This window comes from Mesoplasma entomophilum, assembly GCF_002804125.1.
Lineage (GTDB): Bacteria > Bacillota_I > Bacilli_A > Mycoplasmatales > Mycoplasmataceae > Mesoplasma > Mesoplasma entomophilum.
Genome location: NZ_CP024966.1, coordinates 519045 through 576715, shown reverse-complemented (window position 1 = coordinate 576715; position 57671 = coordinate 519045). Strand labels below are relative to the sequence as shown.

Annotated in this window: 56 protein-coding genes and 1 other annotated feature (2 of these 57 cut by a window edge); of the genes, 55 read left to right on the top strand and 1 reads right to left on the bottom strand. The window is 25.9% G+C overall.

Features of this window, described 5'->3' with window-relative positions:
• The 13 genes from MENTO_RS02570 to MENTO_RS02510 all read left to right on the top strand — a co-directional run.
• Positions 1-331, top strand: partial view of a hypothetical protein gene (locus tag MENTO_RS02570; RefSeq protein WP_099651305.1) — the 3' portion only. Its footprint begins 1538 nt before the window's first position; 331 of the gene's 1869 nt are visible here — the last part of the coding sequence; its start codon lies off the left edge, out of view; the stop codon is at positions 329-331.
• Positions 332-366: 35 nt separating this feature from the next.
• Positions 367-2181 carry an ABC transporter permease gene (locus tag MENTO_RS03895; protein ID WP_099651304.1) on the top strand — a complete coding sequence of 605 codons (1815 nt, stop codon included), beginning with the start codon at positions 367-369 and terminating at the stop codon, positions 2179-2181.
• 18 nt (positions 2182-2199) lie between these two features.
• A complete protein-coding gene (locus tag MENTO_RS02560; RefSeq protein ID WP_100679868.1) occupies positions 2200-4245 on the top strand; it encodes a hypothetical protein in 2046 nt (681 codons plus the stop codon).
• Between the two features lie 28 nt (positions 4246-4273).
• A complete protein-coding gene (locus MENTO_RS02555; RefSeq protein ID WP_100679867.1) occupies positions 4274-6316 on the top strand; it encodes a hypothetical protein in 2043 nt (680 codons plus the stop codon).
• 30 nt (positions 6317-6346) lie between these two features.
• The gene (locus tag MENTO_RS02550) at positions 6347-7936 is read left to right on the top strand and encodes a Vmc-like lipoprotein signal peptide domain-containing protein (RefSeq protein ID WP_100679866.1); all 1590 of its coding nucleotides are present in this window, start codon (positions 6347-6349) and stop codon (positions 7934-7936) included.
• Between the two features lie 18 nt (positions 7937-7954).
• A complete protein-coding gene (locus MENTO_RS02545) occupies positions 7955-8191 on the top strand; it encodes a hypothetical protein (RefSeq protein WP_099651300.1) in 237 nt (78 codons plus the stop codon).
• Positions 8192-8268: 77 nt separating this feature from the next.
• Positions 8269-9408 (top strand): HU family DNA-binding protein, encoded by a 1140-nt coding sequence (locus tag MENTO_RS02540; RefSeq protein ID WP_099651299.1) that lies wholly within the window; start codon positions 8269-8271, stop codon positions 9406-9408.
• Positions 9395-9622 (top strand): helix-turn-helix domain-containing protein, encoded by a 228-nt coding sequence (locus tag MENTO_RS02535; protein ID WP_099651298.1) that lies wholly within the window; start codon positions 9395-9397, stop codon positions 9620-9622. The genes MENTO_RS02540 and MENTO_RS02535 overlap by 14 nt, the downstream gene beginning before the upstream one ends.
• Before the next feature lie 419 nt (positions 9623-10041).
• Positions 10042-10821 (top strand): hypothetical protein, encoded by a 780-nt coding sequence (locus tag MENTO_RS02530; protein WP_099651297.1) that lies wholly within the window; start codon positions 10042-10044, stop codon positions 10819-10821.
• Positions 10822-10899: 78 nt separating this feature from the next.
• Positions 10900-12261, top strand: coding sequence for a hypothetical protein (locus MENTO_RS03845; RefSeq protein WP_169916096.1), 1362 nt, complete (start codon positions 10900-10902; stop codon positions 12259-12261).
• Positions 12262-12497: 236 nt separating this feature from the next.
• Positions 12498-13067 (top strand): hypothetical protein, encoded by a 570-nt coding sequence (locus tag MENTO_RS02520; protein ID WP_167372686.1) that lies wholly within the window; start codon positions 12498-12500, stop codon positions 13065-13067.
• A 246-nt stretch (positions 13068-13313) separates the two neighbouring features.
• Positions 13314-15731 (top strand): lipoprotein, encoded by a 2418-nt coding sequence (locus tag MENTO_RS02515; RefSeq protein ID WP_099651295.1) that lies wholly within the window; start codon positions 13314-13316, stop codon positions 15729-15731.
• Between the two features lie 281 nt (positions 15732-16012).
• Complete coding sequence (locus MENTO_RS02510) at positions 16013-16696, top strand: lipoprotein (RefSeq protein ID WP_099651294.1); 684 nt, start codon at positions 16013-16015, stop codon at positions 16694-16696.
• 180 nt (positions 16697-16876) lie between these two features.
• Here MENTO_RS02510 and MENTO_RS03790 read toward each other — a convergent pair whose 3' ends face one another.
• Positions 16877-17032, bottom strand: a complete 156-nt coding sequence (locus MENTO_RS03790; RefSeq protein WP_157769391.1) for a hypothetical protein — start codon at positions 17030-17032, stop codon at positions 16877-16879.
• 296 nt (positions 17033-17328) lie between these two features.
• On the opposite strand from MENTO_RS03790, the gene MENTO_RS02505 reads away from it, so the two are divergent.
• The 42 genes from MENTO_RS02505 to MENTO_RS02310 form a co-directional block, all read left to right on the top strand.
• On the top strand, positions 17329-18114 hold the full coding sequence (locus MENTO_RS02505; RefSeq protein ID WP_099651293.1) for a GNAT family N-acetyltransferase: 786 nt from the start codon (positions 17329-17331) through the stop codon (positions 18112-18114).
• 128 nt (positions 18115-18242) lie between these two features.
• Positions 18243-19205 (top strand): Fic family protein, encoded by a 963-nt coding sequence (locus MENTO_RS02500; RefSeq protein WP_099651292.1) that lies wholly within the window; start codon positions 18243-18245, stop codon positions 19203-19205.
• A 37-nt stretch (positions 19206-19242) separates the two neighbouring features.
• A complete protein-coding gene (locus MENTO_RS03995; RefSeq protein ID WP_167372710.1) occupies positions 19243-19329 on the top strand; it encodes a lipoprotein in 87 nt (28 codons plus the stop codon).
• A gap of 337 nt (positions 19330-19666) precedes the next feature.
• Positions 19667-20014 carry a hypothetical protein gene (locus tag MENTO_RS02495; RefSeq protein ID WP_099651291.1) on the top strand — a complete coding sequence of 116 codons (348 nt, stop codon included), beginning with the start codon at positions 19667-19669 and terminating at the stop codon, positions 20012-20014.
• A 33-nt stretch (positions 20015-20047) separates the two neighbouring features.
• Positions 20048-20308 (top strand): hypothetical protein, encoded by a 261-nt coding sequence (locus MENTO_RS02490; RefSeq protein ID WP_099651290.1) that lies wholly within the window; start codon positions 20048-20050, stop codon positions 20306-20308.
• 51 nt (positions 20309-20359) lie between these two features.
• On the top strand, positions 20360-20635 hold the full coding sequence (locus MENTO_RS02485) for a hypothetical protein (RefSeq protein ID WP_099651289.1): 276 nt from the start codon (positions 20360-20362) through the stop codon (positions 20633-20635).
• Between the two features lie 287 nt (positions 20636-20922).
• Complete coding sequence (locus MENTO_RS02480) at positions 20923-21417, top strand: hypothetical protein (protein WP_099651288.1); 495 nt, start codon at positions 20923-20925, stop codon at positions 21415-21417.
• The gene (locus MENTO_RS02475; protein WP_041356913.1) at positions 21398-21709 is read left to right on the top strand and encodes a hypothetical protein; all 312 of its coding nucleotides are present in this window, start codon (positions 21398-21400) and stop codon (positions 21707-21709) included. Before MENTO_RS02480 ends, MENTO_RS02475 begins: the two co-directional genes overlap by 20 nt.
• Positions 21710-21783: 74 nt before the next feature.
• Entirely contained in the window at positions 21784-22200 is a 417-nt protein-coding gene (locus MENTO_RS02470; RefSeq protein ID WP_099651287.1) for a hypothetical protein, read from the top strand.
• 16 nt (positions 22201-22216) lie between these two features.
• Complete coding sequence (locus MENTO_RS02465) at positions 22217-23272, top strand: hypothetical protein (RefSeq protein WP_099651286.1); 1056 nt, start codon at positions 22217-22219, stop codon at positions 23270-23272.
• Between the two features lie 17 nt (positions 23273-23289).
• Positions 23290-24933 carry a hypothetical protein gene (locus tag MENTO_RS02460; protein ID WP_099651285.1) on the top strand — a complete coding sequence of 548 codons (1644 nt, stop codon included), beginning with the start codon at positions 23290-23292 and terminating at the stop codon, positions 24931-24933.
• A complete protein-coding gene (locus MENTO_RS02455; protein WP_099651284.1) occupies positions 24923-26371 on the top strand; it encodes a hypothetical protein in 1449 nt (482 codons plus the stop codon). The genes MENTO_RS02460 and MENTO_RS02455 overlap by 11 nt, the downstream gene beginning before the upstream one ends.
• A gap of 15 nt (positions 26372-26386) precedes the next feature.
• Complete coding sequence (locus MENTO_RS02450) at positions 26387-26635, top strand: hypothetical protein (protein ID WP_099651283.1); 249 nt, start codon at positions 26387-26389, stop codon at positions 26633-26635.
• Between the two features lie 3 nt (positions 26636-26638).
• The gene (locus MENTO_RS02445) at positions 26639-28081 is read left to right on the top strand and encodes a hypothetical protein (protein ID WP_099651282.1); all 1443 of its coding nucleotides are present in this window, start codon (positions 26639-26641) and stop codon (positions 28079-28081) included.
• A complete protein-coding gene (locus MENTO_RS02440; protein WP_157769390.1) occupies positions 28026-30221 on the top strand; it encodes a hypothetical protein in 2196 nt (731 codons plus the stop codon). The genes MENTO_RS02445 and MENTO_RS02440 overlap by 56 nt, the downstream gene beginning before the upstream one ends.
• An 18-nt stretch (positions 30222-30239) precedes the next feature.
• Complete coding sequence (locus MENTO_RS02435; protein ID WP_099651280.1) at positions 30240-30620, top strand: hypothetical protein; 381 nt, start codon at positions 30240-30242, stop codon at positions 30618-30620.
• A 289-nt stretch (positions 30621-30909) separates the two neighbouring features.
• Positions 30910-31416 carry a hypothetical protein gene (locus tag MENTO_RS02430; protein WP_099651279.1) on the top strand — a complete coding sequence of 169 codons (507 nt, stop codon included), beginning with the start codon at positions 30910-30912 and terminating at the stop codon, positions 31414-31416.
• An 87-nt stretch (positions 31417-31503) separates the two neighbouring features.
• Positions 31504-33225, top strand: coding sequence for a hypothetical protein (locus MENTO_RS02425; protein WP_099651278.1), 1722 nt, complete (start codon positions 31504-31506; stop codon positions 33223-33225).
• Positions 33226-33278: 53 nt separating this feature from the next.
• Complete coding sequence (locus MENTO_RS02420) at positions 33279-34682, top strand: Mbov_0401 family ICE element transposase-like protein (RefSeq protein WP_099651277.1); 1404 nt, start codon at positions 33279-33281, stop codon at positions 34680-34682.
• 268 nt (positions 34683-34950) lie between these two features.
• A complete protein-coding gene (locus MENTO_RS02415; protein WP_099651276.1) occupies positions 34951-35658 on the top strand; it encodes an ATP-binding cassette domain-containing protein in 708 nt (235 codons plus the stop codon).
• A gap of 2 nt (positions 35659-35660) precedes the next feature.
• A complete protein-coding gene (locus MENTO_RS02410; protein WP_099651275.1) occupies positions 35661-36512 on the top strand; it encodes a hypothetical protein in 852 nt (283 codons plus the stop codon).
• A gap of 119 nt (positions 36513-36631) precedes the next feature.
• Complete coding sequence (locus MENTO_RS02405; protein ID WP_099651274.1) at positions 36632-37543, top strand: hypothetical protein; 912 nt, start codon at positions 36632-36634, stop codon at positions 37541-37543.
• A 101-nt stretch (positions 37544-37644) separates the two neighbouring features.
• Complete coding sequence (locus MENTO_RS02400) at positions 37645-38373, top strand: hypothetical protein (protein WP_099651273.1); 729 nt, start codon at positions 37645-37647, stop codon at positions 38371-38373.
• 292 nt (positions 38374-38665) lie between these two features.
• Positions 38666-40894, top strand: a complete 2229-nt coding sequence (locus tag MENTO_RS02395; protein ID WP_099651272.1) for a lipoprotein — start codon at positions 38666-38668, stop codon at positions 40892-40894.
• A gap of 122 nt (positions 40895-41016) precedes the next feature.
• A complete protein-coding gene (locus MENTO_RS02390; RefSeq protein WP_167372685.1) occupies positions 41017-41250 on the top strand; it encodes a hypothetical protein in 234 nt (77 codons plus the stop codon).
• A gap of 34 nt (positions 41251-41284) precedes the next feature.
• A complete protein-coding gene (locus MENTO_RS03835) occupies positions 41285-41431 on the top strand; it encodes a hypothetical protein (RefSeq protein ID WP_167372684.1) in 147 nt (48 codons plus the stop codon).
• Between the two features lie 65 nt (positions 41432-41496).
• Positions 41497-41889, top strand: coding sequence for a hypothetical protein (locus MENTO_RS02385; RefSeq protein WP_099651271.1), 393 nt, complete (start codon positions 41497-41499; stop codon positions 41887-41889).
• A 77-nt stretch (positions 41890-41966) separates the two neighbouring features.
• Positions 41967-42046: a sequence feature (ribosomal protein L21 leader region), on the top strand.
• Between the two features lie 6 nt (positions 42047-42052).
• The gene (rplU, locus tag MENTO_RS02380) at positions 42053-42352 is read left to right on the top strand and encodes a 50S ribosomal protein L21 (RefSeq protein ID WP_011183340.1); all 300 of its coding nucleotides are present in this window, start codon (positions 42053-42055) and stop codon (positions 42350-42352) included.
• A 2-nt stretch (positions 42353-42354) separates the two neighbouring features.
• Positions 42355-42669 carry a ribosomal-processing cysteine protease Prp gene (locus MENTO_RS02375; protein WP_011183339.1) on the top strand — a complete coding sequence of 105 codons (315 nt, stop codon included), beginning with the start codon at positions 42355-42357 and terminating at the stop codon, positions 42667-42669.
• Between the two features lies 1 nt (position 42670).
• Positions 42671-42958: a 50S ribosomal protein L27 gene (gene rpmA, locus MENTO_RS02370; protein WP_011183338.1), complete on the top strand. Its 288-nt coding sequence runs from the start codon at positions 42671-42673 to the stop codon at positions 42956-42958.
• Between the two features lie 86 nt (positions 42959-43044).
• Positions 43045-43953: a J domain-containing protein gene (locus MENTO_RS03890; protein ID WP_099651270.1), complete on the top strand. Its 909-nt coding sequence runs from the start codon at positions 43045-43047 to the stop codon at positions 43951-43953.
• Positions 43954-43963: 10 nt separating this feature from the next.
• On the top strand, positions 43964-45316 hold the full coding sequence (locus MENTO_RS02360; protein ID WP_099651269.1) for a M20 family metallopeptidase: 1353 nt from the start codon (positions 43964-43966) through the stop codon (positions 45314-45316).
• Between the two features lie 180 nt (positions 45317-45496).
• Positions 45497-46141, top strand: a complete 645-nt coding sequence (locus MENTO_RS02355) for a hypothetical protein (RefSeq protein ID WP_099651268.1) — start codon at positions 45497-45499, stop codon at positions 46139-46141.
• An 18-nt stretch (positions 46142-46159) separates the two neighbouring features.
• Positions 46160-47074: an ABC transporter ATP-binding protein gene (locus MENTO_RS02350; RefSeq protein ID WP_099651267.1), complete on the top strand. Its 915-nt coding sequence runs from the start codon at positions 46160-46162 to the stop codon at positions 47072-47074.
• Positions 47067-47834 carry an ABC transporter permease subunit gene (locus MENTO_RS02345; protein WP_099651266.1) on the top strand — a complete coding sequence of 256 codons (768 nt, stop codon included), beginning with the start codon at positions 47067-47069 and terminating at the stop codon, positions 47832-47834. The genes MENTO_RS02350 and MENTO_RS02345 overlap by 8 nt, the downstream gene beginning before the upstream one ends.
• A gap of 113 nt (positions 47835-47947) precedes the next feature.
• Entirely contained in the window at positions 47948-49078 is a 1131-nt protein-coding gene (locus MENTO_RS02340; protein WP_099651265.1) for an acyltransferase family protein, read from the top strand.
• Between the two features lie 83 nt (positions 49079-49161).
• A complete protein-coding gene (locus MENTO_RS02335; RefSeq protein ID WP_167372683.1) occupies positions 49162-49665 on the top strand; it encodes a hypothetical protein in 504 nt (167 codons plus the stop codon).
• Between the two features lie 94 nt (positions 49666-49759).
• Positions 49760-53356 carry a hypothetical protein gene (locus MENTO_RS02330; protein WP_099651264.1) on the top strand — a complete coding sequence of 1199 codons (3597 nt, stop codon included), beginning with the start codon at positions 49760-49762 and terminating at the stop codon, positions 53354-53356.
• A 3-nt stretch (positions 53357-53359) separates the two neighbouring features.
• Positions 53360-54193 carry an HU family DNA-binding protein gene (locus tag MENTO_RS02325; RefSeq protein WP_099651263.1) on the top strand — a complete coding sequence of 278 codons (834 nt, stop codon included), beginning with the start codon at positions 53360-53362 and terminating at the stop codon, positions 54191-54193.
• A gap of 210 nt (positions 54194-54403) precedes the next feature.
• Complete coding sequence (locus MENTO_RS02320; RefSeq protein ID WP_099651262.1) at positions 54404-55843, top strand: DUF2130 domain-containing protein; 1440 nt, start codon at positions 54404-54406, stop codon at positions 55841-55843.
• 4 nt (positions 55844-55847) lie between these two features.
• Positions 55848-56699, top strand: coding sequence for a hypothetical protein (locus MENTO_RS02315; RefSeq protein WP_099651261.1), 852 nt, complete (start codon positions 55848-55850; stop codon positions 56697-56699).
• A 131-nt stretch (positions 56700-56830) separates the two neighbouring features.
• Positions 56831-57671: the start of an ABC transporter ATP-binding protein gene (locus tag MENTO_RS02310; protein ID WP_099651260.1), read on the top strand. It continues 998 nt past the right edge of the window; the window shows 841 of its 1839 coding nt (coding positions 1-841); it begins with the start codon at positions 56831-56833; its stop codon lies off the right edge, out of view.

The window sequence follows — 57671 nt, the reverse complement described above, 5'->3', positions numbered from 1 at the left end:
AGTTGCGAATACTAATGATAAAAGTATTTCTGATGTAAATGCTCAGCTTAGTTTGCTTAATAATAGATTAACTTATTCAGCAGAAACAGAACGTCAAAGTTTTTTAAATAAAACCAATACTTCATCATTTCATTTTCAATTTAACAACAGTGAAGAATTACAAAATATTCCAATAATTGAAATGACTAATAATCAACTTATTTTTAAAAAATTTAAAGAAGGTTCAAGTAATCTTTCAGTCGATTTTAATCTAGCTTTTTTAAACTTAAGTTTTGAAATCCAATCTGAAAAATTTTATTGATTTGAAAGAACGCTAATAGAGTCTATTTAATTTAGTGAATTACATCGAAAGGAGGTGAAGGTACTATGGTAGAAGAAAATTATGAAAAAAAGAAGACAAATCCCTTCCAAAATTTTATAAAAGAAAAACTTATTAAATATAGGAGAATCCCTTTCATTAAGTTGATGAAATTTAGTTTCAAAAGTTTACTAAAGGAAAAATTATTTTATATTTTAAACTTAGCAACTATTGTTATTTCAATTTTAGTTGGAATTATATTAGCTTTTGTAAAATCAGGAAGTTCGCAAGTTGTAATATTTAACTTTTATATATTATTCTTTGTTTGTTGTTTAATGTTTGTATTTATTTTAAGAATGATTCAATTTTTCTTTAACAAAAATTTTGAAGATAAAACAACATATATTGTTTTAACTAATCAGGTAAGCAGAACAAAGTTCTTTATAGCTCAATATTTATTAATCATTTTAATTTGTGCTGTAAATATTTTAATGAGCTTTATTGTTATAAATATATTTTACGCAACGTTTACATTGTTTCATTATGATGTATTCATACTTAGAATGACATCGATGTATGTTATATATTGCTTACTTGCAACATTCTTTTTAATTAACTTTATTACATTTTTAATTTTTATATTTACATTGCAAACTACTACTATTATTTGTACATTATTACTAGCATTATCATTCATAGCTAATATCCCCATGTCTTTTATAAAAGCAAATGAAAAAAGTTATTACGTGCAATTTACAAACGGTGATATTTTTCAGTTAAACGATATATATGACGCTTACAGCTTATATGATCATGTAAATGATGGAAATATTAAATACCCACATTTATCTAAATATGTTTACAACTATTTTCTTTCAAAAGAAATGGTAGCGGATGAATTTCATAACTCAACAAACATAAATTATAGAATTCAGATGTGAAAAGATTTAGGTCTTATAAATTCTAATCCAATTGCTATTACAGAAACCAATTTGAATTTATTTACAAAACCTCTTAGAGATACATCTGTTCCAGATACTTGAAAAATTAATGATCAATTTAATATTCAAATAACTTTAAAAGATACTTTTATAACAAATGAGCAATTAGATGAATTAATTAATAAAACAGTAGACCAAAATACAAAAAATATTCTAGTAGAATTTAGAAGTTTTACAAATGAAATTAATAAATATTTTAGCAATGAACTTCAATTTGAAAAGTATGATTTATTTTATGATTTCTTGTTTTTAGATTCAGGAATTGAAAAAAGTTATTTAGAAAAACTTAATCCAACTGAAGAAGAAATAGAAGATAACAAAGTAACTTATGCTTTGAAAAAACAAGATGTTGTTTCATTATATGAATATTCAATTGCGGGAATCCGAAATGATGGTTTCAGATTTACAAATGCAAATGATTTAGTTAAAAAACAATTAAACTTTAATTTAATGTACTCAGCTAGAGTCATTGAAGAATATTTTATTAAATATTCAAGTAATTACATAATTATGTCTTCAAATGCGGTATCTAAAACATCAGGAGACTGAAATACTTATATCAAAGGCAGAAGCATGATGCGTGGCCTATCTTATTTCAATTTGTATAGTGGGTTGTGAATGGTTTATACCAAAAACCTAGGATTTTATAATAACGATATCTGATTTTCACCAAATTCTTTTTCAAAGATTTATCTAGAAGATCAAAAGAATTTATTTTTAGGTTATCCAGAATATGATATAAAACTTACTTCTACTAATATGATAGAAAAAAATACTACATCAAATTATATTAAACCTTGATATTATTTGGTTATTTTATTTGCAATAAGCATATTGAGTTTTTCAATAGCTTTATATAAATTTAGAAAATTTGATTTCTAAAAAAGAAAGGAAATTATTATGAAAAAATTATTATTAGCTTTATCATCAATGGCTGTTGTTGGTACTTCAGCAATGACAGTAGTTTCGTGTGGTGACAAAGGAAATCCAGACCCAGGAGAGGGAGATAAAGAAAAAGAAGCAGTTAGAGAATTAATCAGACAATTTGAATCTGAAGTTCAAGCTAAATTTTCAACAATTGTTTCATCTCCGATGGCAACAAGATCAACATTATTAGACACAGAAGCTTCAAAAAATGGTTTAATATTCTTTCAAGAAGATAATTTAAAGTCAATTTATGAAAAAGCTTCAAGTGGCGAAAGTGGTGGTGAAGCAACCAAAAAAACTTCAACATATGCAGATGAACAAGCAGTTAAGTTTTATAATGTTTTAACAGATGATCAACTAAAAGATTTAACATCAAATGTTGAATCACTATTAAGCCCAGCTAAAGCAATGGCAGATTTAAGAAATGCTATTAGTACTTCAACATATAGTATTTTAATTGGAAGTTTTGGATCAAAATGAATTGATGATCTTAAATTTGATTATGAAAATGCTGAAATGACTTTTGGTAATACAGGAGCTGCAGGTGAAGGTTTTATTTCAAGTATTAATTTAAACTTCTCTTCAACATATAGATATAAAGATGCAGAACAAGCAACAGTTACAAAAGCTGTAAGAGGAACAATTGTTATTACTGTTTCAGATAATGGTGAAATTATTGCTTCAATTAATAAAATTAGTAATGAATTAGCTGGAGATATGCTAAAAGAAGCAAACTCAAATGTTTATGTTGATTTTGCAACATTAAAAGCACTTGAACCAACTTTGACAACTCAGGATTTATTAACAGCTAATACTGATGTATATAAATCAGCAATAAATAAATACAATGAAAAATTTGCTAAATCTTTAACTACAATAGTTAAAGATAAATATTTTAAAGGTACTAGTTCAGCTGTTGTGAATGCAATTAATGTTGGTTACTATAATGAAAATGATGTCATTAGACAAGAACAAACAAATCATTTTAACAATACTGGAAAAATTAGTGTTGAATTTGATGATGGAACAGAACTTGAAGGACTTTCATGACCTGAATGAAATACATTTTTTGGAAAAGTTAAAACAACTGATACATTGCAATTAGAAGGCGCTAGAGTAAGCGGAGATGAAGTTTTATATAACTCAATTGAAAGTCAATGAAAAGAAGTTTTAGAAAATTACAATAAAAAATTAATAAGTGAATATGAAAGAAGAATTGAAAAATCAAGCATCAATGAAAATGAAAGAACTGCTGATTTATTGGCTATGTCAATTTCAAGTGAAACAGTTACAAATAAGGGTTTAACTATCTCATTACAAAATGGATATACTCAAAGAATAAGCGATATTGGTTTTACATACTCTATTGCTATTGACAATAATGCAACATCACTTTCTGAAACAACTTCAGCAGAAACATCAAAAATATTTAGTTCTTATTATAAAGGAATTGAACAAATGTTAAATACATTCCATAACTTTTATGGAATTTCTGAAAGCGATATTTGAACATCACCAAATGCTTCAATACAACAGAAAAAAAATAAATTTAAAATGTCAGGTGAGACAGGTGTTAAAAAACAAGATGGAACAGATTTTAATATTTGAGATTATTGAAAAGAAACTGGAGCAGTAAATGGAAAAATTAATCCAACTAATTTTGCAGATGCTCTAAGTTTAAATACAAGTGTTGACGGAACACCTGAGGTTCAGCAAATTAAAGAACAAAACTTAATAGCAAAAGCAGAAGGTATTACTTACTTCAACTTTACTTACTCAGATATGAGTAAGGTTAATCAGCAACATAACTACAGAAATGTAAGAAGTGCATCAATCGCAGATTCATCTTATACAGGAAATGATGGAACATTGTTAATGAAAGGTTTAACAATGTCTACAAGTAACAATTCATGTTTAAGCTTTGGAATTTCAACTGATTTAATTGACGTTTCTTTCGGTAAAGGTAAAAGATTCGATATTAAATCATGAGGTACATATACATTTATTGAAAGAATTTAATAAGTAAAAAATAAGAAAGGAAATAATTATGAAAAAATTATTATTGGCTTTATCATCAATGGCTGTTGTTGGTACTTCAGCAATGACAGTAGTTTCCTGTGGTGACAAAGGAAATCCAGACCCAGGAGAGGGAGATAAAGAAAAAGAAGCAATAAGACAATTGATTAGACAATTTGAAGCTGAAGTTCAAGCTAAATTTTCAACAATTGTTTCATCTCCGATGGCAACAAGATCAACATTATTAGACACAGAAGCTTCAAAAAATGGTTTAATTTTCTTTCAAGAAGATAATTTAAAGTCAATTTATGAAAAAGCTTCAAGTGGCGAAAGTGGTGGTGAAGCAACCAAAAAAACTTCAACATATGCAGATGAACAGGTAGTTAAGTTTTATAATGTTTTAACAGATGATCAACTAAAAGATTTAACATCAAATGTTGAATCACTATTAAGCCCAGCTAAAGCAATGGCAGATTTAAGAAATGCTATTAGTACTTCAACATATAGTATTTTAATTGGAAGTTTTGGATCAAAATGAATTGATGATCTTAAATTTGATTATGAAAATGCTGAAATGACTTTTGGTAATACAGGAGCTGCAGGTGAAGGTTTTATTTCAAGTATTAATTTAAACTTTTCTTCAACATATAGATATAAAGATGCAGAACAAGCAACAGTTACAAAAGCTGTAAAAGGAACAATTGTTATTACTGTTTCAGATAATGGTGAAATTATTGCTTCAATTAATAAAATTAGTAATGAATTAGCTGGAGATATGCTAAAAGAAGCAAACTCAAATGTTTATGTTGATTTTGCAACATTAAAAGCACTTGAACCAACTTTGACAACACAAGATTTATTAACAGCTAATACTGATGTATATAAATCAGCAATAAATAAATACAATGAAAAATTTGCTAAATCTTTAACTACAATAGTTAAAGATAAATATTTTAAAGGTACTAGTTCAGCTGTTGTGAATGCAATTAATGTTGGTTATTATAATGAAAATGATGTAATTAGACATGAACAAACAGGGCATTTAAACAATTCAGGATCTATAAATTGAAGTTTTGATGCAGGTGGTGCTACTACAACAACTGACAATCCAGGAATTAATGGTTGACAAGAATGAAATACAGTATTTGGAAAAGTAAAAACCGATTCTCAAATAAAATTGCAAGGCCAAACAGTTGCAGGAGATTCTGTTTTATATAGTGCCTTAGAAAAAGAATGAACAAACTCACTTTCAAAATATAATGAATTAATTAAACAAGAATACAAAGATAGAACACAAAATACAAATCAAGATATTCCAGAGTCTGAAAAAACTCAAGACTTACTTGATATGTCAATTTCAAGTGAACAATTAACAGCTAAAGGTTTACAAATATCATTAGCAAATGGTTATAGTCAAAGATTAAGCGATGTTTCTTTTACATATTCTTTAGCAATTAACAACAATGCAACTGCATTATCAGAAAAAAGTGACGCATCAGTTTCTTCAATTTTTAATGCTTACTATAAAGGAATCGAACAAATGTTAAATGTCTTCCATAGTTTCTATGGTATAGAAGAAAGTGACATTTGATCAAATGCAACAGCTTCACGAAATCAATTGAGAAATAAATTTAAAATGAGTGGAGAAACAGGCGTTAAAAAAGAAGATGGAACAGATTTTAATATTTGAGATTATTTAAAAGAAACTGGAGCAGTTAATGGAAAAATTAATGATGAACAATTGACTGATGCACTAAGTTTAAATATTGGAGTTGAAGCTCAACAAATTAAGGAACTTAATTTAATTTCAAAAATGAGCGGTATCTCAACTTTTAATGTCAGATATAATGACTACGGAAAAGGACAATCAAGATATCAAAGAGTTGCAGGTTTCGCTGATGAAACATATACTGGTGCATATGGAGATACTTTATTAAAAGGTTTAACATTTCAAACATCAGATAACTGTTCTTTATCATTTGGAATTCAATCTGATTTACTAAATTTTGAAATAAAATCTGACACATTTGACTGAAGAAGCCAAGGTAGATACACATTTATTGAAAGAATTTAGTAAATAAAAAAATAGGAGGAAGGCTGAAAAATGAAAAAATTATTATTAGCGCTATCAACTTTAGTAGTTACAAGTTCAGCATCAACAATTGTTGTCTCTTGTTCTACTGAAACCAAAAAACAAAATATTAATTCAATTGAAAGATTTTTGACAACAATATTACATAGTAAAGAAAATGATCAAGAGCCTTGAACTAATGACGCGCTGGAAGCAGAACTTGTTAACCAAAAGGTTGATGTAGCTGGTGGAGTTAGTGTAAAAGTCAACAATGAAATAGAGGAGGGAACAATTACCAATAAACAACAGAGTATTGTATTTATTGGTAATGGAACTTCAAAAAATAATTATAAATACACAGGTGAAATAACTTTAATTTATAATTTTGGTGGAAATAAGCCAGCACCTAAGAAAAAAATAACTCAAGAAGAATTAGCTACAACAATAAAAGGATTACAAAACTTTTTAGATACAATTTATTTTAAAAGTGAAAGTGTTGTTAAAAATACATTTGTACCAAATGCTAATATCCCAGGGACTCCTGCTGAAGGTGTAGTGTTTAAAACTGTTACGGTTACAATTCTTGAAACAACTCAACCAACTGACCCATCAATTCCAAAATTTACAAAATTTAAAGTTACTGGAACCATTGGAATTAAAAATAATGATTCCGAATACTATGAATTTGATGATGATGTTACTGAAAAAGATAAAGAATTTACATGCGAAGGAACAATTGTAGATTCAGTTATTATAGAAGATAAGGTTATAACCGAAACAACTGAGTTAATAAATAATTGAATTAAAGGTCAAAAATTTAGCGATTATAATGATTTTAAAAATAAGCTTTTGTCTCAACAAAAAGAAATTTTAGCAAATGAACAAATTGCAATTGAAAGCATTACTAATTCAGCTATAACTGAAAGCGATGCAAATATTAATTCAATGTATTGAACAAATCAAGTAAGTGTCAACTTAAAAGCATCTGTTGGTTATGAATTTTCAAAAGAAGTAATTGAAAATGAACAGCATAAAATAAAAACAGATATTGAAATATTGAAAATAGAATCAAATCCTTTAAAATGGCATGTTTTGACAAGTAAAGATGAAAAATATATTGAACCACAATTCATTCAATTTAATTCAGCTGTTAATACAAGTAAGATTCAAAAAGAATACTTAACAAGTCAACAAATTACCCAAGAATGAAACCAAGAAAATGATAAACATCAACAAAAACAATTTGTAGAAAGTTTAAATATTTTTACTGGCAAAGATAAGGATGAAAAAATAGCTAAATTTGTTAATACTCAATATTTTACAAATACAACTGCATTTAACTATGGTTCTGATGCAAGTGAAAGTCTATTTAAAGTTGATGAAATTTTATTCTTTGATAAAACTCAAGAAAATTTAAATAAAAATATTGAAAGCGTTTTAGGGCAAACTAAATCACTAAATGAGTTTGTTTCCTCAACTAACGCATTGACTAGAGAAACAATTGAAAATACTCAAAATGTTAGCTATTATGTCGTATTTTTAACTAAAAATAATGATGGCAACTATAAAGCTGCAAATAGAGTATTAAACGTTTTACTTCAACAAATTCCTATAGTTGATTAAATAGAAAGATAAAAGATTATGACAGAACAAATTAAAAAATTTTTTAGTGGCCATGATGTAGAAGCTAATTTAGAAGATCTAATTAAATTTAAAAAACAATTGAATAAAAATTTAATCAGTGAAATTAGTTCTAATAAAAATTTACTTAAGTTAGGTGAATTTAGAGTATCTATATCTGATGCTGAAATGATTAACTCTCAATTAAATAAATTGATTAATGATTTAGAAGATATTATAAATCGAATAAATTTATAATAAGAAATGGTTTATCAAAAATAACTTTGAACCCTTCTTTAATTAAAAGAAGGGTTTTATATTAAGAAAGGATACTAATGGAAAAACAAGCAAAAAAGAGAAAGCAAAAAAATAGTTTTTTTAAAAAATCAAAAAGCTATGTAATTAAATTAAGTTTCACTTTTGCTGTCTTAATGACAATAGTTATTTTCTTTTCAATGAAAATAGTAAATGCACTAGTTAATAATAGAGATATTTTGGAAGCATTTAAAACTATTGGATTAATTCCCCCAACAGACTTAAGTTTGCCAAATATAATTGATTACATATCTAATATTATTTTGCTAATCGTTTTACCTATTTTAGTATTTACTTGAATTGTTCTAATTATTAAATTCAAAACAAAAAATAAGAATGTTAAAATGGCTGAGACTGAAAAACATTTTAAAGCCTCATTAAAAAATCAAAAAGTTGATGCAGAAACAATTTTAGAAGTTGAGAGCTCTGATATTGATGTGTACCCTCACTATGAAGAAGATAAAACGTTTTTTGAAGAATTTAATAATGAAAGTGATAACGACTTGACTTTTTTACAACAAAGAGCAAAAACAGATGGATCAGTTTTAATCAAGGAAAATTTAAGTGAATTAGTTAAAAATGCTTATAAAATTAAAAAATACGCTATTTTAAAAAATATAGATGTTGATGATGTAGTTTTAGAGGAAATGACTAAAAAAGAATTAATTCTTTTTATGAAAAAAATAGGTGACGAATTGAGAAAAAATGAATATCAAAATCCTAATTCAAAAGATTATTCAGAAAAAAGCAAAATTAGGGAAAAAGATAATGTAACTCAAATCAATGAAAAAAAACAATCAGAAAATATTGATATGGTTGAGGCAGGTAAAATAAATCAAAAAAAGTCCGTAATAAGAAAAAATAAAATCACTAAAAAAGATTTAATTGATTCAATTTTCATAAATACTGATAGTAAATTAACAAAAGTCAAAATTAAAATAATTGTTGATAGCTTATTTGAACTAATGGGAAGTAATTTAATTGAAGAAGGTTCAGAAATTAAAATTACTAATTTTGCAAAGTTTTCAACAGTTTTAGTTAATGAAGCAACAATGAAAGATATAAAAACTGGTGAATTAAAAATGGTACCTTCACGCAAGGCAATTAAATTTAAATCGTTAAAAGGCTTAAAGGAGAGTTTAAATAGTGAAAAAGTATAATGAAGAAAATGCTTTAATTTTAATTATTGCAACTAATTTAAAAAAGATTAGATCTCTTAAGGGTTTTACTCAAGAAGAGTTAGGCTTTAGATCTGGTATTTCAAAAAATTATATTTCTGATTTTGAAAGAGGAAGAAGAAACATAACAATTAAAGTTTTTCAAAGACTTATTGAGGGTCTTGAAATAGAACCTCAAGATTTATTAATTCCTTAAGTTAATACTTAGATATGGTGTATAAATCAAATAAATATAAAGTTGATATCAAACCTAATTGACATGTATACAATTTCAAAATATTTTGTAATTAGTATAATTATATTTTTATGAAAGCTTAGCTTTCATTTTTTTTTTTTTTTTAAACTTAAATAATAATTCAAGCTGATTTTACTAAGGATTTAGAGTTATATAATATCTTGATATTTTAAGCTTAAAATAAAATTTAAAAGTTTAAAGAATTTCTTATAAATTCAGTAAATGAGTTTAGTTTAAAAAATCAACAACTCAAAACTTATATTAGATACATAGAAGATAAATACAAAAATAATAATATTTTTAAAACAGTAACTATAAGTGCTGTTTTTTTTAAAATAAAATCCTTTAATAATATTTTGAAATTTAGAAAGGATAACAAAATGAAAAAGTTATTATTATTTTTATCAAGTTTAAGCGTTTCAACAATTACTGCTATAAATATTATTGGTTGCACAACAAATCATAAAAATGAAAATCAAATTGAAAATCAAAATGAAAAGCCAGAAGAAGTTGAAATTGCTTTAAATTTAGATTCGTTAAACATACAGACAAAAATTATATTTTCTAGTGCAATTGAAATTCATGAAAAAATAATATTCAATGAATTAAAATCACTTAACCAAGATATAGAAATTAAATGAAACTATTTGTCAGTTATAAAAAAAGAGAAATATTGTTTATCAAGTATAGATGAAAATATTTATACGGGAACCATTGAATTAGAAATAATTCAAAAAAATAATATTAATAAATTCCAACAGGAAATGTATTTAAAGACAACAGAAGTAAATGAGCAATCAATAATCGAAAATTTTAAAACACTAAATCCTGAAGTAAAAGAGCTAAAATTATTATGTAAAAAAGAAAATGAAAGTTGAATAATTAGTGTTATTGAAGAAAATGAAAACTATGATGGCTTCATTATATTAAAAATCTATATTAAAAAAGATATTAGTGATGTAATACAAGATAAGACTTTTAAATCACAAACAATAAACAGCCATGAAAAAATAGTAGTTAAATTAATTAGGGCTAAGTATCCTGAGTTAGCTGATATAAAATTAAAAGCAATTTTATTTAATAAAAATACTTGATCAATAAGTGTTGATGAAACAGAATTAATTTATTATGGGAATTGCTTAGTGCAATTATATGTTTAAAATAATAGTCTAAAGCTATTATTTTTTCTTTTGTCTAGTCATAAAATTAAAGTGAGGGAGACCTCGCAAAGGAAAAAAATGAAAAAATTATTGCATTTATTAACTTGTTTATCTTTAACAGGATTTAGTTTAAGCTTAACTATAAGTTGTAGTAATAAGCCGATAGTAAATATTGTAAAAACTAATATAGAATCAATATTTACAGATAACTACATTGAATTGCCATATTGAATGGATATAAATGGTGAAAATATCTTAAGCATGATACGCAAAACATACCCAGAGTTAAAAAAATGTAAATTGAGATTAGTATACAGCACAACTGTATGAGAATTGCACGTTGATAAAAGTGATTTATATTTTGAAGGTATTAAATACTTTAATATAATAATAAATGAACAAATTCCAATACTGCCAACAATTAAAAAAGAGTTGAAACAAGTTTTTGTAAACACAGAAATTGTTTTATTTGATGAAAATGAAATTAATGAAAATAATATTATTAGAAGAATAAAAGAAATGTACCCAGAATTAAATTTTATGAATTTATACCTTGAAAAAATAAATGAAACATATTGAGAGTTGTCTATTGAGGAAAATGAAATATTTTATCAAGGAAGCGTTATTTTAAATGTAACTATTTATAAAGAAGAACAGATGCCTGGTTTTCTAGTTAATATAGCTTGAATAATTAAAAACAATTCTTTTATTGAAGTAAAAACAAATAATGAACAAGGAATATTAAACAGTATTTATAAACAAGCACCAGAACTTAAAAATAGATTACTAGTAACTGATATAGAAGATATGGGTGTAGTTGATCAAGACAAACTTGAAACACATCTATTTGAAGCAATACTAGTTGTATCAGATGATGATCAACAATACTTTGGTGGAGTTTTAGTGAAGTATTATTTTGATGTTAATGTAAAACAGGATTTAAACAGTCTTATTGTTAATCCTCATATATTATTACGAGAAAATGAAGAAATAATTCAAGCAAATATATTAAATAAAATAATTCTTGATTATCCTGAATTAAAAACAGAGGATTTAATTTTAAAATATCTTTCAAATACTCAATGAGAATTATCAATTAGTGAAAACAGTTTTGATTATCAAGGAAGCGTTGTTTTAAATGTAACTATTTATAAAGAAGAACAGATGCCTGGTTTTCTGGTTAATATAGCTTCAATAATTAAAGACAATTCTTTTATTGAAGTAAAAACAAATAATGAACAAGGAATATTAAACAGTATTTATAAACAAGCACCAGAACTTAAAAATAGATTAGTAGTAACTGATATAGAAGATATGGGTGTAGTTGATCAAGACAAACTTGAAACACATCTATTTGAAGCAATACTAGTTGTATCAAATGATGATCAACAATACTTTGGTGGAGTTTTAGTGAAGTATTATTTTGATGTAAATAACTAAAACAATTCAAAAGACTATTATGGTCTTTTGCTTTTTTATGTTTAAATTAATATATGAGAAATAAACCATATTATAAAAACTGGATTTGATATTATCATTTAATAGCCTGTTTACTATTTATAGGTTTTTTATGCTGAGGATTTTATCTTTCAAGTTTTGTTGAATACTGATATAGTAATAACTCTTTTACCAATTATGATATCTTAATTAGTTTCTTTTCAGTACAAGTTAATATCATGACAATAGTCTGATTAATCATTTATATTATTAACTTTGACAAGAAAGAAAAACATGGAATATTAACTGATCGATTTAGAATGGTTATGATGAATTTAAATATGTTAGTATTTTTAATCTTTTGAATGGGTGTAGTATATTATGCTAAATCAGGTGAAGATAGTATAGCTAACTATGGTACTAATCAAATACTTTGTACCATAGTTACTCACTTAATATGTCCAATTCTATTATTCATTATTTATCAATTTAGTATGGGAAACGAAAGATATACTTATAACTTTTATAAAAAATGAGATATATACATTGTATTTATCTATGCAGCTAGTTATTTAGCATATGTATATATTAGAGGAGAGTTATATTTACAAAATAATAATACAGGTTGATATCCTTATCCATTTGTAGACTTTCAGAATCTATTTATTGGTAATTCAGTTATTTTATATGTACTATACTTAATAATAGCTTTCTTTATTTGATTTTCCTTACATCATTTATGATTGGTTTATAACAATAACTTGATATTTAATTATAAGCAATATAAAAAAATTATTAAAATCATTTAAAAAAACTTAAAAAAAATGCACTTTTTTTGGAAATTTTCTTAAAAAAGTGTTTTTTTTTTTTTTTGTGTATAGTAATACTTAGCAACTTAATATAAGCTTATGAGTGTTAATTTCAGGGGAAAAGTTAACTACGTTTTTCCTTTCCTTTGGAGTTATTTGTCGGTTTAGTTTATTATTTAACAAACTTCTTTTAGTTTTAGTAAGGTTTTTTAAGTTGATTAAATAAAATAAAAAAAGGAGAAAATAATGAAAAAATTATTATCAATTATAGGAGCGGTTGGAATAACTGCAACAGGAGCTTCAGTTGTTGTTTCATGTGGTAACAAAACAACTGGTCCTGAGGTTGTTGAAACAAATTTAGCTAATTTAGTTTCAAACAAAAATGTTAAAGTTATATTAGGTAATGAGAGAAACAAAAGTGTTATTTTAGACACAATTATTGCACAAAACTCAAAAGCTAACTTAACAAAAGCTGACTTAAAATTAACAATAACAGGAACTGAAAAAAATCCAGTTTATACTTTAACTTCAGCAACTGAAAAATATACAGGTGAAGTTTTAATTACAGTTGAAGCTGAAAAAGATTTAACAAAAATATTTGCTGTAAAAGATTTTACTCTTTCAAGTAGCAATAATGATAAAGATGTTGTTAAAGAAGCAATTTTTGAAGCAAATAAATCAACAGGTGCAAACCAATTAGAAGAAATTAAAGATGTTATTTTTAGTTTTGCAAATTCAGTAAAAGGAGATTATACTGAAGTAACTGTAAAAGCATCACCTATTGGTTCTCTTAAAGGACTAACAGGTCAAGTAAAAATGACTGTTAAATGAGAAAGTGATCTAGCTAAATTAGTAACTAACACAACAGTTGTTTTAGGAGACGATTCACCAGAAGTTGATGTTGTATTAAATAAAGTTATTGAACTTAACCCAAGCGCAGCTTTAGATAAAACTGTTGGAATTAAGTTTGATGAAAAAACAAAAGAATATACATTAATGCCAAAAGCTGATTCAAAATTTACAGGTAATGTTTTAATTAATGTTAAAAAAGGACAAGAATTAAAACTTGCTGAAACAGCATCAAAAATTGAAACAGTAACAGGTGCAACAAACGATGAAATTTTAGATTTAATTATTAAAGCTCAAACAGAAGCAAATAAAGCAAGTCAAGAAAATTTATTGATTGCTAAAGAAGATGTACAACTTGTTGTTACAAAAGATGATCAAGGTAACAATGTTTATACATTAAAATCAGTAAACAACGGAGTTAAATACTTTGGTGAAGTTACAATTGAAGTAACATTCAAAGATGATTTAAATAAATTAAACTTAAACAATGTTGTTACTTTACCAATTGGTTCAACAAATAATGATGTTTTAGAATATGTTATAAAAAATAATACTAAAACAGTTACAGCAACAGATGACGATGGTTTTGCAACAACAAAAGAAGAACCAATTTTAAATGAAGCAGATGTTAAATTAGTTGTTACAACAACAGGTGAAGGAAAAACTGCTAAAACTGTTTATACTTTAGAATCTTCAGATAATGGTACAAAATATACAGGTAAACTTGTTTTAAATGTAACATTTAAAAAATCAAATATTACAGGTTTAGATGCTAAAGCATTAGGTTTAACTGTAACTCCTGCAACTACAGCTGATCAAATTCTTGAAGCATTAAACAAAAAATTAGGATTAACAACAGATGCAACTAAATTAGTTTTAGATAAAGATGTAACTATCAAAAGCGATGCGGCTGAAGCAAATGGTTCAATACCAGAAAAACCTGCAACAAAATGAACTGTTAGTGTAGTTAAAGCAAGTGGATCAGGTACAAATGCTATTAAAGCAAGTGAAAAAGTTGAAGGTAGTGATATAACTCTTGCAATTGATTCAAGAAAAGACTTAAAAGATGCAGAAGGAATGGAAATTCCAACAGAATTAACAAGTACAAAAGTTCTTGCAGAATTAAACACTGAATTAGGATTAACAGAAGAAAAAGATAAATTACTTTCAGGTACTGATGTAACTATTTCAATTGATCAACCTACTTATGAAAAAGATGGAAAAATTACAATTTCAGCTGTTTCTACAAGTAAAAAAATTAAAGGTGAAGCTCTAGAACTTATAGTTGGCAAAGTAACTGATTCAAGAAAAGACTTATCAGAAGCAAAAGACATGGCTATTCCAGCAGATTTAAAACCTACAAGTGTTCTTGCAGCATTAAACACTGAATTAAAATTAGAAGATGTTGCTAAATTAGAATTAAATAAAGATGTAACTATTTCAGTTGTTAATCCTCAACAATCTAAAGAAGGAAAAGTTACAATTTCAGCTGTTTCTGGAAGTAAAAAAATTAAAGGTGAAACTTTAGAATTTGAACTTCCAGCAACAACTCCAAGAAAAGACTTAAAAGAAGCAGAAGGAATGGAAATTCCAACAACTGACTTATCAAATGATAGTGTTCTTGCAGCATTAAACACTGAATTAAAATTAGAAGATGATGCTAAATTAGCTTTAGATAAAGATGTAACTATTTCAATTGAACAAGTAACAACAACTTCAAATGGAAAAGACGAAACAAAAGTTACAGTTAAAATTTCAGCTGTTGCAACTTCAAAAAAAGTTAAAGGCGAAACAATAACTTTAACAACAAAATAATTTGAATAATATTTAATTAAAATATATATAACAATTATTAGTATTGATCATAAGTTTAATTTATATGATTCCCCTATATTTCGTATAAACTTATTTAATAAATTATGGCTTTATATTAATAAAAATATCTTAAATCTTTAAAATAAAGATGAATAAAAAATTTAAGACAAAATCACAAATTTTTGGAACTTTTACCAAAAGTATGTGTTTTTTGTCTTTTTTTTGTAAAATCATATCATGCAAACAGATTTTGTTTGCTTTTATATAAAAAGGGGAATTATATGAAAAAATTACTATCAATTTTAGGAGCTGTTGGTTTAACAGCTACAGGAGCTTCAGTTGCTGTTTCATGTGGAACAAACAACAAAGGTGAAGACAAAGAAGTTGTAACTACTGGAGTTCAAGCTCTATTAGATGCAGCTGTTAAAGATAAAGTATTTGAAAGCGATGCAAAAGCAATCGAAGCTTTAAAAGCCGTTAAATTAACAACAGGTTTAGTATTAGATGGTGAACCAACTGCTAAAGGAAGCGAAACTAAAGAAGAAGCTGAAACTACAGAAAAAACTTTTACAGTTAAAGTTAAAGCTGATAAAGGATACAAATTAGCTAAAGATAGTTTAACTTCTTTTGAAGTTAAAGCTTCTGTTACAACAGGAACAGTTACACCAGAAGATACAGAAGTTGTAACTACTGGAGTTCAAGCTCTATTAGATGAAGCTGTTAAAGATAAAGTATTTGAAAGCGATGCAAAAGCAATCGAAGCTTTAAAAGCTGTCAAATTAACAACAGGTTTAGTATTAGATGGTGAACCAACTGCTAAAGGAAGCGAAACTAAAGAAGAAGCTGAAACTACAGAAAAAACTTTTACAGTTAAAGTTAAAGCTGATAAAGGATACAAATTAGCTACAGATAGTTTAACTTCATTTGATGTTATTGCTAATGTAAAAAAAGCGATTCAACAATAATTAATAAAATTTAATTTATTAATTAACAATTTAATAAGTTTAAAAAACTTTATGTATTTCGCATAGAGTTTTTTTATATAATTTAATGATTATTTAAATAAATTAAAAGGAGAATAAAATGAACGAAAAGATACACTTATATAATGCAACGATTGGTTTTAATTGACTAGCATTAGCATTTTAATTTTTAGATGGATTAGCTGGTGGCAATGCCTTAAATGGAACAACAGGAATTGTCGAATTAGACTTAACTGATACAATAAAAGTTAGAGATGAATTAATGAATGGTATTGAAAGATTCCACTTAGTTTTAGGTTTATGTTCAATTATATTCATTTGAGTAGTTTAAAAAGTATTAATATTAATAGCATATACAATGTGTGCTAAATGTAATAGATATGATCAAGGAGTATTCCCTAATAAAGAAATCAAAAATGAAGAAAAATAAGAGATTTAAGTCTCTTATTTTTTATTTGGTTATAAAGTAAAACAAAAATAATTAATTAAGTTTATATAAGTATAAAACATAATTAATTACAATCTCTAGTAATATTTAACTATAAAACCATATCACTGTCCAAATTTTGGTTAAAACAAACTATAGGGTATAATATTCACATAAGGAAAATACTATGAAAAAGAAATTTATAATGCATAGTGCATACGCAAATGATTTGATAAATAACTTTACTAAATATTATGCTAATCCAGATGAAAAATATATAAAACAAAATTTTAACTGACAAACTGACCATGTATGTGTGATAACTAAAGATCAAAAAAATAACTTAACAGTTGTTTCAAATGATTTATTAAAATTAGACAATAAACAAGTTAAGGAAATTACGAAAGAGCAAAATGCAATGACCTGAATTAATTTTTCTAACAATGAACATAATCAAAATCATGAAGTATTAATTAAGAAAAAATTTGAATTATTACATGTATACCAAGGAATGGTTTTACAGACAAAAAAATGAAAAATTAATGGTAGTTTGAATAACCCTCATATTAAAGTGGTTGAAAATCAAATAGAAGTTAAAGCATTTACTGATATTATTGAGAATACATTTGATTTGGAAACTATTGTATTAGATAAATACTTACCAATACATGAATATAACTTAGAAAATAAAGTTAATCGCATGATTTTAGTTAAAGATGAAAATAATAAATTTGTTGGAACAGGTAATATTTACTTTGATGATCAACATGCTATTATTGATGATATCTCAGTTTTAGTTGAAGCTAGAGGAAAAGGTTATGCAAAGATGATAATGTTTTATTTAATATCTCATGCAAAACAAATAGGAAAATCTGAAGTATTATTATTTGGTACAGAGGATGGAACTCCTGTTTATGAAAAACTAGGTTTTAAACTAATAGATACTTACATGGAAGTGTTCTTTAAACAATAATTGTTTAAATTAAATTTAATGTAAAAAATAAATAAATTTAACTAAATTTAATGTTATTTGGTTAACCTTGCTTTAAAAAAATAGGGCACATTTTTGGTATAATATGTTTATGTTTAGGTGGTGTTTAAATGGAAAAATATTTAAAATATTGAAAAGAAGATATTGGATTTAACTCTAACTTAATTGAAAATCAAGAATTGACAAAAGAACAGTATATTTCATATTTCTATCAAAAACAAGAAACACAAGAATATTACTCCGTCTCTAATAAAAACTTGAATGATCGCTTTTTAGAAACCTTAAATTTGGCAAGAATTAAGGAAATATTTATTGAATTAGAAATCTATAATTTTAAAAATGCTATTGAGTTTGTTGAGAAAATAGGTTTTTATCAAAAAAAAGAAATAAATAATGAATATATTAAACAAATAAGCAAAATATTGTTAGAGAATTTTAATGTCAGTATTTTAAGTAGATTATTTGTTAATGGATTAATGCCTACATGAGATAAAAAAACTCAGAAACAAGTTTATCCAAATATTATTGGTGAATATAGAACTACAGGATTAGAAAAAAATAAATCAGATGGAAGTAAAATGGTTTTTATGAGTCCATTTTATATCGAATCGAATATGATTAAAAATTTGGAAAAATATAATAGCATTGTAAATGATCCGATGTCTACTGAAATAGAAAAGGTCAATGCAGCATTATTATTTCATATAAATTTCGAATTTATTCACCCTTTTGCTGAAGGAAATGGGAGAACTGGCAGATTAATTTTAGATTGAATGTTTTTTAGACAAAATCTTTTTCCAATTAATATCAAAAACAAGAAAAACCATGAAGAATATTTAAGACTTTTAAATGAGACTTTAAGTTTTAAAGAAAAAAACAGGGAATGAACTTTAATTGAAGAAATTCCATCAGATTTCAAAGATTTTTTTTACAAACTGATACTTAATGAGTCAAAAACAATAATAAGTAATGAATTAATTTCTGATGAAGTTAAGAAAAATTTTATCTCAACAAATAAATTATTAGAACAAATTAAAAATTATAATAATGAAAAAAATAAATTTGAAGTATAGCCTCGGCTATACTTTTTATTAACTTTATTTTTGTTTTATGAAAAAGAGATTATCTATTTTAGAAACAATTGTTTTAACAGCAACAGGTGCTTTTTTTGCTGTTTCATGTAGTAATGAAAAGTAACATTTGTTTGAAGTTTAGGAAAGCTAAAATATAAAGAGGCACCAACTATTACTGCAGCATTTAACACTAAAAATCCAAATAATAAAATGTCTGATAAAACAACGGTAAAATACATTATTGATGCTGGGCTACTATTGCTTATGAAACAACAGAACGGGCAAGTTGAATAGTTAGTGCAAAATAAGAAAAGAACTCTTTTGGAAGGGTTCTTTTTTAATTAAGTCCTAATACCAGCCAACAAATCAAAAAGAGTTGTCCTCTTTATAAAATTATGTGAACGTTAATTTTGTTGGTTGCTGTTAGAATTTAATTTTTAAAGAATCATAGGAGGACAACTATGAAATTTAAAGAATATTACAAAAAAATAACAGGTGAAACTGAGTATTCAATAATAGGTCTAAGAATTTTTATTTATCTTAGCAATAAAACTATAGAAAAAGGAAAATTAGAAATTAGATTTTTAAAAAGGAAACTAAAAGTAGAATTTGTAGAAAATGAAGAAAGATTGGACATTGAAGAATGAACTATACCTCAGCTTAGTTTTAAATTAACTAAGTTATCTGAAGCAATTGATTTAGCAGTAAAAGAATTACTTAAGCTAGACAACGGAGTTTTAGAACTAGAAGACTTATTAGGTAAAGAGCTTTTTAATGAACTTTACACTGAGGAAAAATTCAAATGTTAAAAAATATTTAGAAAATAGAAAGTAGGAAACAGTATGGCACAGACAAAAGTTAAAAAAGCAGCTATTAAAGGTTGAAATGTACCAATAGCTAGAAGACTAGTTGATAAAGAACGTTCAACTAAAGATACTCTTAGAATAATTGTCCCTTCAGAAGATGGCAATGTTGTAAGAAGTTTTAACGTGCCTAAAAAGTTTGTTACTGACAACAATAATGAAAAAGAGTACTTCTATATTTGAATACCAAAAAAAGATTTTATGCAATGATCATATTCATATATATGAGAAAAAGGGTAATATAAGCAATTAGCATGTAAAGCATTAGGTTTTAATCATTTAGTGGAATTAATGAATATCTGCGCTCACTTTACAAGACAGTTAATAGCTTCAATCAAAAATGGTCTTAAAACAATTAAAGATAAAGCAGCTACTCAAGTAAGAAACATTATTAAAATGCAAAAAGAATTTAATGTAACAGAAATTAAAGTATCTGAAGTAAATTTAGAGTTAGATCAACTTGTTACTAAATCATATCTAGACAAAGAAGGTAAGGATAAGGAGTCTCCTCCTAAAGAAGTTAAAAATGAATTTGTAATGGATAAAAATATAGATATTGAATGATAATTTGAAAACGTACTAGCGAATAAATAATTAATCATTTAACACATAAAAATAAGCGTTAGTTTTAACTAATGGTTTTTTTGTTGCTTGTTTTAATAACAAATTTAATATTTAGCAGCAAATTTAACTTTTAAAATTTCAATTAGTATTTAATAAGTACTTCACTAAGGTTTTAGTTAGTATTCAATGAGACAACTATAAATTTCTTTTTCTTCGAAAAGAAACTTTATTTTTGAAAAACCCTATTCTATAATTTAATTAACGTTCATGAGTAGAAAGAAATATAACTTATGAAAGAAAAGAAAATAGTAGTAGGAATAGATCCTAGTGGTATAGGAACTACAGGTATAGTTATTAAAGAATGAAATCCTACATATTGACCAAGAACATGAAATACTAATATAGAAGCTAATAGTCCAGTAGAAGCAGCTATTAAGATAATAGATTATATTAATAAAGTTAAAGACAAGTATGATGATTTGTCTATTAAAGAAGTAATAGTAGAAGTTCCCCATAAAGGAATAGAAAAATGAGAAGAAGTTAAAGCAACTAGAGAATTAGTTGGAATACTTAAATATGTTTATAGAGAAAAATTTAAAGGTCATCAACCTAATCATAAAGACAGAACATTAAAAGCAAATTTGAAAAAAACAAAAAGAAATTATAGTGATCATGAATTAGATGCAGAAGTAATAATGATGGCTCATTTTAAAGAGGAAGTTTATGGTTGAAGTTGTGAGAACTTTTTAGGAAGGGAAAAGAAACATGATAAAAAAAATGACTAAGCAAGACACATGAGCTAAAATTCAGATTATGGGAGACGTTAGAACAATACCTAAGCTTAAAGAGGACAAAAACAAAGAACTTAGTTTAGAAATTAAAATAGGCTTTAAAGGTGGAACAATTTTTGCTTATGCTAAACAAGAATCAATAATGTATGAAATGATGGATCTAAAAATTGGAGACGTTATTAGTGTTAAAGGAAAATTTGTAAATATATGGTATCCAACAGCTACAGGAAACTTTGCAGCTATAGATAACATAACAAAATGAACAAAAGAAGGAATTTTAGAATAATTCTTTCTTTTTTCTATTGCTTTTTCAAAAAATGTTGTTATGTATTAACTCATCTTGGAGGTGTATAGAAAATTATGTTAAGAAGAGTTATTAAACTAGACGAAAATGGAAACGAAATGGTTGACGAAAATGGTCAATACCTTTTTGAAGAAATTGAAGTCCCAGACGCTAAAAGTTCTGATGAAGATTCTACAGATTCTACAGAAGACAATCAAGTTCTTGATGAAAGCACAGATAGTGTTGACGAAGTTGATGAAATTATTGAAGAAGCTGCAGACAGCAACCCAGACCCTGTTGAACAAAAATCATGAAGACAAAGATTAAATGAGTTTGGTTTAACAGAAGAACAACTTTGAGGTATAATTCAAAGATTTCGGGCAAATATAAATGCAGAACAAGCTTTAGAGCGAATTAATGCATTGCCTGAAGAAAAAAAACAAAAAATTATTATGAATTTAGGAATAAATTTAAAAAACAAAAAAATAAATTAGATAGGAAATATAATATATGGCATCAAAAATAAATATAGATCATATTAATGAGATTTACTCTGATACTTGAAAGTTTGAATCTTTATTAAAAAGTGGTAAATACTACCCAATATTTGCAAATGAATTACGACAAGAAGGTGGAGCGTTTAAATCAAAAGTTTTAATGCCCTTAATGCTTTTAGCTAAAACTGGAAAAACCTGATCACAAGAAGATGGTATTCCAGTAACAGATTCACACGAAAAAGTTGTGGAAGTTGAGTTAAATCAAATTTTTAACTCACATACAAAAATTGATAAGGCTAATGTCCCAGCTGATCCTTCAACATGAGCTGGTAATAAAGCTAAAACAATAACTTTACAAGAAGGGCAAGAATTAGACACTTATACTTTAAAAGCAATTGCTGAAGGAGTTTCTAAAAAAATTACTGCTCCAGCAGAATTAAACAAAGATACAATTGTAGATTTCTTTACTGAACTTGAAAGTGAAGCAGAAGAAAGAAAATATTCTTTAGAAGACGCAATCATTTTTATTTCTCCAAAAGTTAGAAACATGATCATTAAAGCAAAATTAGAATGTGTTGATAGAAATGTTGAAAATACTTCAGTTAAAATTACAGAAGTTTTAGGTTACAACGTTGTTGTTGCACCTATTCATAAATTAGGTTATGACTTCATTGCATTGCCACCACAAGCATACGCCTGAGCATTAGCAATTCATACAGAATTGCAATCTTATGAATACACACAAGGTAACTTTATTGGTCAAATTGCAACTGTTGTTAATGAATTTTACGGTTCAAACGTAGCAATGCCTGAAATGGTTATTGGTATTCCAGTAGCTGATACAGGTAATGAATCATTCAAAGATAACTTAATTGAAACAAAAGAAAGAATAAAAGAACTTGAAAACTTATTAGCAATTGCTAAAGAAGATATTCAATTATCTGAAGAAGAAAAAAATAAAGTTGAAGAAGAAAAAGCTGAACTTTTAGCAAAAGTTGAATCACTAGAAAAAGAAGTAGTTAAAAACAAAAAAAATAATGCTTCATCTAGTGAAGAAAAACCAGCTTAATTTAGGATTTAAACACCATGCCAAGAAAGTTACAGCCTAATCAGGTTGTTACGTATAAAAAGAAAATAACTTATGTTAATCCCCAGAATGAACAAAAAGCATTTTTTGATTCTTTTTGGGGAATTTTCTTAATACAAGTTTTAGCAATTACAGCGGGAATAGCAACAGCGGGAGTTGGATCAGCTGCAGTTGCTGGTGCAGGTTTAACTCAGTTAGGTTCTGCAATAGCCTCTTCAGCAATTCAAACAACAGTTAATTTTGCTGTTTCTACTTTCTTTGATGCAGTTAGAAATGATGTTACTACTCAAAATTTAATCTTTAATGCAGTATTTGCAGTAACAGATATAGGAAAGATTGGTAGAGCTTTAAAAGAAGACAAATTATTAAAATTAGTTAATCAGTCTGGAATACTTAAAGAAATAGGCATTGAAGGTCAAATTAAAAACTTTTACCAATTGTCAAATCAATTAGCTTTAAAAGACGTTATTCTAAAAGACCAAACAAAAATAGCTTTTGGTAAAACAGTAACAGATGCTCAAATACTAGCAAGTATATTTCAAGTATCAAATGCTTCTATGAAAAAAGAGATTAAGTCCTTAACTTATGATCAACTAAAAAGTTATTTAGAAATACAAAGAGTTATTCAGCAAATTAATCCTAGTTTAATTTATGCTAAAACAACAGTTAAAACCTCTAAATTAGATTTAATTTTAAAAAATGAATTAAACGTTAGTTACGATCAATTTTTGAGATTTGATGATTTAGAAGCTTTCAATGCACTTACGAAATTATCAACTACAAAAGTAGGTAATAATACTTTAGCAGAATTAAATAATTTAAGAATGCAGTCTAAGTTTCAAGATACTTTATTAGTTGCATATAAGAAGAACCTTAAATCTTTCAAAAACAAGGCAAAAAAACTAAATCCCTTCTATTGAGCGAATAAACTTGTTAACGATGCTACAAAGCCATTAGAAGACGCTATAAAGGAATTACACCAGACAGCGGTTGCCAAGTATTTTCCTAAACTAAACAAAATAGGTAAAGATATAGTTAAAAAGTATAATTTAATACCATGTCAAGAAAAATCATTCTTATTAGCATATAAATTTGAAATGACAGGAATTGATGGCACAGGTATGTTACATATTTGAAAGAAACCTTATAAGTGAAAAAAAGATACTAGAATTAGTAACTACAATTCTGTAAGAGTTTGAAGTAACTTAAAAGAAGTTCAAGAATTTGCTTTAGCTGATAATCAAGATATTTACTATAATGAAAACTTTGCTTTAGGTCATGGATTTAGACAATCTAAATTAAGTATGCTTTCTTTATTAACACCTGGGACTAGAAAAGTGTACAAAGAAATAAGAAGATTTCAAACAAAAGTTAGAGTGTTAAAAACAATACTTAGAATAGGTTTTTTAGAGTCTGTAAAATCCAAAACAAGAAAAGAAACAAATAAACAAAAAAATAAAATAATAAATAAAAGCATAAATAATGCTATTTCATTTGTTCCAGGTGGAATGATATTTAGTTCATCAGTTATTAAATCAATCAAAAAAGGACGTTGAGATAATACATGAGCTAGAAATGATATAGCAAATCATACAAGAAAAAAAACAATAAAAAAGGTGGTGCAGATAAAACATGCAATATAACAAATTATGAGATATCACTAGTTATGAAGACTATGTGAATAAATGACCCTTAGGTTCTAGATTAAAGAGCCTTACAACTTATATGCAAAAAATAGGTTATAAAACTGGAGAAGAGTTTTTTAATAAGAATGCATATTTAGCACAAGAAATGGCTAATCAAAAAGTAGGAGGTATTATTGATCGTATTTTTAACACTAAACAGTTACCCGAGAATACACAAAAATACTTAATTCATTTTACTTACTTAGCAATCGATTTCTTAATCATGAATGACATGGAAATTAATGAAACTGTAAGAACAAACCAAACAAGCTTAAATAATGGAAGAACCGATTCTTCTACAACAACACTTTCATCAGTTGAGCAATTAGTTGGAACAATGGCATGAAGAGCATTCAACATGTCAAGCATTCAAACATTATATAGATCATATTGTGAAAATGAAGGAATACCTTTCTTACTTGATCCAGCATTATTCTATGACAAAAATGAAATAGATACATTGATAGCTGAACAGGATAATTACATTATTAAAATGAAAGACATAATAAAAGAAGATATTAAAAAAGATGAAGAATTCAGAAATATTATTGCTACTATGGTTGGTGATAATAAAGAATTAAAAGATTACTTATTTAATAGATTAGGTACTGATAAAGACTTTCAAGACAAAGTAGCAATAATTCTTGCAAACAATGATGCTTTTAAAAATACTTTAATGACATTAATTTCAAATAATAAGGACTTCCAAAAAGCTATTGAAGAATTAATGGCAAAAAATACTAAAGTTTTAGATGCTATTAAAGAATTAGCTATATCAAATAAAGACTTTCAAACTGAAGTAGCTAAAGAAATTTCATTGATTGATTCATTCAATGAAAATGTAGGAAATATAACTTACAAAAAATTAAGAGCAGATGAAGATTTTGTTAATAGAGCTGGACTTACAGAAGAACAAAAGAAAGATTTAGAAACTTTAAATAATAATGTTGCGGATATAGCAACAATTAAAGATAAAGCAAATAAAACGGAGTTGATTCCTTTAAAAGAAAAAATTGGTGATCACCAAATTCAAGTTGATAATTTGTGGACATCTGTTAAGGATATACAATCAAAAAAAACTTATGAATTTGTTAAAAGCGTAACTTTAAAAACTGGTGAAAATAAAAGTTTAGATTTGGATTTTAATACCATTTATTACGTAGGGGTTCACTTTCCAAGTTTTTTTGGAAGAGAGATGGCAGGATCATTTAATATTGTCGGAAAGAATGGTTCTTTTGCTGAAATAAGCACTGTTACTGATACTTTAAATAATAAGGCTGGTTATGCCAGAGGAGTTAGAATACATCAAGGTTGAGCTGAATACACAAAAAGTGATGTGAACAAGCCTCAACTAGATTCTGACACTTGTGAACTTCATATATTCAAATTAAATTAGAAAGGAATAAATAATATGGAATCAATAGCAGCATTAGTAGTAGCAGTTATATCAGCAATGTTTGCTGGTTTTGCTTCTTTAATAAGTACTTTTCATAAAAAGGACACAAAGAAACAAATTGAACAACTGTCACAAGAAAATAAAGACAAAATTATTGCGCTTGAAATTAAACAAGATAATACAAAAGAACATATTGACTTAATTAGAAAAGATATTAAAGAAGTTAATAAAAAACTGGATAGATTACTAGAGAAAGGAAAATAGAATATGCCAGCAAACCCAAAGAAAAAAACAGCAGCACAATTGAATGAAGAATTTAAAAGACAAACTCAAGCAGATTCTCAAGCATCAATGGAAGTTGCAAATACTTCTGGCGAAGTGTTTAAAGGTAAAGAAGCAGAAGGTTTATTAAAAATGATTTATAAAAATTCTTTAGTTATAAACACAGCTAAAGAAAAATCAAATTTGATTAATCAATACTTTGCTGATTTATTTGACCCTAGTACATTTAAGTTTGTATTAACAAATAGAAATGGTGAAGTACAAGATGCTTTACTTCAAATTTTTTTAAAGTATTTACAAAACAAAGGTTGAGCTACAAAATTTAATACAGCTAAATTTAAGTCTGGAACTTATGGTTCTTATGGTTTCTTAATCACTAAAGAAATAACAGGTAGATCAATTATGACTTTTAGTGAAACAGAGCCAAATATTATGCCAGTTAAAATAATCTATAAAAATTCTATAAATGACGTTATTACTAAAATTGAAGTTGAATATGAAGACTTTTCTTTCCAATCAAGTAAACAACATACAACATTAAGAAGAACTTATATTTTAAATAAAGATAAAACTGTTACAATGACTTACTCAATTTATCAAAAAGGTAAATTACTAGAACAGGAAAACTGAGAAAGTGATTGAAGAGATCATTTTAAAGAAATTAAATTAAATTATGATTTTATTCCAGTTTGTGTATTAAAAAACAATGCATTAGAATCACCTAGAATGAGTGCGGTAGAAACTAGATTGAAAGTTTTAGATAAATATGATGAGCATTTAGCAATAGCCCCTGTTTGAGAACGTGGCGGTATTATGTTTAATGGTTCACCAGTAACAACTCCAACTCAAGGTAAAGATAATTATGACTTTATTAGTAAATTATTAAATGATGCGTTTGTGCAGTTTGCACCAATTGATATGGATGGCCAACTAATTAACCTATCAGACAATGTAGTTGTGTTTCAACCTAGTTCTACAATGAAGACAGTTCAAGATACACGAAACACATTGTTAAAAGAGCTTAGAGAAGACGTTGGGATGCCAAGTTTTGATGAAATTAAATCAGCTCAACAGTCAAGTTCTGAAATTGTAGCTAGACAATTCTTAACTTCACCTCAATTAGAGCGTGAGAAAATGTTTGTTAAAGATTTCTTAAAAGACTTTGCATACAAATTCTTAAAAGTATTAAAAGAATGTAACATACAAGAATTAGATACATTAAACAAATTTGATTTAGAAGATATAGTAGTAGATATTGATTTTGACTTAACAACAGATAAGAATGTTAACCAAACTATTCAACAAGCAAAATTAGGAACAAGTGATGCATCAATAGGATTAGCATCAACACCAAATAACATGGAGGAAACAAATGATGATCAACAAGGATTACTTAGAAGAATTTGAAACTGAATTAAAAGAAAATAGTGATGCTGAATTTATAGCATCATTTTCTGCATTAAAACGTTATCAAAAAAAAGACTACTTAAAAGAACTAACTTATTTAGGTAGTGAAGTTAAAAACTTTTATTTTTACCCTTTAACAACATTAACAGGTAGAGAATTAACTGAAGGTATTCGAATAGCTAAAGAGAAAACAACTATCATGTGTACAACACCTGATAAAGTGATTAAGATTCAATTATTTATGGAGAAGGAAGATTCAACTTATGAATTAAACGAATTTACTGATCCTGCTAACTTTAGTGAGCAATTAATTAAGAATAGTAAAAGAATTAGTGGGGTATTCGACTTTAATGCTGACTTACTTAAATTAAGTGATAAAGAAATTGAAGATTGAGAAGATGAGCAAATAGAAGAATATGCATCAGCATTGGAAAAAGAAATGAAGTTATTTGATATTAATAAACTTTATTTAATTACTGAAGAAAAATTAACTGATGAAAACTTTGACTCAGTACCCAAATATTTAAACCAAAGACTAACATATAATTCTACTGAAGATGAATATGACATTGACTTTGTACCTATTGATGAGTTTACTAGCTTATATGATGCTCAACCTCTAATAATTGTTAATTCAGAACCTATAAAAGGTAAGATTAAAGGTCTAGGTGTTAAAACTCCCTTAGGAACGTTAGTTGGAAACATTAAGCCAGTTAATGAAGAAGGACATTTTCCTGATTTAGTTGCTGATAAAGACACACATGTTTTTAAAAAACTTACTTTTCCTTTTCAAACCACACCTACGTTAAATCTTATAGATTACTGAAGTAGTGATCAAATAATACCATTGAAAGATATTTTTTCTTATTTAGATGATTTGGGAGTTAATTATGATGAAGAATTTTCATTAGCTAAGTTTATATCTTTTTCAAAAGAAGATCCTTCATTAAAAACAATAAGCATTGAAGGCATACAAAAACTTGAAGCTGAAAAAAAAGTTTCAGGTAATAATTTTACAGTATATAGTGCTATAAACCCTGAAGACCCTGAATGAGAAACTTGCACAATGCAAGAAAGCCGTTATACAAGAAGTTCAAAAATTGAAATAAGTGAATTGTCTAAGACAAGCAATAATTTAAGATTAACTTGCAAATGATATCCCCAATCTAATTCTTTTGTTGACCATAGGAAACATGTTTGAAATGTCACTGAATACAGAAATGAAAATTCATATAAAGTAAATTATAATTCACCAGGTGCACAAGATATTGATACAGCTGTAAAAGTTGTTTTACAAATGTTAACAGAATCTTTTTGAAAGGACTATGAATTTAAAGGTGCAACAAAAATTGAAATAAACGGCGGACAAAGTGTAGAAACAATAGCAGACAAAGATATATATTTACTGAATCAAAAATATTCAGGACAAGATAGATATTCGGTAACAACTAATAACTGATTGGCTTGAAAAAGCATAAATAGAAAAATTGTAAATGCAAATCCAAATTTAATTAAAAGAATTGAAGGTATATTTGCCATGCTATCGGGAACTTTAAAATCCAATTTTTCTATAAATAAAGGTGATAATGATGATTATAAAATATTGTTACCTTATTATTTTGAAATGACTTATCAGATTGATAATCCTAGTAAATATGTTTCTTACGAAGATATTAAAGTGAGATTAAAATCAAATTATTTTAATTTCACAAAAGATGGAATTGAACCTAAAAATAAAAATATTTCAAATAATGAAATTTATAAACTAGATTATAATCACTATGCTTTTCCTGAATTAACTAAAACTACGGAATCAGCTTCTATACCAAGTTCGATTCCTTCAGACCAGGAATTAGCAAATGGAGAATTTTCAAAATATCAGATGAAATGTTTTACAAATAATAAAGATAATTTTAAAATTATGATTGATCAATATGGTTCAGGTAACATTTATTTTAATCCACTAACAAATAAGTATATTGAAAATGAAGGTAAATTTTATTTCAATGATCCACAAAATATTCAAGAAATAATAATTTCTTCTTTCTTTGGTATGGGTACCTGATCAATTGAATTTATTGCTGATAACATTATTAATTTAAAACTTAATTTATTTGATAAATATAGCAGTTATAATAATTTTAGAGATATAATTATTTAAAGAACAAGTGGGGGTTGTATGAAAAAAATTTTATTAGCTTTATCTGGTTTAAGTGTTTTTTCATCAACTGTTCCAACAACAGTTAGTTGTTTTTCAGAAAAAAAAATTGTTGTTTTAGAATACATAGCATATGTTGCACAACAAAAAGAAGGAAAAAATTTTGTAATGAAAGATGAGTATATAATAGCTTCATTTAAAAAATCGAATTTAGACCATTACAGTCTTAAAGAAACTTATTTAAATACTAGTACTTCCATATATTTTTATTTTAAAGATGGGACAAAATTAAATTGAGATGGTGAAGGAACAACTAAACCATGATATGGATCAATTGAAGAATATACTTTATATTTCACAAGTCTTTTTGGATTTCCTCCAACACCTATAATAAAAGAGTAGCTAATTGCAGTTACTCTTTTTTTAAAAAACAAGGGAGTAGGCGGGTGGCGTAAAAGCGTAAAGTATTTTTATTTTTACCGTCAACAAAAAGATTTTACTTGACTCCTGTTTAATTTTGTAAGAGAATAGATTTATAATACATAAATTATATGTAATGTGATTTATGTATAAATTTATCTATTGTAGAGTTCTCTTTATAATTAGAACACCCCGCAAGCAAAATTTTTTATTTCCGTCATGAATAAAAACTTATGAACGCTTGAGCCACCCAAATTTTTAAGGAGTAAAAATGAATACATCTGAAATAATAACTTCTGTTTTAACTGCAACTTCTATTTTAGTTGCTGTTATTTTTCCTATTGTTCTCTATTATATTAATAATTCAAACGAAGCAGAAAAACTTTATATTAAGCATAGTGAAGATTTTAAAAAGAATTTACGTCATCTTGGACTTCAAATAAATATGCAATTATCAAATGGAGAATATGTAAAATATTTTATAGATTATTTGCTTCAGTTTGAAGAAAATGTTAATACTGTTGAAAGACATGTTAATAAAAATTTTTATTGAATTTGTTGTATTTGTAAAAAGCAAGATAGTTTTTCTTCAATAAAAGATACAAGAGTGAGAGAAAAAGTTACTGACTATGAAGAGATGCGCAAAATATATTGAATGTTTTATTGTTGCAGTTTTAATAAAAGAAAAGTTAAACATAGGTTTAAAATTAAAAGTAAATCAAAAATAATAGAACTTTATTTTAATTTTAAATGCTGTAATTTAGATTCAATTAATTAAAGAAATATATTTAAGGAGGGTTAATCCTTCTTTTTTATTGCAATTTTAAAAAATGTTGTTATGTATTACTCTATCAAGGAGAAACACATGGAACATAAAATAACTAAATGGAAAGACCTAAAGCCAACTGAAAATAATTTTAATTTTACCTTTGACGTTTTGGACAGAGTTTGAAATGATCTACTTAAAGAACCATTCAGCACTAAAAGTTTATTCCATGCAATGTCAGGTGCTAAAGGATTTGGTAAGACTTTCTTAATATGTTTACTAGCTTTATTTCTTGTATGTAATTTTGAGGACTATAACGCTCAGTTAGCTAAATATACTTATGCATCAGCTAAAGAAAGCTATTTTAAAACAATGAAAAAAGTAATGAACTTTCTTCATGAGAATTATGGTGTTACTGTTATTGAGCAAATAGGACAAAATAAAAATGCACTTATCAAAGAATTCAACTCTGAATCTAAATGTGGATGAGTCTTTGAAAATGGCAGAGAAATAAACGTTATAGGTTTTGATAACACAAGTAAATGAGAAGGTGTACCTGCTGCAATTGGTGAAATAGGAATGTTTGCTATTGATGAGGTTATTCCTTTAGGTGAAGAAATAATTGATGAAGCTGAGTATGTTTATAAGTTGGTAAACCTTATGACTCAAGTTGTGCGTGGTAAAAACTTAACTACATGCTTTGAACCATTGCCACAACTTAAAGGAACAATACCTTTGCCTTTTAATAAAAATGAAACATGACAAATGTATAAGAAACATTATATTATTTTCGGTTTTAATAATCATGACACTAATCACCCTATTTATCAAATGTTTATGGATGAAATAGCGCCATTAACTGATGAAGTTAAAGAGGAGTTAGACATAAATGCAGTTAGTTACAGAGAAGACCCTACATTCTTAAATATGGGGGCAACAGTAATTCGTGGAACTACAGCAATTAATAAAGATAACTTAAACCCTAAAGTAATGGAATTAGCCAAAGGTATTAAACAGCGTTGACCTGAAACATACAATACTTTATTTAAAGGAGATGAAAATCAAATGCAAATAGATAAATATGCATATAGAAAAGATTTATTAGAAAATGCTCAATTCTTTAGTAAAGATAAATTTTACTATGATGAAACTAAAAGATGATGATTTGACCAAATTAGAATCGGTTCAGATTATGCTGATGGTGGAGACAGTGGAGATGATGCAGTAACTATATTAATGGGTTTTGAACTAGATGCTATCTCTGGTATTGTTAAAGGTGTTTACATTTTAGATGAACTCTCTATATCAACAAAGAAGTTTAAAAACATGGAAGATAAAGTAAGTTGTATAGCTAAATTTATTAATGACAAAACAGTTAATTACGAATTTGGTACAGGTAGAGGCAAATTTGAGGAACATATAAGATTTAAAATTGGTGCTGATTCTAGAACAGTAAAAGATTTTTTAATAGGTATTTTAGAAAGAAAGTATGATCATAAACGTGAAACATTAGAAAAAAACTTTACATGCTTTGTTTCAACTGGTTCTAAAGGATGAAAAATTGAATCAAGACATTACATGTGAAAAAGGTTACTAAATGAGAAGAAGTTATTTTTTGCTAATGAACTTAAAGTAACTAAAGAAATACAAGGTGTAGAAGTAGTAATTAAGAAACATGGCTATTTATACGATGAATTACATAATTGTAAACTTCACCCTAAAAAGAACATTAGAGATGAAACACCTAAGAAAAATAAATTGGATGCAATTAATGCAGCTGAACATGCTTTAAGCTACTTTAGATACAATCTTTTTGAATAAAGAACCTACAAGGTTCTTTTTTTTGTAAAATGGTAGCATGTAGGAGGACAACTATGAAAGTAATAAATCAAATTGAAGTTTTTGATGAATTAAAAGACTTTCACTTAAACCTATTAATAGATGATATGCTAGAAAAAATACAAGAACTAGACTTAGAAATTAAGAATAGTGATTGGCGTAAAGCAGAAGGATATTATATTAATGGATATGTTAAAAGAACTATTTTAACTAGTGAAGGTGTTTTAACTTTTAAAAGAACTAAATATAAAATATGAAATTCTATTGATCGTAAATGAAATACTAGATGCTTAGTTGATGATTACTTGCAGCTAGAGAAATATCAAAAAATAAGCTATGAATATATTGATAAGATTCTTAAGCAGGTTTCAGCAGGAATGAAATACAAAGATATAATAAATTCTCACCCTAGAGCAATAATAGATAAATCCACAGTTTCAAGAATTATAAAAAAAATGGATATTGAGAATTTAAGTGAAATATCAGCTGATCTTGATTATCAAATCCCAAGTGACGTAAACAATTATGATTATGTTTATGTTTCAACAGATGATGCATTCTTGAAGCTTAAAGAATTTGACGAAGAGGAAGAAAAACTTAAGTCAGTAAAGCATAGAGTTAGATTAGCGGTTCTTTATTTAGGAGTTTCAGATACTAAAGACAATCGCAATTCTAAATTAGTTCACAAAAGAATCATTTACCAAATAAATAAACAAAAAACTAGATCTCCTTCAACTACAAAGTTTGCTGAACTTGTTAAAGAAAAGATTAAAGAATTCTATGGTGATAAAGAAAGACAAGTAATTGTATGTGGTGATGGAGATGACTACATTAAAAAAGTTGCAGAAGAATTAGACGCTAAATTAGTTTTAGACTTCTTTCACTTGAAAGCAAAGATAAGAAAAGGTCTTCCTTTTACTAAATGAAATAATCCAGCTGGATTAAATCAATTATGTAACTTAATAATGGAAGATATAAAAACAGATCCTTTTAAAGCTATTGAGAAATTAAAGATATTAACTCATAGTGCTACTGATAATAAGAAAGTTTTATTAAAAGAAGCTATTCGATATATAAAGAATAATTTAGAAGGTATATTTGCTTATCAAGAAGACTGATACAATGGTTGCTATACTGAATCTAATGTTTACCATTTTATTAAGTCAATAAGTAACTCTAAGTCTTATGCTGTTAAAACTTTTAAGAATTTAATAGCTTTAAGAGCCGGAAAAATTAATTGTTTAAATGCTTTTGATATTTGAAAACATGAAAAAAATGTTCAAATTGAAATAAACGCATTTGAAAATAAACACCATACTTGAAGAATGTTAAGAAACAAAGATTTCAGAAATGGAGTTAAAAATGGGGTCATTGCTTTTGCTGATTCTAAGTTTGCTAAACATATTGACATGATAAAACAACATAAAATGTACAAATAAAAGCACCTTGTGTACAAAAAAAGATACTAAGTGTACAAAAAATGGAAATTTAACGATTTCTATATTTTTGTGTTGCTTTTTTATTAAAAATGATAAAATAATTGTAACAAAAGACGTTCACATACAATTTTTTCAGTAAATTTCTACTGGAAATTGTAAATCTTGCACTTTGCACCAAATAAACAATTTACCCCAACAGAACATAAAGTTACTTATACTTTTCTTATTTTGTTATAATCTACTTTAAATAAGGTTAAAGGTATTATTTATGATTGAATTTAAAAACGTAGATAAAATGTTTGCATCTAATAAAGGCTTAAAAGATGTAAACATTATTATTAATAAAGAACAAATAGGTTTAGTTGGTCCAAATGGAGCTGGTAAAACAACTTTTATTGAACTATTATTAGGTTTTCACTTACCAAAAAAAGGTGAAGTGATCATTAATGGAGTTAAATCAACAGATAAAAATTTTGATATTAGTAAAGTTGGTTATATATCAGCTAATTTAGATATCCCTAAAAAACTAAGTGTTGTTGAATATGTAGGATATATTAAAGAATTAGAAAATAGTGAAAAATTTAACACTAACATTGAAATGTTTGCTAAGGTCTTAGCATTTGATTTAAATGATAGTTCACTAATTGGTAGTTTGTCATCTGGGATGGTGCAAAAACTAAAAATAATATTAGCAATATCAGGAGATAAAGATATCTTAATATTTGATGAACCAACAAGAGGATTAGACCCAATTGCAGTAGAGTTATTTGAAAAAATTATGGAAAAATTAAAAGAAAAAGATTTAACAATTATTTATTGTTCTCATATATTAGAAGAAGTTGAAAAATTTTGTGATCGTGGACTTATTATTAAAAATAACACTATTGTTAAAGATGTAAATATTAAAGAACATAAATCAAATTTAAGAGAAAGCTTTAAATCATTTTATGAATTTACTGAAATAGGGGATTTTTAATTATGAAATCAAATAATAAAAGAATGCACTTAAGTGCTAAATTTCCAACTAAAAATAAATTTGTAATTTATTTTAAATATAACTTTTTTAACGGTTTTAAATCTGGACTAACAATTTTAGTTTTATTTGCAATTGCTTTAATCGGAATATTAAGTTTATTAAGTTATGTAGCAACTAAAATCAATTATGATCAAGATACCAATGAGACATATTTAACAACAGATACTGTAATGATGATAATTGGTGCTTTAATGTTAATTTGTGCAATAGCTAGTATGAAAACTACACTTAATGATAATATAAGCAAAAAAGTTAACCGTATATTCTTATTTGGTGAAATAAAAAGAAATCAAATTAAAAACTTTACATTAGTTTATAATGGGATACTATTAGTAGCACAAGCAATTATGACCATCATATTAGTAAGTATTATATTTGGTTTATCAACAGTTATTTCATCGGTTAAAGTAATTGAGTTAGTTAATTTAGAGTTCTTTGCAACTTTAGTATTAAAAGTACTATCAGCTTATTTCTTAGGTTTATTATTATCAGTATTAATTCAAGCTTTACCAAAAAAAGGAGCTATAAAATTAATTGTGATTATTGCATTCTTTTTCATTCAATATTTATTAGCTAGTGCTAACTTTGCGTTAATTCCGTTGTTAATAATAGACAATTTTTATCGAAGTATAATTGGTTGAATTTTATTTATGATTCCATCAGTTTCATCAGGTTCAAGTTTTTGATGAAATGCTAATAACTGATTAATATTTGCAGGGTATGCTTATAATATTGCATTTATTAGCTTATTTATTTGATTATGAACTATACAAAATCGTAAAGCAACTTACTAGAAATAGTAAGTTTTTTTGATTTTATCTGATTTTTTTTGCCTAAAAAAATACACTTTTAAATGTATTTTAAGATAAAATAAAAAAGTATTATTTACAAATAGAAAATAAGGATTATTTTAATGGCAAACACTAAAAAAATAAATGAATCAGCAGCAAGTAAAAAACCTGTTAACAAAAAACCTGCTGCTAAAAAGTCAACAACAAAAAAAGCAGAACCAAAAATAGAAGAAACTGTTGTAGTTGAAACTGAAGTAGTTGAAGTTGAAGCAGGTAACACTACTGTTGAAGTAGAAATTGAACAAACTAAAAAAACTTCTATTAAAGAAGTAAAAGTTAAACAAGCAGTATCAAATGAAGAAAAGAAATTTAATAAAAAAGTTAAACGAAGAAAAGTTGGTTTAATTATGAACATATTTGGTTCATCATCAACATTCTTTGGATGATTAATTTTATTAATTTTAGCTGTTGCAATTATTTTATTTGCTAAAGATAAATATTTAGAACTATTAAATGGTTTAGTTAAAAATAGAATATCAGACACATTAGAAAAATTGATTGGAGATGCTCAACAAGGAAATACAGCTATGTCAGCAGATCAAATCTTTAATAAAATAATTGAAACTATCAAAGCCAATGGTTTAGACTTTGGTAAAAAACATTTAAGCTATGAACAAGTAACAGATGCATTTGGAACTGTATTTAATAAAGCATCATTAACTCAAGTAATTCAAAATTGAATGAGTAATGGAGATGTAGAATTACCACAAACAGTAACTAAAGAATTTATTGATCAATTAATTGTTAAATTGGATTTAGACATATTCAAAAATATGGGAGTTGCATTAATTATTGTTTCAGCGTTCTTAACAGTTATTAATTTATTAAACATTATCTTTGCTTCAAGATTAATTGTAGCTAAAGCTAAAATATCAAAACCATTATTTATTATTACTTCAATAATATCAATTAACATTATTAACTTAATTGGAATGTTAGTATTTGTAGTTAACGATAAAAAAACAGTATTTTAAATTACTGTTTTTTTTATTACACTTCACAATAAAAGTCATTTTAGTATTTTTATTTTTTTAAAGAAGTAAAATTATATTAATTAAATTAAGGAAATACACAAATGAAAGAAAAAGTGGTAAAGGCAAAGCCTTCAAAAAAAGAGAAGGAATTTAATAAACAAGTTAAAAGAAGAAAGAATGGAATCTTATTAAATCTATTTGGATCATCAACTACCATTATTGGTTTAATCATATTTTCAATAATTTCTATATTACTTTTTATTTATATTCGACAAGAAAAATTTATTTCTATAGTTGAGTCATTTGATAAAGATTTTAAATCAAATATTGAGAAATTAATTAATGATGCTTTACAAACAGTTAAAGATAAAACTAATCCTGAAGATATTTATAATGAAATAATGAAAAACATAAATAAAAATGGAATTACAATTAAAGTTGGAAATGATATTGTTCTATTAAGTTCAGATGATGTAATTAATTTATTCAATCAGGTTTTGCCTAAAGAAGGATTCATTAAAACAATTAATGATTTTTTAGATTTTGGTGAAGTTAAAATACCAGATAATAGCATCTTAGATTTCTTAAAAGATTTAATTAAAAAGTTAAAGTTAGATAACTTTAATGAAATCATGTTAATTATAGTAATTGTTTCAACTAGTTTAACTATAATTAATTTATTAAACATCATTTTTGCTTGAAGATTAATGTTAGTTAAAAATAAAATAATTAAAATCCTATTTATAATTACATCAGTATTATCAATTAATATCTTTAGTTGAATAGGAACACTAGTATATTTATTTAATGATCAAAAAGAAGTATTTTAGAATATAAATTAAGAGATAAAGTTTATAAAATATTTAATTTATTTTTAACTTTTGCTAAGTAAAAAAATAATCATATTTTAAAAAAAACAAACTATAGTGTGCATTATTTTTACTTTTTATGTAAAATTAAAATAACAACTTAATATAAAAAACAAGGTAACAAATAGGTTACTGATTGGCCTCAACATCAAATTTGAGACTTTAAGAATGTATAAGATTTTTTGAATAATAAAATCCCATTTCATGTTCTTATTTGCTTTTTAAATAGAGTTGAATATAAAAAAGGAGAATTATGAAGAAATTATTAGCAATTTTAGGGGCTGTTGGTGTAACAGCTACTGGTGCTTCTGTTGTTGTTGCTTGTGGAAATCACAATAAAGAAGAAAAAATTAACTTAAGTTCAATTATAATTAAAAAGGACTTAGGTAAATTGGCGGATGCTAAAGAAGATACTGTTAAAGCAGCTCTATTAAAAGAAAACCCGACATTAAAAACCGATGAAATTAAATTGACAATTCCAGCAACTAAAGCTGTTGCAACAGCTAATTATACTGTTACTGTTGAACCAAAACCTGATTCAAAAGTTTATCAAGGAAAAGTTGAAGGAATTACTTTTAATACCCAAATAGAAGTTGAAAATACCAAAATTAAAATTGATTCAGTTAAAGCAGCTGTTGGTGATATTGCAGGTAAAGAAAATTTAGACGCAGTTAATATTGAATTAGCTGGAAAATTATCTAATGCAACTGAAGGAAATGTATTAAAAAATATTTCTTCTTTAACAGCAGCAATAAAAACAGGAACTCAAACTGATGTAATAGTTAAAGTAACTGCAAAAAAAGGTTATAAACTAGATTCAGATACTTTTGAAATTGCTGGAGCTATTGTCAAACCGACTATAAGTGAGGGTTTATCAGAAGTTATTAAAACAACTGATTTAGGAACATTGGATAATGCAGAAGAAGCGACTGTTATTGATGCATTAGTTGCTAAAAACCCTTCATTAAAAAAAGATCATATTAAAGTTACAATTAGTAATGGTGTTGTTGCAAAAACACATGAACAAACAACAAATTATACTGTTACTGTTGGACCAAAAGAAAATGATGATTTCTATAATGGTAAAGTTGATGGGATTACGTTTAATACTAAAGCTAATATTGATGATGAAGTAGTAAGCAAAACAACAATTGATAATGAAATCGCAAAATTAAATGAAAATGGAAAAACATATAATACAACTCAAGAAGCAACTGATGCAATTAAAAAAGTTGAAACTGAAGAATTTAAAGTAAGTGATGCAACATTAAAAACGGATTCAATTAGAGGTTTAAGTAATCAAGTATTCAATATTACTGTTCAAGCAAAAACGGGTTATGTTTTAGCAAATGACATTCAAGATGGTAAAACAACAGTTGAATTAAAAATTGGTACAATTGATGTTATTACTCAACAAAGTGTTTTAGATTTAGTTAACGCTAAGATTAAAGGTAATAATGTTTACTTTGAAAATGAAAATAATTTAAATGACGCATTAGCTGCAATTGTTAAACCAACTGGTGTTGAATCAATTACAGGTGAACTTGCTGATGGATCAAATGATTCTTTAGAAACAAAATCAGTAAAAATTACAGTATCTAAAAAAGCAGATGCACAATTTGAAGCGAATTGAGATGGAAAATTTACAGTTGAAGATGTTCAAATTGGTAAAATTGATGAAGTTGATGTTACTGATGCTATTGTTAAAATTAGAGAACTAGGTGGTAAGGATTATGTTGATCAACCAGCTTTACAAAAAGCTGTTGAAGAAATAACTAATAAAGTTAATAAAAATATAGTTGTTACATTAACAGACATTACTTCAACTTTTGGGTTTAAAGATCATAAAATTAAAGTTGAATTATCATCAAAAAGAAGTGATATTAAATTAATTAATAATGAAAATGTTGAATTATCTGTAAGATTTGGATCAGTTGCTCTAATTTCAACTGTGTTAAAAGATAACACAGAAATTACTGGGGTTCAAGAAGCTGATGTAGTTGGAGTTAAGGCCGCTGTTGAAGCGCAATTTACAGTGTTAGCAGGTCATATTGTTATTGCTGATATTAAGGAAGTAAATCCTCAAAATTATGCTGATCTAACAAGAAAATATACAGCTACTGTGAAAGCAATTGATAATGATAAAGATTATACTGGATCAGTTTCAATTAATTTCTCAATTGTTTTTGAACAGGTTGATGTTAAAAACATTGTTGATTTTTTAATTAACCTGGCAGATAACACATTAACACAGGACCAAGTTAAATCTAATATCAATCAAATTATAAAAGAACAACAATTAAAAGATAAAGTTACATATAAAATTACAGAAGATCAAACAAACCCATTAAAAATAACTATAGAGTTGCTTCCAACAAGTAATAATATTGAATTAGTTAATAATCAAGTAGTAACAAAAACTGTTGTAATAGCTGAATCAAAATTTTCATACTCAATAATTTCAGATAAATATTCTAACTAATTAGTTAATTATTTATTAATAATAAGTAAAAGAACTCAAGCGAGTTCTTTTTTTTATTTATTAAACTAACACTAAACTATTTATGTTAAATATAGTAATTTATTAAATCAAAAAAGGACTATATGATTAACAAATTACATTTTAAAAATCATAAAGACTTAATTGATAACTTAAAACAAAATAAAAACATTATTGGAATTATTCAATGTAAAAGTCGAGACAATTTAAACCAAGATCATAATCAACAAGGTGATTATGATTTAACAATTGTTTTAAATAAGCTTCTTGAATGAAATATTACGGGTTTGCGTTTTTTGTTAATGATATTCCTATTGATTCTATGATTAAAACATTAATCAGTTCTATTTACAAACTAATAATGAAAAGATAATGTATAAATTAATTGTTCAGATCTTTTCATATATGTTAGAACCTTATAATGGTTATTGAAAACATGATAAAATTTTATTTAAAAATAATATTAATACTGAAAAACAAGATGAAGAAATGTTAATTTACTATATTTTTAATAAATAATAATTTTTTTGCAATTTTTTAATTTTATTTTGTAATAACAATGTGAAGATAGAAAAGAGGTAATTATGCAAAAACTAAAAGTTGATGAATTAAAGGAAATAAAAGGTGGAGCTGCTTCTGGAGCGTTGTTAAATGGAATAGGTTCTATTATTGGTAAAACAGGTGATTTTATTATTGATGTAGCAATGCTACCATTTGCTTATATAGAAGCTGCTAAGGGGCATGATAAAGCTAAATTTAAAATGGGTAGTTCTAGTTTTGAATTTGATGATACAACATCTATTAAATTAAATGCCAATAGCAATATTGCTGATAATGTGATTAAACTAGAAGCTATCAGATCCTTTAACAATAGTGTGATTAATCAAGGCAATAATTTAGAAACAGCACAACTTATGAATACAACCTTAGACGCTAATATGGTTAAAGAAATAGTTTTTAATAAGTATTTTGGTTAAAATCAAGCAAATATATTAAGTAGTTGATTTCTTTAGTTGAATTATAAATTGGTTTGTAGTATCATTTAAATGTTGAAATCAAGTTTCAACCGCTCTTAACTAATACGTACATAAGTAGATTTATATCTCACGTATGAAGGCGAGTCTAGACTGGAGGATAAATATGTTCGCAATTATAAAAACAGGTGGAAAACAAATTAAAGTTGAAGCTGGAATGGAAATCTTTATCGAAAAATTAGAAGGTGAATTAAACACTGAAGTAACTTTCGAAGAGGTTTTAATGGTTGATGGAAAATTTGGTAGCCCATTAGTACAAGGTGCTAAAGTTACTGGTACAATCGTTAAACAAGGTAAAGGTAAAAAAATTCGTGTAGTTAGATACCACCCTAAGAAAAACGTTAATAAAGTTTATGGTCACAGACAACCATATACAAAAGTAAAAATTGAAAAAATTGAAGCTTAATTATGATTAAAGTCAAAATTAAAAATGAAGGTGAATTGTTAAAACAATTTGAAATATCAGGGCATGCTGAATCTGGACCTTATGGACAAGATCTTGTGTGTGCAGCTGTTTCAGGAATTACATTTGGAGCATTAAATGCTTTAGATATTCACTTTTCAAAAGAAGTTGATTTGAAAGTTTTAGAAAATAAAATTGTTATTACAAATAACAATATAGAAAATCAATCTTTACAAACAATGTTGAAAATGTTAAAAATACAATTATCAACAATACAAACACAATACAAACAGTTTATAGAAATTATGGAGGTATACTAATATGCGTTTTATATTAAATTTACAATTCTTCGCTTCTAAAAAAGGAGTAGGGTCAACTAAAAACGGACGTGACTCAGAATCAAAACGTTTAGGAGCTAAAAAAGCTGATGGACAATTTGCAAACGCAGGTTCAATCATCTTTAGACAAAGAGGTACAAAAATTCACCCAGGACAAAATGTTGGACGTGGTGGAGATGATACTTTATTTGCATTAGTATCAGGAATCGTTAAATATGAAAAATTTGGAAAAGGTCGTACAAGAGTTAAAGTTGTAGCTCCTGCTGAATAATTATTCATAAAAATTAATTAGTCGATTACTCGACTAATTTTTTTGTTTATTTTGTTAAAATAATATAAACACTGAAGAGGTATAAAATGGTAAAAATGTTAATTATCATACTTTGTATAATCCTAGCTTTATTTGTTATTGGATCAATAACGTTTTTATTTACGTTTAAAAAGAACCGGATAGAATCACCAGATGCTCAAATAAGAAAAAACGAAGAACTATTAAGCACTAATCGTAAAGTTTGGATGAGAAATACTAAAAGAACAGTTTTAGTATCAAAATATGATTATTTTGAAAGCTTTGAAGAGTTTCCTTTTAACTCAGAATTTAATAATACTAAAGAATATTTATTAAAAAATAACTTTTCATTTACAACAACAAATGATGTGATTAAAGAATTAAAAGAAGCCCAATCAAAAATATTAAATTTTTGATTAGTTGAACAAAGAAAACTATTAAAAGCTTTTGACCAAACTGGTTTAGAAGATAATTATCAAAATCGTAATTTTTTAATGAAATTTTATAATGAATCTTTAAATATATATATGAAGGTAGTTACTCAAGGTTTTGTGCCAAGAATACTAAAAGCTAAAATAGATTTTTTAAAAGGGGATGCGTTGTTAGATATTGATAAAGAAGTTAATTTAATGCATTCATGATTTACCAAGGCTATTGATGAATTAATTAATGAATTGTATAAACAATCTGGAGTTTATCAACAATCAGAATCATATACAAATAATTCCCAATATCAACAATATTCATATCAACAGCAAAGACAATCAAAAATGTCAGATCAATTTAGTGATATTAACTGAGCTTATCAAACACTTGGTGTTACTGAAAAATCAACAAGTGATGAAATTAAAAAACAATATCGTAAGTTAGCAATGACTTACCACCCAGATAAAAATAAAACAACAGAAGCAAAAGATAAAATGGTTGAAATAAATCGAGCTTATCAATTTTTAAAATCAATTAACAAGGTTAATTAAGGAGAATATTATGGAAATTAACAACAAATTATTATTAGACAAATACTTTACAGAAGCTTTAGAAAAAACTAAGGAATTAATTAGAATACCTTCAGTATTAGCAGATCCAATTGGTAATATGCCTTTTGGAAAAGGGGTTAATGATGCATTAGACTATATTTTAAAATTAGGTAATGAATTAGGGTTTGAAACATACCGTGATGAAACTAACAAATATGGTTTTTTAGAATATGGTGAAGGAAAAGAACTATATGTAATCTTGTGTCATTTAGATGTAGTTCCTGCTGGAGATATGTCAGAATGAGTAACTAATCCCTTTGAACCAATTGAAAAAGATGGTAAATTAATCGGACGTGGTTCAATTGATGATAAAGGTCCAACAATGATGAATTTATATGCACTTAAATACTTAAAAGATCATAATTGAAAATCAAATACTTATAAAATTAGAATGATTTTTGGATTAAGCGAAGAAACTACATGAGAATGTATGGAAAAATATGTAGCAGATCATGGTATTGCATCAGCTGGTTATGTGCCTGATGGTTTATTCCCTTGCGTATACGCAGAGAAATGAATTAATAATATGGATGTTATTGCCAATGTGCCTTGTGATTTTGAAATTAAAGGTGGAGAGGCTTACAACATGATTTGTGATAAGGTTTCTTACAAAGGACCTAGAATCGATGAGATTAAAGCTAAATTAGATGCAATGAAAGACATTCATACTTCAGTTAATAATGATGAATTAATTGTTAAAGGAAAACCAGGCCATGCTTCTACTCCTCATGTTGGAGTTAATGCCGTATCTCACTTAGCATTTGCAATGAATGAATTAGGTATTAAACATCCTTTAATTCAATTTATTGCAAAAGAAGCTCATCTAAATTTCAACATGTCTAATATCTTTGATAATATTGCTGATGAAACTGGTGATCTAACTCAAAACATTGGAATCATTGACATTAAAGATGGTAAAGGAATGTTTACTTTTAACTTTAGAATACCTGTTTTATCAGAACCTAAAACTAAGTTTTTCCCAATCATTGAAGCAGCATTTAATAAATATGGTTTAGATCATGTAAAACAAAGAATTGAAGATGCAGTATACTTTCCAAAAGATGGCGAAGTTGTTAAAAACATTATGCAAGTTTACCAAGAAATTACTGGAGATATGATTAGTCAACCTCAAGCAATGGGTGGAGGAACTTATGCTAAAACAATGCCTAATTTAATTGCGTTTGGTGCTGTTATGAATTTAGAAGATTCACCAATGCATGACTATAATGAATTTGCAACTATTGAAGAGCTGCAAAAAATGATTAAAATATATGCTAAGGCAATAACAAAGTTAGCTAAGTAATTTATGCAGAAATAGAAAATTTGCTTCGTTTTATTTGAACATCTGGTGATGTAAATTAAAATATTTGAGTTCACTAATGAAAATAATAATAAAAAAAATAATGATTTTAAAAAGTTAGAAGCAAATTATTAAAAGCCAATTGTTTGATTGGTTTTTTGTTTGTGTTATTATAAGTCTAGTATGAAAAAAGTGTTAAAAAATTTCAAAGCAGAAGTATTAACTTGAAAGTTTTTATTTTATGTTCTGTATATATTATTTTTTATATATTCAATTTCTTTAAGGTCATTCTTTACTGAATTTTTCTATGCGTTATTTTCTGCAAATTTAGCAATATTATTTTTAATACAAATGTTTAATTCTTTCAAAGCATTTTATAATAAAGAAAAATTAAAATTTAACTTAATTGATACTTTGGCTAGAATTTTATGAGCATCTTTATTAATGCATGAATTAGTTCAAATAATTATTCACAATAACATAAATCAATTTACTGCTTTATATTGAAACAACTTTATATTTTCAGTATCGCTAACTTTTATAGCAAGTATATTTTTCTTTATCTTTTTCTTATTTAATTTAGGAGTTATTAATCTACTTAAAGATTATAAATTTAAAATTGCTTTTACTAAGTTTTTTGTTAGTTCAAAAGAATTTATTAAAAATGACATAAATGTAGTAATTAAAATGATATCAAAATCAATTTATCGAATTAAATCCTTTATATTTAAAATTCGATTTATGTTGCAGTTATTTTTAAATAAAATTTTATTAATTAGTAATCATGTATGCTTGAATCCTCCAACAAAAAACCTTCAATTAATTTAATTAACAAGGAGGATTTTTATGAAAGAATTAATCAAAGTAAATAATTTAACAAAAGAATTTAAAAATGGTCATGGAATATATGACATTAATCTTTCTATAAGAGAAGGAGAAGTTTTTGGTTATCTAGGTCCAAATGGAGCTGGTAAATCAACAACTATTAGACACATATTAGGTTTTATGAAACCACAAAAAGGAACAATTATAATCGATGGAATTAATGCATGAAAAGATGCTGATAGAGTTAATTCTATTTTAGGATATGTTCCAGGTGAAATTGCAATGCCAGAATTTATGACTGGAATAGAATTCATCAAATATATATTTGAAATTAGAAAACTAAAAGATTGAAAATACGTAGAAGAACTAATTGAATTCTGAGAATTTGATCCAAAAGTCAAAATTAAAAAAATGTCAAAAGGTATGAAACAAAAGGTTAGTTTAATTTGTGCTTTTATGCACAAACCAAAAATTTTGGTTTTAGATGAGCCAACATCAGGATTAGATCCATTAATGCAAGAAAAATTTATTAACTTAATTAAGAATATAAAAGCAGAAGGAAGAACTGTTATTTTAAGTTCTCATATTTTTCAAGAAGTTGAAAAAACATGTGACAGAGTAGCTATTGTAAAAAATGGTAGAATTGTTTCAAATATTGACATGAATGAAATTAAATATAATGAAAGCAAAAGATTTGAAATTGTATTTAGCAAACAAGCAGATATGAAAGAGTTCTTAAAACTATATAATAATAAAAATACTGAAGTTTTAGACAAAACAAAATTATTTGTTAATCTAAAACAAAAAGATATGCAAAATTTATTAAAAATTGTAGCTAAATTTAATACTCAAATTTTTAAAGAAATCCCTTTCACTTTAGAAGAGTACTTTTTGGATTTCTATAAATTAAAAAAGGAGGATAAAGTCAATGGTTAATAAAGCAATTATTAAACAACATATTAAATCAAATTTTGCACTTTGATTAATTTTAATTATTATGCCAGCTTTATTTATTAACTTAATTATTCCACTGTCTGTTGATCAGAGTGGAGGAGAAATTGTTAATATAACATCGATATTGAGATTTGTTATATTTACATCAATTGGATTTGAGATACCACTTATTTATATAATAATAACTTCAAATAAAATAATGGTTGGAGAAGTACAAACAGGAAGAATTACATATGTTGTAGCTTCTCCTCTTAAAAGAGCAACTATTATAAATACAAAAATAATTTTCATGGTAGCAAGTTTATTTATAGGTTTTATTTTAAATGTTATTTTAACAGCACCAGTTGTTAGTTTGAATGCAAATAAAATTGACTTAACAATGGGTGTATTTGTGACTCAATTAGCTGGAATGTTCTTATTATTATTTATGATGTGTAGTATAACATTTATGGCATCAACTTATTTCAATAAAGCAATTTGATCTTATGCAGTTGGAGCTGGAATACCTATTTTATTTTTTATTTTATCTATGTTATCTTCAGTGCCTGCGTTAGAAGCAACAAAATACATAAGTTTAAATAGTTTATATAATGAAACAGTTGTTTATGTTATTAAAGATCAAAAAGCTGTATTAGCATCAGTAAGCAAGTGATTAGGTCAATATTTTGCAATGTTTGCCATTGGAACTATTGTTTTCATAGCTTCATCATATGTATTTAAATCTAAAGATTTATTATTATAATTTCTAAAACCGAATTAATTTGTTCGGTTTTTTATTTTAGTTACTTAATAAAATGAAAAAATTAGTCTTTAATATATAATTATAAATGTTGCTAAAAAGTTAAGGATTATAAAATGAAAAAAAATATAGAATTAAAAATTGAAAATATAAAAAAAGATTCAGCTAAAAGAAAATCAAACATAGAGCTTTTAAGATTTATTTTATGTATATTTATTGTTATGATACATCTGGGAGGCATATATAATTATGTTGCTCCATTGATTTATTGTTCTGTGCCAACTTTTGCATTAATTACAGGTTTCTTTTTGTATAACAAAGAAGATAATTATGCAGGTCTAAAATTTATACCAACTATTATATTTTTCATTGTATTAAATTTAATAGTTACTCTTATCTTAAATGCTACAACTTCTAGTTTAAGCAATATCAACTGACTAGTGCTTGTAACTTATGGCCCTGGACAATTCTGATATATTTGAGCTATGTTTTTTACATTATTAATATCACCAATATTGGTATTAGGTGTTAAGCAATTACCAAAGTACACATCTTTATTCATTATTTTTGTATTCTACATAACAATGAATTTACCTGCTGTTGGTGAACATATAAATATTTATATTATTGATAGAAATTGATATGGTAATATTTTTGTTATAATAACTGCATTTATGTTGGGTGCTTGAATGAATAAATATTTATCTGACACATTTTTAACAAACAAGAAAAAAGTTATAAATTATTGCTTACCAATTTTAGTTATTTTAGTTTCAATACAAATAGTAGCTTATGCAATAATTAAAAACAAAGTTGTAACAAATGATCATAATGCAGTTCTTTATCAATTACTTAATAACATAAAAAAATTGTCAACACAAAATAATTTTCCGTTAACAATTTTAGTGGCATTTTGTATTTTCTCATTATTTTATATTTTAAACATACCATACAATAAGTTTATAAATTATTTAGGAAAGGCATCTATGATATTTTTTGTGGCTCACTTTACTATAAGAGACTGAATTGACTCAAACTTGATGCAAAAATGAGAAATAGAAACCTATTCTGTAAAAAGAGATCTTATTAGCTTATCATTAACAATAGCAATATGTGGAAGCTTAAGTTTAATTGTTATTCCAACTTATAGTTCTTATATGAAACAATTTAATAAGTCTATTATTTATATAAAAACAAAAATTAAATTTTACTCAAAAAGAAATTCTATTTCTCAAGATGTTAAATAATTTTTTAAAACCGAATTAATTTGTTCGGTTTTTTATTTTATTTAGATTAAATTGTATAATCATAATTAAGAGGTGATTTTTTAATGTTACTAGCATCAAGCGTATCAATGTGAGGGGCAAATATGTTTTCATTTTTGTCAACTATAATAGTCATTTTTATTATTTGAATAATTTTATTAATATTTTCAAGTCTTAATCGTCATTGAAAAATGAAGCATTTGACTGAAAAGCAAGCTATTTATTTGGAGTACGTAAGAAATGAAAGAAAAGATCGCTATACAAAATTAAATTGAGCATTATTTGTTTCACTAATGTTTGGAGTGTTCTTTATGATGATTCAATTAAATTTAACTCCTATTATTGTTAATGATGTATTTCCTATTCATAATTTAGATGTATATATTGGTTGAGTGTTATATGGAGCTTGAGTTTTTTTAACTATAATAGCTATCTTAAATATTTTATATTCAGGTAGAAATATATGTAATGCTAATATGAAAATGAAAGATTCAATCGACGAAGAAGAATTTAAATATTATGTAAGTAATTACATTAATAAAGTAAAGGTAAAAGAACTAGGAAAATAAAGCTTTCTAGTTTTTTATTTTTAGAATTTGACTTTTCAAATTGCAGTTGCTAAAATTAATAAAATATTACTAATACAACTATAAGGGGATTTAAATGAAAATTTTTATATATGCTTTAACGGGTTTAACAGTAACTCAAGGAGGGGCTGCTGCTTTAAATCTTGTTGATATTTCACCTAAAATGGATAAAATGTCTGAAAAACAACAAGCTGATTTTAAAGAATATGAGGCAATGAATCGTGCTGCTTTAACTTTTGGAACGAAAATTAGACAATCATATTTTGATGGTAAAACTGGATATACAACTTGAAGTGGAACTGGTACAGACAAAGACAGCAAAAATTATTTATACAGAACAAAATTGAATTCTTCTTTATCTGGTCCGACACAAGAAGTTGCTTATACAAATACTACAAGAAAAAATGAAACAAAGCCAATTGATTTTTTAAACAAAACAATTTTTTTTGGAAATGATTCAGCAAGTTATTACTTTGATAAATCAGGAATATCAAAATTTGAATGAAAAAATAGTTCATATAGCAACTATGGATTAGTCGGAGGATTAGGTGGAATTCTTGGTGGAGTTGGAGGAGTTCTTGGTGGAGTTGGAGGAATTCTTGGTGGAGTTATTGGGCTTTTAGTGCCAAATCCTCCAAAAAAAGAGCCAGTTACAGGTGAAGAAATTAAACCAATTGAAGTTTATAATAGATCAGTTAAAGACGCAGTTTATAATCCAGAAGATGATTCAATAACTTATTCAACATTAGATGATAAAAATAATGATTGAATAATTACTAAGTATTATGAAAATGATAAAACAAGCGAGGAACTGGCATCAGGAACAAATAATGGTTTATATCCAATATTGGCAGTTGAAGAGAATTCAAAAGATACATATTTTACAGTTAATGGAATGGTTTCAGTTTATAGAGACAGTAGCAAAAAAAGTGAATTAATAACTCATCTATCAGATACAAGACAAGCATATGATGTATTTGTTGATAGCCAAGGTATGTATATAGGAACATCTGACTCATCAGATACAAGTGCCCAAGCACATGATAATGAAACAATAAAAAAAGCGAATCCAAAAACATTTTACATAGATAGAATTAATGACTCTGTTACTCAAGATAGTCAAGGTGATGGTTATATTAAGGGTGTTCAATGAGTTAATGATATGACTAAATATGTTATGTATGATTCAAAAACAATAGTTCAATCAAATTCATATCAAAATTCATCTTACACTATTGATGGAACATACAAAAATGAAAATTTAACACAAGAATATCATACAGCACCAAGATATAGTGGAATGTTTGATTATGGAGTTATGTATCAAGCTGATGAAACATATAAAATTGCTGGAACTAAAGCGCAATCAACAACAGGAAGAGCCCAAGTAAATAGAGTATTCAATGATAAGTTTCAAGAAACGTTGAGAGCATCAAATTTAGTTGGATCATCTGGATTAGATTGAAATTTAGGACCAAATGGTGAAGTTTATGTTTGATATAATGGAGAGAAAAAACCTAATTTAACCTTATCAGCTAATTCATATATTTCTAAAGTATTATTAACTGAGCAAGATTCAGAAAAACCTGTTCAAAATGGAGTTGTTTATAATAAAACTAATGATAAAAATCAATTTTGAGAAGTTCAAATACCTGATGCACATGCAAAGAATGGTTATGACTTATATGTTCAATTTTTTGATGAAGATAAGCAACCAAATAATGTAATTACTTCTTTAATTAGATTAAGACCAACAGACAATGCAAAAATTAATCTAGCAGATGAAAAGAATTCCATTAAGAATGAAAAAAAACCTTCTAATAACACTAAACAAAGTGAAATATTAGCAGCTTTAACAAAAGTTACAGGAACTAAAATAACAGATAATGATGTTACTATAAATCTTGACGAAAAAGCTAATTACGATAAATCTGGTGAAATAAAAATTAAAGCAAATGAAAGTTCAAGACTTGTAATGAATCAACAAACAATTGAAATTCCTCATTTAATTTATGATATTTCAAAAACAGTATTTGAACCTTTTAATAATGATGAAAAAGATTATAAAAATAAAATTATCAAACAGATTGTAAATGATTCTAAAATAGATGATAAAATACAGTTAACTGAACAACAAGTTACTGATGAAACAGAAATTAGCATAAATCAACCACAACCTGGTGCAAACGGTTCTATTACAATAAATGCAAAACCTGGTGCAACTCATTTAACAGGAGGGCAAAGAATTGTTATTCCTGCAAGAGATGCAATTGATTTAAGTACGTTAAATTTTAATGATAAGGTACTAACAAATAATTCTTCAGATAAAGAAATTATAGATATGGTAAATGAAGTTATAAAAAGCCAAAATTCTACTCTTACAACTTTAATTGAACAAAATGACATTATTATTGAAAGAAAAAACCCTGCTAAAGTTGGACAAGATGGTTTTATAACAATTAAAGCAAGTCCCTCTTCAGTTAAAATAAGTAATTCAAATACAATTAAAATTAGTAAGTTAAAATATGACTTAACTAACTTTAAAATAGATGATGCCTCTAATTTAATTGATAAAACAGAAATTATTAGAAGATTAAATTTAATTACAGGTCTAGGTAATGTAAATGATTCTGATTTTGATTTTACTCTTCACCAATCATCAGTTAGTCAAACTGGTATAATTACTATTAAAGCAACAACTAATTCTCAATGATTAGAAAATGAAATAAATATAACTGTTCCAAAGACATATAATTTAGCTGAACAAGATTTATTTAAGTATACTGAATCTAATGAACAAAAAGAATTTGTTTTCTACGAAAGCACTACTATAGAAGATGTCATTGAGTATTTACAAGATAAAAAAGGTTGAAAAAATATTACTGAAAATGATATAAAACTAAACATAGTAAAACAACCATCAGCTAGTGAAGAAGGAAAAATTAGAATAGTATCTACAAACGTTTTAGTAGTAGGATCATCAATAACTGAAAATAATGAACAATATGTAGAGGTTAATGTAAAAGTTGATAGAAAAAATATTTCAGAAATAGTAAAATCTCCAATTGATATTGGAAGAGTTGATGTTTCTAAAATTAAAGGGAATACAAATGAAATCTTAATTAAAAGTCTTAAAGAAGTTATAATGAATGCGTCAAAAGAAAAAATTAATAATCAATCAATAGATTATACACAGTTGCATATTAAATTAATTGATAGATACAATTTTGAAATCGCTGCAAATCAAAACTCTGAAGCATATTCAGGAGCAATTCAAGGTAGTTATTACTTGCAATATGATATTTCTAATTATAAAAATGATTTCAGCAAAGGTATTTTTATTAATGAAGAAGATAAGAATGATCTTGACAAATTAAAAGCTGCACTTTTCTCTCAGTATTCTAATTTATTTATCTATTGAGGTGAATTAAAAATTTCAATTGAAGATCAAACTGGGAATTTAGTTCTTGAAGGTAATGAAACAAAAAGTTTATACTCTGGTAAATTAATAATAAAAGTTAATTCAAACAATAATGAAAATGCACAGTCTGAAAATAATATACCAGCACATAAGAAAACTAAAATATTATTATGAGTTTTAGCGGCGGTTAATATTATGGCCATAGCAATAGCAGCAGTCTTTGTTAAAAATAAAAAGAAAGATGAGGAATAATTTATGAAAATAATCAAAAGTTATAAATTCAAATTATCAATTATCATCTTACTTATGATACTTTCAACCACTTTAATGATTATCTTTAAACTATTAAATAATTTTTACTATGGAAATGAACAATGAAGTCAAGCTATTTCAGATGTTTTTGGTTCACATGTTTTTAAAAATTGATTTAAAAACACAAGTGGTTTCATGCTAGGACCAATTGGTTTATATTCAATGGTTCAATCTAATTTATATAGTGGTTCTACTTTTTTAACACCAGTTTTTTTAGATGCATTGATTAACTGAATATATTTATTTGCTATTTTAGGTTTAATAATTCTATTAATTTTAAATTTAATTTTCAAAAATAAAATAATTGAGAGTGCGCCAAATTATTCTCATGAAAAAGTAGAAGTTCAAGAAAATAAAAATTCACAATTAATTATTAAAGAAAAAGTTACTAGAGAAGATAAATTAGTTAAAAAAACTAGTTATGATAAAGTATCAAAAAAATATTTAATTGATAGACTTGCAGAGATGTATCCTGACTATAAAAAGAGAACAATTAATGAAATTGTTAATAATTTAGTTCAAAATATTGAAAATCATTTAATAAATGGGGAAGAAGTTTTAATTGAAAACTTTGGTAAATTAGTTAAGATTGAGAAACCGGTAAAACAAGCAATTAATCCATCAAATGGAGAAAGTGTAGAAGTGCCTGCGTCAACTATAATTAAATTTAAACCTTCACGTAATTTAAAATTGATTATGTCAGATACAAAATGAACAGGAATTAAATATAATAAAAAGACAATTGAAACAATAACAATTGAAGAAGAACAAAAATAAGCTTAGGCTTATTTTTTTTCCATTATAAATAAAAAATAAATAAAGACAATATAAAAAATACCATTATTTCAAAAATTAAAACATTAATATAAAAGTAGGTTAGTTTTATACCTTAGAATAATAAAGAAAGTGAGCCAAAGGTGACAGTCTGTGCTTATTCTAGACTCTTAAAATAAAACAAAGAAATATTAAATAAAGGAGGATATATCCATGAGCGATATACTTTTTCGTTGCCCCAAATGTGGCGAAGAAATTACAAAAGATTCTTTTAAGAATCATAATTCAAACTGAACAGTTATTGAAAACTATTTAGGTGAATTAAAACAAAGACAAGAAAATGAAATTCGTGTGCAACTTAAAAATGAATTAATTACACAAATGAATGAAAAGCAAATTGCTGAAATAAATTTAGTTAAACAAGAAATGCTAAATAATTTTAATAAACAATTAGAAGCTTTAAATATTTCAATTAATGAAAAAGATAATTTAATTAATAAATTAAATGAACAAAAAGCATTAGAAATAGATAAAGAAAGAAATGTTGTTATTAACGAGTTTAGTGAAAAGATTAAAGAATATGAATTAAACATTCAAAAACAACAAAATATCATTGATCAATTAAATCAACAAAAGATTGCAGAATTAAATGAAGCAAAAAATAACTTATTAAATGAATTTAATAATGTTAAAAATTCATTAGAAATTAAACTAGCAAACAAAGAAGTTGAAATTAAAGCTTTAGATCAAAAATTAAATCTTGAAATTGAAAAAAACAAAGAAGTTCTAATTAATCAATTTAATCAAGAAATAAATAGCTTAAAACTAGAGTTAAATAATAAAAAAATTGAATTAGAAAACTTGGCCATTCAAAAAGATGCAGAGTCAAAAACTAAAGAATTAACTTTAATAAATGATTATGACAAAAGAATAGCTGATTTAGTTCAAGCTAACCGTGAGTTTAAAATTATTAATTCAAAACGTAAAGGTGAAAACTTTGAACATGAAGTGTATGAAGATTTAGTTAAAGCATTTGGATTATTTGACGGAATTGAAAAAATTACAACTGGGGAAAAGAAAGCTGATTATTTACAAACAATTAAAAATCATAAGCGTGAAGAAATAGGAAAAATTGTTTATGAAGTTAAAAATGCTGAATGAAGTAATACTTGAATCCCTAAACTATCAACTGATGCAGCAAGCAACAATACTAAATATGGAATTTTAGTAGCAACAAGTTTTAATGATAAGTATCCTGGATTACCTTTTGTTAGAAGTGACGAATATGAAAACATTTGAATCACTGATTCAGAAAGTTTTGTATTTGTTGGACAAATTGTAAGAAGATTAGTTGAATTTGAAAATGAATATAATCAAAAAATAAAAAATGTTACTAACGCTTCTGATAATGACTTATTAAAAGAATTAGAAAAACAAAAAGCTGAATTAAATGAATACTGAACAGTGCAATTTCCAACAGCTTATAAAAAAATGCAAAAAGAATTAGAAGATCTTGATAAAGTGGCTGATAGTTTAGAAAGAAACTCAACAAGAATTAAAAAATCAATTAATGTAATAAACCAACAATTCTTCAATAAAGTTCAAAAAGGACTTTCTAAGATACTTGGAGAAATGGTTATAGAAGGAGAATAATTTTTTGAGTGCTTCATTAGTAACAAGTTTAACTTTAAAAGCGGCAATAGTTTTTTTTAAAGAAACTAAAAATTGAATAGCTGAAAAAAATGCCAAAAAAATTGAAAAATATATAAAGGAAATATCACTATTCGAGAAACTTGAGGAAATTTATTTAAAAGATAATAACAGCGGATATGAAATATCAGCAAAAATAGCTCAATATTTCTTTACGGTTTATTTAGATCCGGCATTATCAAAGAAAAAAGAAATTTTTAAATACGACTGTAAAGAAATATTAAATAACTTGGAACATATTAGTTTTTATAATTCTATAACGTCAAAAGATTTAGAAATTTTAAAAAGTATCAAAGAATCAATAAATTCATTAGAAAAAGTTCAAATACCTCAATTATATAATATGGTTGAAGGGATAATTGAAGATCAGGATTGAGAAAACTTTGCTTTTAAGTTGGGAAAAGAATTTGAGGGCATTTTTAACTTAAACTCTTTTTTACATGAAAAATATATTTTTAATTTTGATGAAATAGATGGTATAGAAATAAAATATAGACCTTTAGAAAACCATAATAAGTTTATAAACGAAGAAAGTTATCAAAAAGTTAAAATTACAAGAAAGGCAGTTTTAAAAGATTTGGGAAAGATTAAATTTGATTTTAAATTAGATACTTTAGAAATTCTTTTTAATGGCCAATATTTAAATTGAGATTTAGACGATGAATTGGAAGAAACATTAGAAAGGCTGAATATCTGTGGTTTAATAAGTAGAACAACGTATGGAGCAACTTTTGGTCCCAGTAGGCCAGAATATTTGAGGTTGACAAAAAAAGCTATAAGTTTTTTAGAAAAACTATAATCTTAATAATTTTAAAGAAAAGAAATGCAAGGCATTTTTTTATTTTTAAAAAAAATGATATTTTAATCTATCTAATTTCAAAACTAAATGATATTATTTATATATTGTAAAAATACTTAAGAAAGGACTTTATGAACAAAAATAAAAAAACTTCAACAAATGCAGAATTTTTCAAAATAATTTCTAAGTATTATATAAAATACTGATGAATAACAATTATTCTAGCATTAACTATATTATCATTCTGTTTAACCAGAGCTTCAATACCACTTTTAACACAACAAATTACATTAGCTATTAAAAGTGAAAACGGAGTTGATTTAAACAAAGCAGAGAAAGCTCTTTTTTGAGGATGAAGTTCAACAACAATTATCATAGTTGCTGTATCCATGATTATAATTGATGCAATTGGAACTTTTGTTTTTAACTACTACTCATATATTTTAGGAAGAAAGATTGAAATTGATTTAAGAAATAAAATTCTTGAAAAGTTAGTAAGACAAGATATTTCATATTATTCAGATAAAAAAATTGGAGAAATTCTAACAAGTGTTGTTGCTGATACACAAAACTTAGGAGATGGTGCTGTTAGAATTCCAACAAATATTGGTATTTCACTATCACAATTTGTTGTCGCATTTACTATGACATTCATACTTGCATGAAAAATCGCAATCTTTGGATCAATTATTTACTTTGCTTTACTTGCTTTATACTTTGTTTTCTATATTCAAACTGTTAAAAAATATGCAGTTGTTAGAGAAATTTATGAAGAAGTTAATGGTAATGTTACTGATAGAGTTGGAACAATTAGATTAATTAAGTCAACTGGAACAGAAGATTATGAAAAAGCATATTTAGAAAAACAACAAGAAATTAACTACAAAGCGCATAAACCAGCTATTTTAAACTTATCATTCTTAATGACTACAGTTTATGCAGGTTCAATGATTTTACAATTTGCAATTCCAA